Source organism: Xylophilus sp. GW821-FHT01B05 (assembly GCA_038961845.1).
Classification (GTDB): domain Bacteria; phylum Pseudomonadota; class Gammaproteobacteria; order Burkholderiales; family Burkholderiaceae_C; genus Xylophilus.
This window is the reverse complement of the sequence record CP152408.1, coordinates 5282888-5339149: the sequence shown is the minus strand read 5'-3', so window position 1 is coordinate 5339149 and position 56262 is coordinate 5282888. Positions and strand designations below refer to the sequence as shown.

General features: G+C 67.0%; 51 protein-coding genes and 4 tRNA genes (2 of these 55 only partly in view). 29 read left to right on the top strand and 26 right to left on the bottom strand.

Features of this window, described 5'->3' with window-relative positions:
* On the top strand, positions 1-41 hold the 3' end of the coding sequence (locus tag AAFF27_24925) for an NADH:flavin oxidoreductase/NADH oxidase (GenBank protein XAH23186.1). The gene continues 1072 nt to the left of window position 1, outside the view; the window shows 41 of its 1113 coding nt (coding positions 1073-1113); its start codon lies off the left edge, out of view; the stop codon is at positions 39-41.
* Positions 42-55: 14 nt separating this feature from the next.
* Here AAFF27_24925 and AAFF27_24920 read toward each other — a convergent pair whose 3' ends face one another.
* From AAFF27_24920 to gtdA, 7 genes are all read right to left on the bottom strand, one after another.
* Positions 56-1297 (bottom strand): cytochrome c peroxidase, encoded by a 1242-nt coding sequence (locus AAFF27_24920; GenBank protein XAH23185.1) that lies wholly within the window; start codon positions 1295-1297, stop codon positions 56-58.
* Complete coding sequence (locus tag AAFF27_24915; protein XAH23184.1) at positions 1294-2736, bottom strand: metallophosphoesterase; 1443 nt, start codon at positions 2734-2736, stop codon at positions 1294-1296. The genes AAFF27_24920 and AAFF27_24915 overlap by 4 nt, the downstream gene beginning before the upstream one ends.
* A gap of 86 nt (positions 2737-2822) precedes the next feature.
* Positions 2823-3809: a tripartite tricarboxylate transporter substrate binding protein gene (locus AAFF27_24910; protein ID XAH23183.1), complete on the bottom strand. Its 987-nt coding sequence runs from the start codon at positions 3807-3809 to the stop codon at positions 2823-2825.
* A gap of 64 nt (positions 3810-3873) precedes the next feature.
* Positions 3874-5085 (bottom strand): 3-hydroxybenzoate 6-monooxygenase, encoded by a 1212-nt coding sequence (locus tag AAFF27_24905; GenBank protein XAH23182.1) that lies wholly within the window; start codon positions 5083-5085, stop codon positions 3874-3876.
* Positions 5082-5726, bottom strand: coding sequence for a maleylacetoacetate isomerase (maiA, locus tag AAFF27_24900; GenBank protein XAH26321.1), 645 nt, complete (start codon positions 5724-5726; stop codon positions 5082-5084). Before maiA ends, AAFF27_24905 begins: the two co-directional genes overlap by 4 nt.
* 5 nt (positions 5727-5731) lie before the next feature.
* On the bottom strand, positions 5732-6436 hold the full coding sequence (locus AAFF27_24895) for a fumarylacetoacetate hydrolase family protein (GenBank protein XAH23181.1): 705 nt from the start codon (positions 6434-6436) through the stop codon (positions 5732-5734).
* Between the two features lie 8 nt (positions 6437-6444).
* Positions 6445-7497: a gentisate 1,2-dioxygenase gene (gene gtdA, locus AAFF27_24890; GenBank protein XAH23180.1), complete on the bottom strand. Its 1053-nt coding sequence runs from the start codon at positions 7495-7497 to the stop codon at positions 6445-6447.
* Between the two features lie 109 nt (positions 7498-7606).
* On the opposite strand from gtdA, the gene AAFF27_24885 reads away from it, so the two are divergent.
* A complete protein-coding gene (locus AAFF27_24885; GenBank protein XAH23179.1) occupies positions 7607-8500 on the top strand; it encodes a LysR family transcriptional regulator in 894 nt (297 codons plus the stop codon).
* Between the two features lie 563 nt (positions 8501-9063).
* Here AAFF27_24885 and AAFF27_24880 read toward each other — a convergent pair.
* Entirely contained in the window at positions 9064-10164 is a 1101-nt protein-coding gene (locus AAFF27_24880) for a hypothetical protein (GenBank protein XAH23178.1), read from the bottom strand.
* Between the two features lie 71 nt (positions 10165-10235).
* Complete coding sequence (locus AAFF27_24875; GenBank protein XAH23177.1) at positions 10236-11360, bottom strand: MBL fold metallo-hydrolase; 1125 nt, start codon at positions 11358-11360, stop codon at positions 10236-10238.
* Between the two features lie 182 nt (positions 11361-11542).
* On the opposite strand from AAFF27_24875, the gene AAFF27_24870 reads away from it, so the two are divergent.
* The 4 genes from AAFF27_24870 to AAFF27_24855 all read left to right on the top strand — a co-directional run bounded on the left by AAFF27_24870 (position 11543) and on the right by AAFF27_24855 (position 15517).
* Positions 11543-12145: a protein-S-isoprenylcysteine O-methyltransferase gene (locus AAFF27_24870; protein ID XAH23176.1), complete on the top strand. Its 603-nt coding sequence runs from the start codon at positions 11543-11545 to the stop codon at positions 12143-12145.
* A 173-nt stretch (positions 12146-12318) separates the two neighbouring features.
* Positions 12319-13737 carry a PLP-dependent aminotransferase family protein gene (locus AAFF27_24865; protein ID XAH23175.1) on the top strand — a complete coding sequence of 473 codons (1419 nt, stop codon included), beginning with the start codon at positions 12319-12321 and terminating at the stop codon, positions 13735-13737.
* A 110-nt stretch (positions 13738-13847) separates the two neighbouring features.
* Positions 13848-14183, top strand: coding sequence for a helix-turn-helix domain-containing protein (locus AAFF27_24860; GenBank protein ID XAH23174.1), 336 nt, complete (start codon positions 13848-13850; stop codon positions 14181-14183).
* 20 nt (positions 14184-14203) lie between these two features.
* Positions 14204-15517 (top strand): type II toxin-antitoxin system HipA family toxin, encoded by a 1314-nt coding sequence (locus AAFF27_24855; GenBank protein XAH26320.1) that lies wholly within the window; start codon positions 14204-14206, stop codon positions 15515-15517.
* Here AAFF27_24855 and AAFF27_24850 read toward each other — a convergent pair.
* On the bottom strand, positions 15494-15886 hold the full coding sequence (locus tag AAFF27_24850) for a hypothetical protein (GenBank protein XAH23173.1): 393 nt from the start codon (positions 15884-15886) through the stop codon (positions 15494-15496). The genes AAFF27_24855 and AAFF27_24850 overlap by 24 nt on opposite strands.
* Before the next feature lie 327 nt (positions 15887-16213).
* On the opposite strand from AAFF27_24850, the gene AAFF27_24845 reads away from it, so the two are divergent.
* On the top strand, positions 16214-16534 hold the full coding sequence (locus AAFF27_24845; protein ID XAH23172.1) for a hypothetical protein: 321 nt from the start codon (positions 16214-16216) through the stop codon (positions 16532-16534).
* Here AAFF27_24845 and AAFF27_24840 read toward each other — a convergent pair.
* The 7 genes from AAFF27_24840 to AAFF27_24810 all read right to left on the bottom strand — a co-directional run bounded on the left by AAFF27_24840 (position 16531) and on the right by AAFF27_24810 (position 25213).
* On the bottom strand, positions 16531-18165 hold the full coding sequence (locus tag AAFF27_24840) for an AMP-binding protein (protein ID XAH23171.1): 1635 nt from the start codon (positions 18163-18165) through the stop codon (positions 16531-16533). The two genes, AAFF27_24845 and AAFF27_24840, sit on opposite strands and share 4 nt — an antisense overlap.
* Entirely contained in the window at positions 18162-19772 is a 1611-nt protein-coding gene (locus AAFF27_24835) for a GMC family oxidoreductase N-terminal domain-containing protein (GenBank protein XAH23170.1), read from the bottom strand. Before AAFF27_24835 ends, AAFF27_24840 begins: the two co-directional genes overlap by 4 nt.
* 185 nt (positions 19773-19957) lie before the next feature.
* Complete coding sequence (locus tag AAFF27_24830; protein XAH23169.1) at positions 19958-20683, bottom strand: ABC transporter ATP-binding protein; 726 nt, start codon at positions 20681-20683, stop codon at positions 19958-19960.
* Positions 20676-22481: a branched-chain amino acid ABC transporter ATP-binding protein/permease gene (locus AAFF27_24825; GenBank protein XAH23168.1), complete on the bottom strand. Its 1806-nt coding sequence runs from the start codon at positions 22479-22481 to the stop codon at positions 20676-20678. Before AAFF27_24825 ends, AAFF27_24830 begins: the two co-directional genes overlap by 8 nt.
* A gap of 2 nt (positions 22482-22483) precedes the next feature.
* Positions 22484-23404, bottom strand: coding sequence for a branched-chain amino acid ABC transporter permease (locus AAFF27_24820; protein ID XAH23167.1), 921 nt, complete (start codon positions 23402-23404; stop codon positions 22484-22486).
* Positions 23405-23597: 193 nt separating this feature from the next.
* Positions 23598-24791, bottom strand: a complete 1194-nt coding sequence (locus AAFF27_24815; GenBank protein ID XAH23166.1) for an ABC transporter substrate-binding protein — start codon at positions 24789-24791, stop codon at positions 23598-23600.
* 176 nt (positions 24792-24967) lie between these two features.
* The gene (locus AAFF27_24810) at positions 24968-25213 is read right to left on the bottom strand and encodes a hypothetical protein (GenBank protein XAH26372.1); all 246 of its coding nucleotides are present in this window, start codon (positions 25211-25213) and stop codon (positions 24968-24970) included.
* Here AAFF27_24810 and AAFF27_24805 point away from each other — a divergent pair.
* Positions 25205-25414 (top strand): hypothetical protein, encoded by a 210-nt coding sequence (locus AAFF27_24805; protein ID XAH23165.1) that lies wholly within the window; start codon positions 25205-25207, stop codon positions 25412-25414. The genes AAFF27_24810 and AAFF27_24805 overlap by 9 nt on opposite strands.
* Positions 25415-25459: 45 nt before the next feature.
* Here the strand turns inward: AAFF27_24805 and AAFF27_24800 are convergent, their stop codons facing one another.
* The 5 genes from AAFF27_24800 to apaG form a co-directional block, all read right to left on the bottom strand.
* Complete coding sequence (locus AAFF27_24800; GenBank protein ID XAH23164.1) at positions 25460-27613, bottom strand: choice-of-anchor U domain-containing protein; 2154 nt, start codon at positions 27611-27613, stop codon at positions 25460-25462.
* Between the two features lie 414 nt (positions 27614-28027).
* Entirely contained in the window at positions 28028-29158 is a 1131-nt protein-coding gene (locus AAFF27_24795; protein ID XAH23163.1) for a YbdK family carboxylate-amine ligase, read from the bottom strand.
* Complete coding sequence (locus AAFF27_24790; protein XAH23162.1) at positions 29148-30428, bottom strand: cation:proton antiporter; 1281 nt, start codon at positions 30426-30428, stop codon at positions 29148-29150. Before AAFF27_24790 ends, AAFF27_24795 begins: the two co-directional genes overlap by 11 nt.
* 95 nt (positions 30429-30523) lie before the next feature.
* Positions 30524-32536: a site-specific recombinase gene (locus AAFF27_24785; protein ID XAH23161.1), complete on the bottom strand. Its 2013-nt coding sequence runs from the start codon at positions 32534-32536 to the stop codon at positions 30524-30526.
* The gene (gene apaG / locus AAFF27_24780) at positions 32536-32940 is read right to left on the bottom strand and encodes a Co2+/Mg2+ efflux protein ApaG (GenBank protein ID XAH23160.1); all 405 of its coding nucleotides are present in this window, start codon (positions 32938-32940) and stop codon (positions 32536-32538) included. The genes AAFF27_24785 and apaG overlap by 1 nt, the downstream gene beginning before the upstream one ends.
* 60 nt (positions 32941-33000) lie before the next feature.
* Between apaG and rpe the strand changes: the two genes are divergently transcribed.
* Both rpe and AAFF27_24770 read left to right on the top strand, forming a co-directional pair.
* Positions 33001-33690, top strand: a complete 690-nt coding sequence (gene rpe, locus AAFF27_24775; GenBank protein ID XAH23159.1) for a ribulose-phosphate 3-epimerase — start codon at positions 33001-33003, stop codon at positions 33688-33690.
* 372 nt (positions 33691-34062) lie between these two features.
* The gene (locus AAFF27_24770; protein ID XAH23158.1) at positions 34063-36252 is read left to right on the top strand and encodes a catalase; all 2190 of its coding nucleotides are present in this window, start codon (positions 34063-34065) and stop codon (positions 36250-36252) included.
* A 20-nt stretch (positions 36253-36272) separates the two neighbouring features.
* On the opposite strand, the gene AAFF27_24765 is transcribed toward AAFF27_24770, so the two are convergent.
* On the bottom strand, positions 36273-36773 hold the full coding sequence (locus AAFF27_24765) for a hypothetical protein (protein XAH23157.1): 501 nt from the start codon (positions 36771-36773) through the stop codon (positions 36273-36275).
* Between the two features lie 219 nt (positions 36774-36992).
* Here AAFF27_24765 and gph point away from each other — a divergent pair, with 219 nt between their 5' ends.
* Positions 36993-37646, top strand: a complete 654-nt coding sequence (gene gph, locus AAFF27_24760) for a phosphoglycolate phosphatase (GenBank protein ID XAH23156.1) — start codon at positions 36993-36995, stop codon at positions 37644-37646.
* A gap of 3 nt (positions 37647-37649) precedes the next feature.
* On the opposite strand, the gene AAFF27_24755 is transcribed toward gph, so the two are convergent.
* On the bottom strand, positions 37650-38234 hold the full coding sequence (locus AAFF27_24755) for a chalcone isomerase family protein (protein ID XAH23155.1): 585 nt from the start codon (positions 38232-38234) through the stop codon (positions 37650-37652).
* Between the two features lie 11 nt (positions 38235-38245).
* Positions 38246-39874, bottom strand: coding sequence for a methyl-accepting chemotaxis protein (locus AAFF27_24750; protein XAH23154.1), 1629 nt, complete (start codon positions 39872-39874; stop codon positions 38246-38248).
* A gap of 402 nt (positions 39875-40276) precedes the next feature.
* On the opposite strand from AAFF27_24750, the gene trpE reads away from it, so the two are divergent.
* The 6 genes from trpE (at position 40277) to AAFF27_24720 (ending at position 46114) form a co-directional block, all read left to right on the top strand.
* Positions 40277-41779: an anthranilate synthase component I gene (trpE, locus tag AAFF27_24745; GenBank protein ID XAH23153.1), complete on the top strand. Its 1503-nt coding sequence runs from the start codon at positions 40277-40279 to the stop codon at positions 41777-41779.
* A gap of 101 nt (positions 41780-41880) precedes the next feature.
* Complete coding sequence (locus AAFF27_24740) at positions 41881-42462, top strand: aminodeoxychorismate/anthranilate synthase component II (protein XAH23152.1); 582 nt, start codon at positions 41881-41883, stop codon at positions 42460-42462.
* A 10-nt stretch (positions 42463-42472) separates the two neighbouring features.
* The gene (gene ltaE, locus AAFF27_24735) at positions 42473-43528 is read left to right on the top strand and encodes a low-specificity L-threonine aldolase (protein XAH23151.1); all 1056 of its coding nucleotides are present in this window, start codon (positions 42473-42475) and stop codon (positions 43526-43528) included.
* Positions 43529-43556: 28 nt separating this feature from the next.
* Positions 43557-44591 carry an anthranilate phosphoribosyltransferase gene (trpD, locus tag AAFF27_24730; protein XAH23150.1) on the top strand — a complete coding sequence of 345 codons (1035 nt, stop codon included), beginning with the start codon at positions 43557-43559 and terminating at the stop codon, positions 44589-44591.
* A gap of 10 nt (positions 44592-44601) precedes the next feature.
* Positions 44602-45402: an indole-3-glycerol phosphate synthase TrpC gene (gene trpC, locus AAFF27_24725; protein XAH23149.1), complete on the top strand. Its 801-nt coding sequence runs from the start codon at positions 44602-44604 to the stop codon at positions 45400-45402.
* A 10-nt stretch (positions 45403-45412) separates the two neighbouring features.
* A complete protein-coding gene (locus AAFF27_24720; protein ID XAH23148.1) occupies positions 45413-46114 on the top strand; it encodes a uracil-DNA glycosylase in 702 nt (233 codons plus the stop codon).
* A 72-nt stretch (positions 46115-46186) separates the two neighbouring features.
* On the opposite strand, the gene AAFF27_24715 is transcribed toward AAFF27_24720, so the two are convergent.
* Positions 46187-47299 carry a patatin-like phospholipase family protein gene (locus AAFF27_24715; GenBank protein XAH23147.1) on the bottom strand — a complete coding sequence of 371 codons (1113 nt, stop codon included), beginning with the start codon at positions 47297-47299 and terminating at the stop codon, positions 46187-46189.
* A gap of 140 nt (positions 47300-47439) precedes the next feature.
* Here AAFF27_24715 and AAFF27_24710 point away from each other — a divergent pair.
* The 12 genes from AAFF27_24710 to rpoB all read left to right on the top strand — a co-directional run.
* Positions 47440-47525: transfer RNA gene (locus AAFF27_24710), tRNA-Tyr, on the top strand.
* 62 nt (positions 47526-47587) lie between these two features.
* Positions 47588-47661: transfer RNA gene (locus AAFF27_24705), tRNA-Gly, on the top strand.
* Positions 47662-47735: 74 nt separating this feature from the next.
* Positions 47736-47810: transfer RNA gene (locus AAFF27_24700), tRNA-Thr, on the top strand.
* Between the two features lie 82 nt (positions 47811-47892).
* A complete protein-coding gene (tuf, locus tag AAFF27_24695; protein XAH23146.1) occupies positions 47893-49083 on the top strand; it encodes an elongation factor Tu in 1191 nt (396 codons plus the stop codon).
* A gap of 11 nt (positions 49084-49094) precedes the next feature.
* Positions 49095-49170 (top strand) — tRNA-Trp (locus AAFF27_24690).
* 88 nt (positions 49171-49258) lie between these two features.
* Entirely contained in the window at positions 49259-49642 is a 384-nt protein-coding gene (gene secE / locus AAFF27_24685; GenBank protein ID XAH23145.1) for a preprotein translocase subunit SecE, read from the top strand.
* Positions 49642-50235 carry a transcription termination/antitermination protein NusG gene (gene nusG / locus AAFF27_24680; protein ID XAH23144.1) on the top strand — a complete coding sequence of 198 codons (594 nt, stop codon included), beginning with the start codon at positions 49642-49644 and terminating at the stop codon, positions 50233-50235. The genes secE and nusG overlap by 1 nt, the downstream gene beginning before the upstream one ends.
* A 136-nt stretch (positions 50236-50371) precedes the next feature.
* Entirely contained in the window at positions 50372-50803 is a 432-nt protein-coding gene (gene rplK / locus AAFF27_24675) for a 50S ribosomal protein L11 (protein XAH23143.1), read from the top strand.
* Positions 50804-51499 carry a 50S ribosomal protein L1 gene (gene rplA, locus AAFF27_24670; protein XAH23142.1) on the top strand — a complete coding sequence of 232 codons (696 nt, stop codon included), beginning with the start codon at positions 50804-50806 and terminating at the stop codon, positions 51497-51499.
* A 239-nt stretch (positions 51500-51738) separates the two neighbouring features.
* Entirely contained in the window at positions 51739-52269 is a 531-nt protein-coding gene (rplJ, locus tag AAFF27_24665) for a 50S ribosomal protein L10 (protein XAH23141.1), read from the top strand.
* Between the two features lie 26 nt (positions 52270-52295).
* The gene (rplL, locus tag AAFF27_24660) at positions 52296-52670 is read left to right on the top strand and encodes a 50S ribosomal protein L7/L12 (protein ID XAH23140.1); all 375 of its coding nucleotides are present in this window, start codon (positions 52296-52298) and stop codon (positions 52668-52670) included.
* Between the two features lie 285 nt (positions 52671-52955).
* Positions 52956-56262: the 5' portion of a DNA-directed RNA polymerase subunit beta gene (gene rpoB, locus AAFF27_24655; GenBank protein ID XAH23139.1), read on the top strand. Its footprint extends 806 nt past the window's final position; the window shows 3307 of its 4113 coding nt (coding positions 1-3307); its start codon is at positions 52956-52958; the stop codon falls past the right edge of the window.

Below are 56262 nucleotides of genomic sequence, written 5' to 3'. Positions count from 1 at the left end.
AGTTGAAGACCCTGTTCGACACGCAGCGGCCCGCGGGCTGACCGCGCGCCGCGGCTCAGCGCGGCAGCGGCTTGGCGTAGCGCTGGTCGGTCAGCGTGCCCAGGAAGGCGACCACGGCATCGATGTCCTCTTCGCTCATCGCCGGCGTGCTGCCGGCGCGGCGGTTGAGCGGGGTCGAGACGATGTTGACGTTGCCGCGCAGCGCGGGTGGCAGGTCGTCGAACACCGCATGGCGGCCGTACCAGTCGGCCGGGTTGGTGGAGCGCGTGGCGTAGAAGCGCACCGCGTCGCGCAGCGAGTCGAACACGCCGTTGTGCATGAAGCGGCTGCGCACCGCCACGTTGCGCAGGCTGGGCGTGCGGAAGTAGCCGCACCAGGCCTCGCTGTCGGGCCAGTGGCGCTGCTCGGCGGTGCGGCACAGGCCCAGGTCGAAGGCGTCGGCGCGCGTGTTGGCCGGCAGCTTGCGGTTGCGCGGCACGCCCAGCGCCTCGTAGCCGAAGTCGGTGAACAGCGAGCGCGCCGGGTTGCTGGAGGTGACGCTCACGCTGTGGCACGAGGCGCAGTTGCCCTGGTCCGGGCTGCGGAACACGGCCAGGCCGCGCAGCTCCAGCGGCGTAAGGGCGGGCTTGCCGCGCAGCAGATCGTCGAAGCGTGAATCAAAGGGCGACAGCTCGTCGCTCTGCAGATAGGCCTCCAGGCTGCTGCCAAAGGCCTGCAGCGCGCGCTGCGGGTCGCGCAGCACGCCGGCGCCGAACTGCGCCTCGAACGCGGCCTCGTAGCCGCTGGCGCGCAGGCGCTGGGCGGCGGCTTGCGGCGTGCCCAGGTTCATCTCGTGGCGCGCCAGCAGGGGCTCGCGCACCTGGGCCGCGAGTGTGTCGGCGCGGCCGTCGAGCATCAGGCCGCCGAAGGGCGCGGGCACCTGCGCATCGTCGTCCTGGTAGAAGTAGAGCGGCGGCAGGTAGCGCGCGTAGGTCAGCGAGGGCGGGTTGCGCGTGCCCAGCCGCTCGCGCAGGCTGCCGCTGGCCACGCCGTCGCGCCCGCCGTTGAAGCTGCTGAAGGCCTTGGCCGGGTCGTGGCAACTGGCGCAGCTGGTGCCCTGCGGCTGTGACAGCCGCGTGTCCAGGAACAGCTGGCGGCCCAGCGCCACGCGCTCGGGCGCGGGCACCGCCAGCGGCCGCGCCGCCGGGACGATGGCCGCGTACTGCGGCGTGTCGCCGACATGGCCCACCAGCGCCGGCTGCGCCAGCGCCATGGCGGCGGCCAGGGCTGACAGCAGCACGGCGGCGCAGCGCTTCATGGCGCCAGGAAGCCGGTCTTGTCGCAACTGATCTTGGAGCCCGCAGGCACGCAGGTGGTCAGCAGCTTGCCGTCCTTGGTGTAGGCCTTGTAGAGCCAGTTGCTGCCGCTGCGCTCCATCATCATGAAGCCGAAGGTGTTGGTGTGGGTGATGCGGTCCAGCACCACGCCTGGTGCCGGCGTGGTGTTGGCCGGGAACGGGTCGGGCAGGCTCACGTCCACGTTGTCGCCGCCGTTGCCGGTGACGAAGGTGGCCGGGTGCGCGCTGCTGAAGTTGAGCGCCTGGAAGTCATGCACGTGGCCGTGCAGCGCGATCTTCACGCCATCCGGGTAGTAGGCCGTGGGGTAGAGCGATTTCATCACCGCCTGCAGCCCGGCGTTGCCGGCCGCCGGCGCACCGCCTGCGATGGGCGCGAAGGCCAGGATCGGGTGGTGGTTGGCGAAGATGGTGGTCTTGCTGCTGTCGGCGGCGATGGCCGCCACCTTGCGGAACTGCGCCTGGTAGATCGGGAACTTGTAGTCGCTGGCGCCAAAGGCGGTGGTGCCGGCCTTGGCCGAGTCAAACAGCACGACCTGGGTATCGCTGCCCAGCGCCACCGCGTACGGGTCGCTGAAGTTGGCGTTGTTGTCGTTGGCCGGGCTGTCGCAGCTCATGGACGGGTCAAAAGCGCGCACGTCGAGGAAGCGCGCCCAGCCCTGGCCGGCGCGCGCGCATTCCTCATGGTTGCCGCGCGACACCAGCCAGGGCGCGGCCGCCAGCAGCGGCGCGCCGGGCTTGAACAGATCGGCCTCCCAGGTGTCCCAGCCATAGCCCCAGGGGCTGTCCTTGCATCCGGCGATGTCGGTGGGGCAGGTGTTCTCGCGGTAGTGGTAGTCGCCGATGTGCATCACCAGATCGGGCTTCATCGCGGCCGCCGTGGCGGCGATGGTGGCGAAGGGCCAGGCCGTGCCGTCGTTGCAGGCCTGCCAGGCGTTGTCGGCCTTCTTCATGCGGCAGCCGGTGTCGGCCAGCACGGCGATGCGCTGCGGCTGCGCCTTGGGCAGCGGCAGGCTGCGGCCGGCCACAAAGACCTCGGTGGTGCCGGCCTTGGGCAGGCTCTCGCAGGTGGTGACCGGGAAGGCCGAGGGCTTGGAGTCGGCCGGGTCGCTGGCGGTGCTGCGCTGCGGCACGGTGGCGGCCGCGGCGCGCAGCGACATGGTGCCGGTGACACCGTCGATACCGATCTTGGGGCAACTGCTGGCGGCGGTGACTGCGCGCACGATGGTCTGGCCGTTGGCACCGATCTCGACCCAGGCCGCCTTGACCTGCGGGTCGGCGGTGGTCGCCACCAGCGAATCGCTGCCGCCGCAGGAGGCGAGGGCTGCCGCAGCAGCGCCGGCGGCTAGCGCCAGCGCGAACGGCGCACGTGATCTGCGTGGCGCGGAAAAGAGAGCATGCATGGGGCGGACCTGTTGTGTGTGGTGTCCGCGCATGCTGCGTACATTCCGTGACGCGCAAGTGAAAGAGTGGATACAGAGCCGGCCCGCTACTCCAGGCTGATGTTGCCGCGCCGCACCAGGTCGCCATAGAGCTGCGACTTGATCTCGGCCTGGCGGCGGATCTCGTCGGGCGACCAGGCCAGCGGCTCGAAGGCAAAGGTGTCGAAGCGCGCGCGGATTTCTGGGTCTGCGATGGCCTTGGCGACGTCGGCGTTGATCCTGGCGGCGACGGCCGCAGGCAGACCCTTGGGCGCCACCAGTGACACGAAGGAATTGACATCCAGCCCCTGCGGCCCGCCGGCCTCGCCCACGGTGGGCACGTTGGGCATTTGCGGGATGCGCTGCGGCGCGGCAATGGCGATGTAGCGCAGCTTGCCGGCCTTGTAGATGCCCTGGCTCGACGGGATGCTGCCAAAGGCCCAGGGCAGCTCGCCCGAGCCAACGTTGGCATAGAGCTGGCTTACCTCGCGGAAGGGCACGTGCTGCATGTGCGTGCCGGTCAGGGCTTCGAGCTGCTGCGCGCCCAGGTGGCCCGGGCTGCCTATGCCCCAGGAGCCATAGCTGATCTGCCCCGGTTTGGCCTTGGCGGCGGCGACCAGGTCGGCCACGTTCTGCCACGGAGAGTCGGTGGGCACCGCGATCAGAAAGGGCGTGCGAAACAGCGATGCCACCGGGTCGAAGTGCTGCAGCGTGACGAAGTTGCGCGACTTGTACAGGTGCGGCAGCGCTGCGATGTGCTCGCTGTCGAGCTGCAGCAGCGTGTAGCCGTCAGGCAGGGCGCGGCGCGCGGTGTCGATGGCAATGAAGCCGCCGCCGCCGGGCTTGTTGTCGATCAGCACGCGCTGGCCCCATTGCTTGGACAGCCGGTCGGTGACCAGGCGCAGCACCGCGTCCGGCCCGCTGCCGGCGGCAAAGGGCGTGACGATGGTGACGGGGCGCGCCGGGTAGTCGGTGGCCTGGGCCGATGCGGCAAAGGTGGTGGCGGCGGCGCATAGCGCAGTGGCTGCGCTGAGCAGGGTGCGGCGGGTGGTCATGGTGTGTCTCCTGTTTTTTTGCGGGGAAAGAAAGCAGTGCAAGCGCCTTGCGCGGCACGTGCACTCAGGTGCCGGCGTCCGCCAGGCAGGCTTCCGGCCGCCAGGCGTAAAGCCATTCGAGCGCATCGTAGTAACGCTGCGGGCTGTGCTGCGGCCAGAGGCTGTTGCGCACCAGGCGCTCCACGCCCTTGGCGTGGTAGATGCGGCCCATCTCGCGCACCGACAGCACCACGCGCGCGGCGCGGGCCACGCGGGCCGACTGGTAGAGCTGGAAGGCAGCGGCGTAGTCAAAGCCGCGTGCCTGCACGGCGGCGGCCAAGGTCACCGCGTCTTCCAGCGCCATGCAGGCGCCCTGCGCCAGGTACTGCATCATGGGGTGGGCAGCGTCGCCCAGCAGCGTGGCGCAGCCTTCGCTCCAGCGCGCCACCGGGTCGCGGTCGGCGGTGCTCCAGCGGCGCCAGGAGGTGGGGCGGTCCAGCAACTGGCGCGGCCGTGCGTGCACGCCTTCGAAGTAAGAAAGAACCTCTTGCTTGCTGCCATCACGCACGCCCCATTCCTCGGGCTCGCGGCTGTGGAAGGTGACCACCAGGTTGTACTGATCGCCGCCGCGCAACGGGTAGTGCACCAGGTGGCAGTCGGGGCCGGCCCAGACCACGGGCGCGTTCATGCGCAGGTCTTCGGGCATGTCGGCCACCGGCACCACGGCGCGGTACACCACATGGCCTGACACGCGCGGCGCATCGCCCAGCAAGCGTGCGCGCACGACCGACTTCACGCCGTCGCAGCCCACCAGTGCGGCGCCGCTGAAGCGCCGCCCATCGGCCGTGCTGGCGCTGGCGCCGTGGGCGTTGACATCCACCGCTGCAATGTGCACGCCGGTATGCATGCGCACCAGCGGGTGTGCCGCGGCGGCGGCATGCAGGGCGCCGTGCAGGTCGGCGCGGTGGCTGACCGCGTAGGGGTTGCCAAAGCGTGCGCGAAAGGCCTCGCCCACCGGCACCGAGGCGACCTCGCGGCAGTCCACCGCGTCCATCATCAGCAGGCGCTCGGTGAAGACGGCGGCGCGGCGCACCTGCTCGCCCACGCCCAGCGCATCGAGCGCGGCAAAGGCATTGGGGCCCAGCTGCAGGCCGGCGCCGATCTCGCCAAACTGCGCGCTTTGCTCCAGCAGCTCCACCGGCTGGCCCAGCCGCGCCAGCGCCAGCGCGCAGGCCATGCCGCCAATGCCGCCGCCGGCGATCAGCACCGGGGCTTGTGAGGGGCTGGTGGTGCTCATTCGGCGTCTGGTTGCAGGCCCGGCGCCGCCAGCCGAAAGGCGTCGAGCTGGGCCAGGTGCGCGTCGATGCGCACGATGTGGGGGTAGGCCTGCAGCGGCACGTTGAAGCGGCGCGCGCTGAACACCTGCGGCACCAGGCAGCAGTCGGCAAAGCTGGGCGTGTCGCCGTAGCAGCACAGGCCGCTGCGGCCATCGCGCGCCAGGCGTGTTTCCAGTGACTCGAAGCCGGTCGTGATCCAGTGCGCGATCCAGGCCAGCTTCTGCTCGGCCGAGATGCCCAGCGTGGCTTCCAGGTACTTGAGCACGCGCAGGTTGTTGAGCGGGTGCACGTCGCAGGCGATCTGCGCCGCGATGGCGCGCACCCAGGCGCGGTCGGCGGCATCGGTGGGCAGCAGCGCGGGCGCCGGCTGGCGCTCTTCCAAATATTCAAGGATGGCCAGCGACTGGGTCAGCCGCGCCGCGCCATCGTCCAGCGTGGGCACCAGCTTCTCTGGGTTGAGCGCGGCATAGGCCGCGCTGTGCTGCGCGCCGCCGTCGCGGGTCAGGTGTATCGGCAGCGTGTCGTAGGCCAGGCCCTTCAGGTTGCAGGCAATGCGCACCCGGTAGGCGGCCGAGCTGCGGAAGTAGCCGTGCAGTTGCAGCTGGCTCATGCGATCTGCACCGCCAGTGGCGCCAGCCCGTCGATGCGCACCGTGACCGCCTGGCCGGCCGTGACCGCGCCCACGCCTTCGGGCGTGCCGGTAAAGATCAGGTCGCCCGGCTGCAGCGTGAACAGCGTGGAGAGATTGGCGATCACCTCGTCCACCGACCAGATCAGGTGCGCAATGGTGGCCTGCTGGCGCACGGCGCCGTCTACCTCCAGCACGATGCTGGCTTGGTTCACGCCGTTGGCTTCTGCACGGCGCGTGATGGGGCCCACCGGCGCGGAGAAGTCAAAGGCCTTGCCCACTTCCCAGGGCCGGCCTTTTTCGCGCGCGGCAATCTGCAGGTCGCGCCGGGTCATGTCCAGGCCGGTGGCATAGCCGTAGATGTGGGCTGCGGCATCGGCTGCGGCAATGTCGCGGCCGCCCTTGCCTATGGCCACCACCAGCTCGGCCTCGTAGTGGTAGTTGCGGGTCAGCGGCGGGTAGGGCAGGGTGGCCGTGCTGCCGGCCGGCACCGCGACCACGGAGGCATCGTCATTGGGCTTGCAGAAGAAAAAGGGCGGCTCGCGGTCGGGGTCGAAACCCATCTCGCGCGCATGCGCGGCGTAGTTGCGGCCGACGCAGTAGACGCGGCGCACGGGGAACAGATCGTCGCTGCCCGCAATGGGCAGGCCGACGATGGTCATGGGGGTGATGGCAAAGGACATGGTGGGGCTCAGTTGAAATGCTCTCTATGGATGCCAATGGCTTCTTGAACTGGACGGTCTGAAAAGCTGAACAGCACGGCGTCTCCATCCGCCTCCAGCCGCAGCGGGGCCCATGAGGGCACGACGAAGGTGTCTTGCGGCGCAAAGGCAAAGCGCTGGCCGGCGATCTCGGCCGTGCCGTGGCCTTCGACCACGCTGTAGATCGTGCCGTCGGTGCCGCGATGGCTGCGGCCCTGGAAACCCTTGGGCAGCAACTGCAAGTAGGTGGCCATGGTGGGCATGGGCGCGCCGCCGGTCAGCGGGTTGATGTAGGCCAGCTTCCAGCCCTGCCAGGCGTCGGGCGCCTCGGCGCGCTGCAGCGCGGCCAGCGCCTCGCGGCTGCGGGCGTAGGGGTAGCTGAAGATGGGTGAGGTGCGCGAGCGGTGCGTGTGCCGCACCGGCACCATGTTGTGGCCAAAGCGCGCGTAGCTGTGGCCCTCGGGGCGCGACATGGTTTGCGATTTGGTGGTGTCGTTCTCGGCAAAGCCGGCGTCGAAGAAGCGCACCAGCGGGATGTCCAGGCCGTCGAGCCAGACCACCGGCTCGCTGTCGCCGTGCAGGCCTTCGTTGCCATGGTCGTGCCAGGCCCATGAGGGCGTGATGATGAAGTCGCCAGGGTGCATGGTGGTGCGCTCGCCATCCACCGAGGTGTAGGCGCCGCGCCCATCGACGATGAAGCGCAGCGCCGACTGCACGTGGCGGTGCGAGGGCGCGACCTCGCCCGGCATGATCAGCTGCAGCCCGGCATACAGCGACTGCGTGATGCTGGAGCGGCCTGGCAGGCCCGGGTTCTCCAGCACCAGCACGCGGCGCACGGCTTCTTCGGCCGTGATGAGGTCGGCCGACTCCATCAGAAATGGCTTGATCTGCGCATAGCGCCACAGCGCCGGCACGCAGGGCGAGGCCGGCTCGCGCGGCACCAGGGCGTGCAGCTCTTCCCAGAGCGGTGTCAGGTGCAGCGCACGGATGCGCTCGTAATAGGCCTGGCGCGCGGCACGGGCCACGGTGGTGGGGGCGTCCATGGGTTTGTCTCCTGGGCGGTGGTGTGCCGGCATTCTTCCGCTGTTGCACTATTCGTTCAAGCGCATGGTGCAATACTTGGCATTGCATTTTTCAATAGTGGGGCTGGTGATGGCGAAGCTCGATCTGGAATGGCTGGCGGTGTTCGACGAGGTCTACAAGACCGCCAGCGTGTCGCGCGCGGCCGAGCGCCTGGGCCTGGCGCAGGCGGCGGCCAGCACGGCGCTGAACAAGCTGCGCGCACACTTCGACGACCGCCTGTTCAGCCGTACCGCGCGCGGCATGCAGCCCACGCCGCGCGCCCAGGCGCTCTACCCGGCGCTGCGCGAGGTGCTGGCGCAGCTGGATGCCGCGCACAGCAGCCGCAGCGCCTTTGTGCCGGCGCAGGCCGAGCGCAGCTTTCGAATCTGCATGACCGACATCAGCGAGATCGTGCTGCTGCCCGCGCTGCTCAACCACCTGCGCACCGCTGCGCCGCAGGTGCGCATCGAGGTCGAGAAGATCGGCACCGACAGCGCGCGCCGCCTGGAAGACGGCGAGGTCGATCTGGCCGTGGGCTTCATGCCGCAGTTGGACGCGGGCTTCTACCAACAGGTGCTGTTTGCGCAGAACTTTGTCTGCCTGGCGGCGCTGGACCACCCGCGCATCGCCACGCGCCTGAGCAAGGCCGCCTACGCGCGCGAAAGCCATGTGCTGGTGACGGCATCCGGCACCGGCCACGCCATCGTCGACAAGCTGCTGGCGCGCGCCGGCGTCGAGCGGCAGGTGGTGCTGCGCGTGCCCAGCTTCTTGGGCGTGGCCCGCATCGTCGCCGAGACCGAGCTGATAGCCACCGTGCCGCTGCGCTTTGGCCAAGTCATGCAGACGCGCGAGCGCATCCGCATGCTGCAGCTACCGCATGCGCTGCCGCATTACGAGGTCAAGCAGCATTGGCATGAGAGGTTTCATGCGGATCCGGGGAATGCGTGGTTGCGTAGGACTGTGGTGGAGTTGATGGGGGCTTGAGGCTGTTCTCAAGGCCCGGCCTTCCAGGGCTTTGAGATACCCAGGGCTTGCTTGCCTTGCGGGCGGCGGGTGCCGGGAATTCGCCCCGGCGGGCGAGTAACTTTCTTTCGCGTCGCCGAAAGAAAGTCACCAAAGAAAGGGCGACCCCACTGTGGCGGTCTGCTGCGCAGACTGCTCTGCGGTGCTCGGAATCGGCAGGCGGCTGCGGAACTCGCCTGCGGCTCAAACAGTCCTCGCCGTCCCTCCGCTTCGCTGCGGGCAACCTGCCGACTCCTGCGCTCCTCGACGCCACAGAGGGGACCCGGGACAACCAGTCGGGCCATCGCTGCGCTCGGCCTTTGCATTACTCCCTCCCCCGCTGGGGGAGGGCTGGGGTGGGGGCCGGCTGTTGGCTGTTCGGCTGTCCGCCTGCGCCGTTGGCAGCGCAGGGGAGCCCGAAGGGCCCCTGACTCCGGCTCGCCTTTCTTTTGCCCTACTTTTCTTTGGCGAAGCAAAGAAATAGATAGCTATAAGCCCAGGCAGAACCTGGGCTAGAGGCACTTTTCACCAAAATCTGCGAGACCTCAAGGCCCCAACAACGCCCCCCGCGCCGCATCCGACGGAAACACGCACGCCACGTCATGCGCGCAGCCTGGCACCACGGTCACGCTGCGGCGCTTGTCGGGCGCCAGCAGCGTGCGGTCGTACCAGGCGTAGGCCTGCCCGCGCTGCAGGCGGTACGGCCCTTGCGCTTGCGCGGCGCAGGATTTGTCCAGCACGCGGTAGGCGGTGCCGCGTGCGTCGTTGCTGTCGAGCGCGCCCTGCAGGTAGTGGATGTCGGCCGCCGCATAGCGCGCGCGGGCGTCTGCCGCGCTGCGGCCGAGTGCGACGGGCAGGGCGTCGGTGCCGTACTTCCAGCGGTTGAGGGTTGGGCAGGCGTTGTCTGCTGGCGCCGCCAGCGTGAACGTGCAGCCGCCCACGCCATCGGCGCCGCCGCTGCATTGCGACCAGTCCACCGCCGCGCCGTTCTGCATGGGCTGCGGCCGCACGGGGTCGAAGTAGAGCCAGGTGCCGGGGTCTGACACCACATAGCGGATGGCCGGGCCGCCTGCGGGCTGCTCGGCGGCGAAGCCGATGGAGTGCTGCACCATCTGCGCCCCGGCAGAGAAGCCGGCGATGGTGACCGTGCGCAGGCTGGGCCACTGGCGGCGCAGCTCGGCCACCAGCGCATCCAGCGCGGCGAACGAGGTCAGCGTGCTGCCGCGCGCAGTGGCGCCTTCCAGCCACGAGCCGCAGGTCCACAGCAGGTCGCCATCCTGCGCCGCCGGCACGCCGGCCGTCTGGCATTTGCGCGCATCGGCGGCCGATACCTGGAACACCGGTGCCACCACCAGCGTGCGCGCCGTGGCATCGGCGCGCCGCACCGCCAGCAGCGCCGCGTTAAAGGTCTTGTTGCCATCGCGCGGGTGGCCGTGGATGGCGATCAGCGCGGCCGTGGGGCTGCTGCCGGGCAACTGCGATGCGTAGTAGTGCATCTGGCCGCCAGCGCCCGCGGGCTGGAAGCCGGTGTAGCAGGCATCCGAGGCGGTGTCGGTGCAGGCCGTGGTTTGGGCGGATGCGCCTGCTGCGGCAAGCAGCAGGCCAAGGGCGATGAGGGCACGGGCACACAGCAGCTTGGGATGCATGGCGGGCTCAGGGAAGTGGCGGCCACCTTATCTTAGGGACGATGCGTGGTGGCGTTGTAGCTGGCTGGTAACTAGCGCAGCCCTTGCCACCAGCGCACGTTGGTGCGCGCCTGGCCTACCGTCACCACCTCGCCAATGACCGGCGTTGCCAGCTCGATCTGCTTGGCCTGCGCCAGGTCGGCGATGCGGTCCAGCGGGTCGTGCCAGGTGTGGAAGGCCAGGTCGAAGGTGCTGTTGTGCACCGAGAACAGCACCTTGCCGCGCAGGTCCTCGAAGGCCTGCACGCTTTGCTCGGGCGTCATGTGCACGGCGGGCCAGTAGGCGTCGTAGGCGCCGTTTTCCATCAGTGCCAGGTCAAAGCCGCCAAAGCGCTCGCCAATCGTCTTGAAGCCCGGGAAGTAGCCTGAGTCGCCGCTGTAGAAGATGCGCTGCTCGCCGCTTTGCAGCACCCACGAGGCCCACAGCGTGCTGTCGCGGTCGGCCAGCGTGCGGCCCGAGAAATGCTGCGCCGGCGTGGCGGTGAGCTTTACGCCCTCGTGTTCGGCGTCTTGCCACCAGTCAAGCTCGGTCACGCGCTCGGCCGGCACGTCCATCACCACCAGCCGCGAGCGCACGCCCAGCGGCACGAAGTAGCGCTGCACGCTCTTCGACAGGTATTGGATGGTCGCCACATCGAGGTGGTCGTAGTGGTCGTGCGAGAGGATCACGCCTTCGATCGGCGGCAATTGCTCGAGCGTGATCGGCGGCTGGTGAAAGCGCTTGGGGCCGGCCCATTGCACGGGCGAGGCGCGCTCGCTGAACATCGGGTCGATCAGCCAGTACTTGCCCCGCAGCTTGAGCAGGTGCGATGAATGGCCCAGGCGCACCACGTGGTTGGCCGTGGCGTCGAGCGCATCGAGCGCACTGCGGTCCAGCGCGCGCACCGGGATTGCATCGACCGGCACCGTGCCCGTCTTGCTGCCGAAGAGAAAGCGCGGCCAGATGCGCCAGGCGCTGGCCGAAGGCAGCGCGTCGGGGTTGGGCATGTTCTGGAAGCCGCCGTCCTTGAACTGCGGCGAGCTTGCGTAGCGCGCGTCGCCGCCGCCAGCGGCGCTGCAGCCCGCGACCAGCGCGCAGCCCAGCGTGGCCAGCACGGTGCCCCGGCGCAGGATGTGGGGCAGGTAGGAGCCCTGTGAGTTCGAGTCGTCGTCAGCCATGAAGGATCTCTTTGAAAGTGCATTGCCCGATCAGGTGAGACCAGTGTAGTGAGCCAGAAGCTGCAGAAGGCCGCGCCGCGCCTGGGCCCGCGCGGCTGACCCTTCGTCGCGTGGCGGATGCGGGCGCGGCGCAATTCGGACATCATGCGGCTTCCGTTTTCTTCCACGGGCAGGCGCTGCAGATGAACCTCGACATTCCCCACATCGTCTTTATCGCGGGTATCGCCATCTACCTCACGATCCGGGGCGTGTTCTCGCGCCGCCTGCGCGCGCAGCAGAAGGCGGTCGACAAGAGCAACACGGCAGACCGCATGCTGGTGGTGCTGGTCGGCATCGGGCAGATCGTGCTGCCCTTGTTGCTGCTGTTCTCGCCGCTGCTCGACTGGGCCCACTACACGCTGCCGGCGGTCGCGGCCTGGCTGGGCACGGCGGCCATGGCGGCGGGCATCTGGCTGTTCTGGCGCGCGCATGCCGACCTGGGTGAGAGCTGGTCGGTCACCCTCATGCTCAACCCCGGGCACAAGCTCGTCACCCGCGGCGTTTACCGCTATGTGCGGCACCCGATGTATGCGGCCTTCTTCGTCATGGCGGCCGCCCAGGTGCTGCTGCTGCACAACTGGTTCGCGGGCTGGGCTTCGGTGGTGGCGGTCGCGGTCCTGTACTGGCGGCGCGTGCCCCATGAAGAGGGAATGATGCTGGAGTTCTTCGGCGACGAGTACCGCGCCTACATGCGGCGCACCGGCGGCGTCCTGCCGCGCATTGGCGCAGGGCTTCAAAAAGAATAGCTGGTAGCCGGCGTATATCCTGAATTTCAGGTAGTTTTGTGCCTGAAATTCAGGTGTAACGCCGGCATATAGCTATCTATTTTGTAGTGCCATAAAAGCGCCCGGCAGGGCAGCCCCGGATGCGCTGCGCCCGCCGCCGGCATACAGTGGCCGCACTGCCCCGCGCCTGTTCCATGCCACGTCCCCCCTCCTTGCCCGCGCCGCCGCCGCGCAACACCCCGCTCTTCATTGCCCTGGCCGACGACATCGAGCGCCAGATCCGCGACGGCGCCTACAAACCCGGCGACAAGCTGCCCTCGCTGCGCGAGCTGGTGCGCCAGCGCGCGCTCGGCAAGAACACCGTCGTCACCGCCTTCGAGCTGCTGGTGGCGCGCGGCCTGGTCGAGCCCAAGCGCGGCGCCGGCTACTTCGTCAAGGCGCGGGCGGAAGCGCCCCAACGCAGCGACGACGATGCCGGCTCGCTCGGCCGCGCCATGGACATCGTCTGGCTCATGCGCACCCAGTTGCATATCGAGCCCGGCCAGCTCGCCGTGGGCGACGCCTTTCCGCCGGCCGAATGGCTGTCGGGCGCGCGGCTGGACCGCATCCACCACAAGGTCGCGCGCGGCGGTTTGGGAACCTTGTTTCGCTACGGCGACCGACGCGGCTACGCGCCGCTGCGCCAGCGCCTGGTGCGCAAGATCGGCGACCTGGGCATAGGCGCCGAGCCGCGCCAGATACTGCTCACCCATGGCGCCAACGAGGCCATGGATTTGATCGTGCGCTACTTCGTCCCGCCTGGCGCCGCCGTGCTCATCGACGACCCCGGCTACTACCCGCTGTTTGGCAAGCTGCGCCTGGCCGGCGCCAACATCATCGGCGTGCCGCGCCTGCCCGACGGGCCCGATATTGAAGCGCTGGAGCGCCTGCTCATCACCTGGCGCCCGCGCCTGTACTTCACCCAGTCCTTCGGCCACAACCCCACCGGCTCGGACCTGTCGCTGCCCAAGGCGCGCCGCGTGCTGCAACTGGCCGAGCGGCACGACCTGCGCATCGTCGAGAACGACGCCCTGGCCGACTTCAAGGCCCCCACGCTGGCCCGCCTGTCGGCGCTGGACCAGCTGGAGCGCACGCTCTACATCGGCAGCTTCTCCAAGACGCTATCGGCCGCGCTGCGCGTAGGCTTTGTCGCCTGCAGCCCCGACCTGGCCAGCGACCTGGCCGATCTGAAGATATTGGTCAGCGTCAGCAGCAGCGAATACTGCGAGCGCACCGTAGACACCCTGCTCGGCGAGCGCAACTACCCGCGCCACCTGGAGCGCCTGCGCCAGCGCGTAACCGACGCCACCGCCAAGGCCCGTGCCCTGTTCCACAGCCTGGGCGCAGAGATATTCGCAGAGGAACCGGCTGAATCCATGTTCCTCTGGGCCCGCTTCCCCGACGCGCCCGACTCCCTGGAAATGGCCCGCACCCTGATGGCCGAAAACATCGTCATGGCCCCAGGCCGCATCTTCCGCGTCGACGGCTCGGCGGTATCGCCCTGGGCGCGCTACAACGTGCATGCGGTGCTGGATGCGCGGTTTGGGCGGGCGTTGGGGCGGGGTGTGGGGTAGGGTGCCGCGCTTATCGTCTATCCCCGATATCGGGCATTCATGTACCAAAGCACGTATATTGAAAAAACGTGCCAAGACCAGTATATTGATCCGTGCAACCGAAGGCGCGCATGGACTACCCGATCCCACTACCCAGCCAGCTCCGTGAGCACCTGCGCGCGCTGCGGAAAGAGCGTGGCCTGACCCAGGCGGCCCTTGGGCAACTGCTCGGCGTTGGCCAGGCCCGCATCGCGGAGATCGAAAACAAGCCTGGCGTCGTCAGCGTCGAGCAGTTGATGAAGCTGCTGTCCGCGCTGGGCGCGTCCCTGGTGTTGCGGGATGACGTGGTTGATGTGACGGTAGTTGTCGCCCAGTCCAGCAAGCCGGCGAAGCCGCCCTCGGTCGCCCCGCCGCCCATCGGCAAAGGCACCAAGCTCGTCATCCGCCCCAAGAAGGGCTCGTGGTGACATCGGCACTCAATGCATGGATGAACGGCGAGTGGGTTGGCACCTGGCAGGTCAACCGCGGCTCCCACAGCTTTGCGTATGCGGCCTCGTGGCGGGAGTCCGAGAAGTCGCGGCCGCTGTCCCTGTCGCTGCCACTCACCCGCAGCCTGGAGATCAAGGGCGATGTTGTCGCGAACTACTTCGACAACCTGCTGCCCGACAACGACCGCATCCGCGAGCGCATCGGCCGGCGCTTCAAGACCAAAACGCTGGACGCCTTCGCCCTGCTGGAGGCCATTGGGCGCGACTGCGTCGGCGCAGTGCAATTGCTGCCGCAAGGCACAACGCCCGACGGCTGGAACCGCGTCGATTGCGAGCCGCTGACCGACGATCAGGTCGCCGCCGCACTGCTCGCCGTTCCTGCCGACCCCAGGGCGCGCCCGGGCGACGATGCCCCGCCGTTCCGCATCTCCCTGGCCGGCGCGCAAGAGAAAACAGCCTTTGTGCGTGTCGCCGGCCGGTGGTGCCGCCCCCTTGGCGCCACGCCCAGCACCCATATCTTCAAGCTTCCGCTTGGCGTGATCGCCAACACCAGCCGGGTGGAGATGTTCGACTCCGTCGAGAACGAATGGCTGTGCGCGCAGATCATCGAAGCCCTGGGCCTGCCCATCGCCGCCACCCAGATGGCAAGCTTTGGCGACCAGCGCGCCCTGGTAGTGGAGCGCTTTGATAGGCAATGGATGGACAAGGGCAGTTGGATCGCCCGACTCCCCCAAGAGGACTTTTGCCAGGCACTCGGCCTGCCCCCGCGCCTCAAGTACGAAGACGACGGCGGCCCCTCCATCGCCGCAGGCCTCGCGTTGCTGGCCGGCAGCGCAGACGCCGCCACGGACCGCGCGGCGTTCCAGCTCGCCCAACTGGCCTTCTGGCTCATGGGCGCGCCCGACGGCCATGCCAAGAACTTCTCGATCTTCTTGCGGCAGGGAAATGCCTACGACATGGCGCCCCTGTACGACGTGCTGTCCGTCTGGCCCTACGTGGGCAAGGCCCGTGGACAACTGCACCTGCGTGATGTGCGCCTGGCCATGGCGCTGCGCTCAAAAAACACGCACTACGACCTCTACGGCATCCACGCCCGCCATTGGCAAGACCTGGCCATGAAGAACGGCGGGCCCGCGGTGTGGGAGGCGATGCAGGGGTTAGTGGAGCAGGTTGAGGCGGCGCTGGAGGCCGTCGAGGCAAAGCTGCCTGATGGTTTTCCGGGGCGGATCTGGGCGCCTATTGCTGACGGTATGCGGAGGCAGGCGAAGAAGTTTCGGGCTGATAAGGGCTCAGGCCCGAGGCACTCGGCGTAGCGCCACGAATGCACCTAAGGCAGCCACCACAAGCGATACGGCGAACGCAATGGCGTACGCGATGAGCGGGGCGCCTGTGGTCGGGCCGCGCACCAAAACGCCCAGCACCACGACCAGCAAGACGTGAAGCTGAGGACGGTTCTTGCAGAAGCGCGCCGTGAAATAGCCGCCCGCCAGTGGCATGGCAATCACATATATCAGCGCGGTCATGCCAAGGTACACGCCCGTCCACCCGATGATGGCCCCAGCGTCGCCTTCACTGGGAACAACGGCCAGGACAAGAGTGCCAAGGACAAGCCACGGAAGAACGTAGCAGCCGAGGACGGCAAAGAACACTACTTTCCAATCGAGGCGAGCCAAAGGATTCATCGGGAAAGTATGCCTTGGACGCTCTTTTGGTCGTGAGTCAAAATTCTGGCCTTCTGCGGGGGAAGACCAGAAACGCGTGCAAGGCGGCTATGCAATATCTGATCGTGTATCGCTGCGTTGCAGCCCTTGCCACACTTGACACGACACTAGTGTCGCGTCAAGCATGATCTGCCGGCGTGCACTTGCCCTCACCGCGCATCGCCGCGTTGCAGTCCTTGCCCAGGCTTCAGCCTGGGCTGCGGCCTACGCCTTGCGCTGCACGCCGATGGCTTCGCGCACTCCCGTCACATCACACTTGACACGACACTAGCGCTTGCGCAAGCCCCCATGTCCCTCCTGTCCAAACTCTTCAGCAAGTCTCCCGCCCCACTCAGAAATGAGGTTCAGGCGGAAGCGCCTGCCGAGCCCTTGATCCCGGTGCCCATTCCCGCACTGGGCATTCTTCTGCTGAACCTCGAGAAGCAAAAGGGCTCACCTCTTTCCGAGCCAGAGGTCTTGGCGATACGCGACAAGGCCGTCTGCGTGATGCTTCGCATGTCGGCCAAGCGCGCCATGGACGAGCGGCGCGGATACCGCGATGTCGATCCAGAAAACGTGTGGCAGGAGTGGCAAGCGTTCAGGGCAGAGGCGCTGCGCGATGCGCCCTAAGCCCTGCGCCTCTTCAACCCCCGCAAATCCAGCACCCCATCCGCCTCCCGCGGGTCCACGCCCCCCGCAAAAATCGCATGCTTCTGCACCTTCTGCGTCCCCGTCGTCGGGATGCTGTCGGTGAAGTACAGCCAGCCCGGCGCCTTGTAGTACGCCAGCTCTGCATCGCAGTGGGCAAACAGCGCCTGCGCAGTTTCTAAGGTCGCAGCGCAGCCGGCGTCGGGCCTCAGCACCACGCAGGCCAGTACCTCTTCCTCGCGCACTGCGTCGGGCACGGCCATGACGGCGGCTTGTGCTACCCAGGGGTGGGTGAGCAGCACGGCTTCGACTTCGGCGGCGGCGATGTTCTCGCCTGATCGGCGGATGATGTTCTTGCGCCGATCCACGAAGTGCAGCATGCCGGTGGCGTCGCGGGTGACGATGTCGCCGGTGTGGAACCAGCCGCCGTGCCAGGCGGCCTCGGTGGCGGCGGGGTCGTCCAGATAGCCGCTGAAGAAGTCCTGGCGCGGGGTGGCGGCAGAGTGGCGGATCAGCAGCTCGCCGGGCGTGTCGTCTGGCACCTGGGTGCCGGTGTCGTTGGCCACGCGCACCTCCACGCCGGGCAGGGCGCGGCCGAAGGCGCGGGTGCCGACCTGGCGTGGCTCGTGGCAGGCGACCAGGGCGCGCACCATCTCGGTCATGCCCCACAGCTCCAGCAGCGGGAAGCCAAAGCGCGCCTCGAACGCGGCATGCAGCTGCGGCTCTGCGCCCGCGCCAAAACCAAAGCGCACCTGGTGCTCGCGGTCTTGCGCGGCGGGCGGCTGCGCCATGAGCATCTGCACGATCACGCCCAGGTAGTGCACGACGGTGGCGCGGCTGGCCTGCACCTCGGCCCACCAGCGCGCGGGGCGGAAGCGGTCGGATTGCACCTGGCAGTTGCCGGTGAGCAGCGCGCACTGAAAGGACAGGATGGACGCGTTCACATGGAACAGCGGCAGCGGGTTGTAGATGCGCTCGGCCCCTTCGCGCAGCGTGGCCAGGCCGCCGCGCGTGGCATAGGCCTGGCCAGAGGCCAGCTCGTAGCGGTGCGACAGCACGCAGCCCTTGGGCCGGCCGGTGGTGCCGCTGGTGTAGAGGATGCTGGCGGGCGTGTCGGCGCCGGGCGCGCCGGCATGTGCGTCGCTGCGCGCGGCGGGCAGTTGCCCCGCAAAGTCTTCCAGCGTGGCGATGGCCGGGCGATTGCTGCATTCGCGCAGCGCGGCCCGCAGATCGGGCAGGCGCGCGGCCAGCAGCAGCACCAGGTCGACCTTGGCGTGGTCGAGCAGGTAGGCCAGCTCGCGCGGGCGGTAGTCGGGGTTGATGGGCACGCAGCAGGCGCCCAGGGCGTTGAGGGCCAGCTTGTGCAGCATGTGCTCGGGCCGGCTCTCCAGCAGCAGGCCCACGCGGTGGCCGTGGCCGTAGCCGGCCTGGGCGTAGCGCGCCATCAGGCCGCGCACGGCGTGGGCAGCGTCGGCAAAGCTGATCTCGCGCCCGGCCGGGTCGTAGTCGCGCGCGGGGTTGGCGGGCACGGCCAGCAGCGGGCGCGGGCCGTAGGCGTCGGCGGCGCGGAACAGCGCTTGGCCCAGGGTGGTGCTGAGGTCGATTTCGATCATGGGGCGCGTAGCAAATCTGCGGCCTTCTCGCCAATCATCATGCTGGCCGCGCAGGTGTTGGCAGAGGGGATGTCGGGCATGACCGACGCGTCTGCCACGCGCAGGCCTTGCAGGCCGTGCACGCGCAGCTGGGCATCCACCACCGCGCCGGCGTCGCTGGCCGGGCCCATGCGCGCCGTGCCGTTGACGTGGTAGGACGAGACCCCGTAGCGCCGGATGTAGTCCAGCAGCTCATCGTCGCGCTGCACGGCCACGCCGGGCATGGATTCGGCCTCTACATAGGGCGCCAGGGTGCGCGTCTGCAGCAGTTGGCGGGCAAGGCGCGTGCCGTCCAGCAGCACGCGGCGGTCTTCTTCGTGCTCCAGGTAGCGGGGCTGCACCAGCGACGCGGCAAACGGGTCGGCCGAGGCGATCTGCACCGTGCCTGCGCTGTGCGGTCGGTGCTGCCACACGCCGCAGGTCATGCCGGGGTAGGTGTCGAGCTGGCCCACATAGCCTTCGCGGTAGCTGGCGGGCGTGAACACGCCTTGCAGATCGGGCCGGGCCAGCCCGGCGCGCGACTGCCAGAACCAGTGCACCAGCGACGGGCTCAGCGCCAGCACGTTGGGCCGGCCCAGCAGCCAGCGCGCCACCTGCCCGGCCAGGCGCGGCATGCGCGCGTATTCGTTGATGGTGGCCACGCCCTTGGTGCGCGCCACCAGCCGGATGGAGAAGTGGTCCTTCAGGTGCGCGCCCACGCCGGGCAGGTCGCGCAGCACCGGCAGGCCGTGGCGCTGCAGCAGGGCGGCCGGCCCTACGCCTGAGAGCTGCAGCAGGCGCGGCGTGTTCAGTGCGCCGGCGCAGACGATCACCTCGCGCCGCGCCTGCACCGTGTGCTCGGCGCCGTGCGCGCCACCCTGGCGGTAGCGCACGCCCGTGGCGCGCAGGCCGTCGAACACGATGGCCGTGGCCTGTGCCTGCGTGCGCACCGCCAGATTGCGGCCACGCTTTAGCGCAGGGTGCAGAAAGCAGTGTGCGGTGCTCATGCGCCGGCCACGGTAAATGCTGCGCTGGAAGTAGCCCACGCCGGCCTGCTGCGCGCCGTTGTAGTCGGGGTTGCGCGGCAGGCCCAGCTCGCCCGCGCCTTGCAGAAAGGCCTCGCACAGCGGGTGCGGCCAGTCGCAGCCGGTGATGGGCAGCGGGCCGCTGCGGCCGGCGCGCGTGTCGTCGGCGGGGCCAATGCGGCGCTCGGTGCGCTGGAAGTAGGGCAGCAGCTCGGCAAAGCTCCAGCCCGGGTTGCCGCGCGCGGCCCAGCCGTCGTAGTCCTCGGGCTGGCCCCGGTTGTAGACCAGGCCATTGATCGAGGTCGAGCCGCCCAGGGTGCGGCCCTGCGGCAGCGGGATGCGGCGGCCACCGGTTTGCGCCGTGGGCTCGGAGCTATAGGGCCAGGTCCAGGCCGGGTCGAACAGCACCTTGATGAAGCCCGCCGGCAGGTGCAGCCACGGATGCCAGTCGCGCGGGCCGGCCTCCAGCACGCAGACGCTCACGGCCGGGTCTTCGCTGAGCCGGCTGGCCAGGATGGCGCCCGCCGCACCGCTGCCGACGATGACGTAGTCGAAGATATCCATGTCAGTTGCTCGCGGCGCGACGTGTCGCCAGCAGCGCATGAACGGCAAGGGCACTGAAGGCCGCGGAGCAGGCCATGCCAAGACATCCGCGGAACCGGCTTTGCCGGGCCGCTGGATGTGCCCCCCTTCGCGCAGCAGAAGGGGGGAGGGCGGAAGCGCGCAGCGCGCAGCCTGGGGGGATCATCCTAATGTTCCCCAAGGTATGCGGCGCGCACCTTTGGGTCGCGCCGCAGCTCGGGCCCGCTGCCTTGCAGCGTGATGCGGCCGGTCTCCAGCACGTAGCCGCGGCCGGCCACGGCCAGCGCCTGGTTGGCCATTTGCTCCACCAGCAGCAGGGTGATGCCCTGCTGCTTGAGGCCGCGAATGATGCCGAAGATCTCTTTCACGATCAGCGGCGCCAGGCCCAGCGAGGGCTCGTCCAGCAACAGCAGCTTGGGCTTGGCCATCAGCGCGCGCGCAATCGCCAGCATCTGCTGCTCACCGCCCGAGAGCGTGCCGGACTGCTGGTGCTGCCGCTCGCGCAGCCGTGGGAAGGCGTTGAACTGCGCGTGGATGTCGGCCTCTATCTCAGCCTGCGATGCCTTGCGGTGGTAGGCGCCCAGCACCAGGTTGTCGCGCACGCTCTGGTCGGCAAACACCTGCCGGCCTTCGGGCGACTGGGCAATGCCGCGCGCCACGCGCAGGTGGCCGGGCAGGCGGGTGATGTCCTCGCCCTCGAACACGATGCGCCCGGCCGCGGCCGGCTCCAGGCCGGAGATGGCCTTCATCAGCGTGCTCTTGCCCGCGCCGTTGCCGCCGATGATGGTCACCACCTCGCCGGCCGCCACGTGCAGCGATATGCCCTTGAGCGCCTCGATGGCGCCGTAGCGCACTTCCAGCCCTTCGATCTGCAGCATCGGGGTATCAGCCATGGTGCACCTCTGCTGCTGCTTCGTCATCTTCATCCGTGCCCAGGTAGGCGGCGATCACGCGCGGGTTGCGCTGCACCTCAGCGGGCGCACCCTCGGCAATCTTCTCGCCGTAGTCGAGCACGATCACGTGGTCGGAGATGGCCATCACCAGGTCCATGTGGTGCTCGATCAGCAGCACCGTGATGCCCAGGCCGCGGATGCGGGCAATGACGCCGATCAGGTCGCGCGTTTCTTGCGGGTTGAGGCCGGCGGCGGGCTCGTCCAGCAGCAGCAGGCGCGGGTGCGTGGCCAATGCGCGCGCCAGCTCCAGCCGGCGCTGTAGGCCGTAGGGCAGGCTGCCGGCGGTCTCGTAGGCCTTGTCGCGCAGGCCCAGGAAGTCGAGGATCTGCAAGGCCTCGTCATGTGCCGCGCGTTCTTCCCGCGCGGCGCCGGGCAGGCCCAGCAGGCAGCTGAAGAAGCCCTGGCGCAGGCGGGTGTGCAGGCCAACCATCACGTTGTCCAGCACCGACATGTCGGCGAACAGCTTCAGGTTCTGGAAGGTGCGCCCCATGCCGATGCCGCAGATGCGGTGCGGCGCCATGTGCACGATGCTGCGGCCGTTGAAGTCGATCTCGCCGCGGCTGGGCGCGATCACACCCGACAGTATGTTGAGCAGCGTGGTCTTGCCCGCGCCGTTGGGCCCTATCAGCGAATGGACGTGGCCGCTGCGTATGCGCAGGTCCACGTTGTGGGTTGGCACCACGCCGCCAAAGGCCTTGTAGAGCTGGCGCGTTTCCAGCAGCGGGCGGTCGGCCGCCGGCACCTCCTGCGCCTGCAGCCGCCAGGCGGGCACGGAGGCGGGCAGGGCAGGGGACTGGCGCAGCGATGGAAACACCGCCTTGGCCGCGCGCCCAATGGCGCCAGCCAGCCCATCGCGCATGGCGTACAGCGCAAACAGCAGCAGCGCACCGTAGGTGAAGTGCTGCACATCCGGCCAGCGCGCCAGGAAGGCATCAAGCAGCGTCAGCACGATGGCGCCCACCAGCGGCCCGTAGACCGAGCTGCCGCCAAACAGCACGATCAGCAGGAAGAAGATCGACAGGTTGAAGTTGATGAAGTCCGAGTTGATGTACTGGTTCTGCTGCGCGATGAGCGCGCCCGCCAGTCCGCAGGTGACGGCGCTGATGACAAAGGCCAGCACCTTGAACTTGTAGACCGACACGCCCACGCTTTCGGCCGCGATCTCGCCGGTGTTCACCGCCATGAAGGCGCGCCCGTACTTGCCGCGCAGCAGCGCGCGCAGCATCAGGTGCGCCGCCAGCGCCAGCGCCCCGGCAAACCAGACCCACTGCCGCATGTCGAACACGCTGCCGCCAATAGAAGGCGGTACCACGCCGTAGATGCCCTGCTGGCCGGCGAACACGTCTTGCCACTCGGACACCACCTTCTCCACCACGATGCCAAAGCCAATCGTCACCATGGCCAGCGCCGGCCCGCGCACCCGCAGGGCCGGCAGCGCAATCACCACGCCAAACAGCCCGGCCACGACGCCTGCGGCGACAAAGGCCAGCCACGGGTTCCACCCCGCGCGCGCAGTAAGCAGGGCCACGGTGTACGCGCCCACCGCAAACAGCCCCGCATGCCCCAGCGACTTCTGCCCGGTGTAGCCCACCAGCACATTCAACCCGGAAGCTGCAAGGTAGTTGACCCCGATCAGGAACGCGATCTTGAGATAGAAGCCGTTGTCGGTGGCCAGGGGCAGCGCGGCGATGAAGGCGGCGGCAATGGCCAGGCCGGCCAGATGAGCGTGACGCGGCATGCTCATACCTTCTCCGCAATCCGCCGGCCCAGCAGCCCCTCAGGCTTGAGCACCAGCACCAGGATGATCAGCAGAAAGATGCTGATCTCGCGCAGCTCCGCGTGCCACAAGCCCACCAGCGCCTCGATCAGCCCCAGCAAGAAGCCACCCAGCATGCAGCCGCGCGGGCTGCTGAGCCCGCCCAGGATGGCGGCAGAGAAGGCCTTGAGCGCCAGCGTCAGCCCCATGAAGACCGAGGCCGTGGTGATAGGTGCAATCAACAGGCCCGCCAGCCCCGCCAGGCCAGAGCTGACGACAAAGGCCAGCACCACGATGGCCGTGACATTGATGCCCATCAGCGTGGCCGCGGCGCCGCTGTGTGCCACGGCGCGCACCGCCTTGCCGAGGCGGGTCTTCTGCATCACCAGATCAAGCGCGACCATGATCGCCACGCTGGCGCACAGCACCAGGATCTCTTGCGGCAACACGCCCGCGCCACCGATGCGGATCACCTCGTCGCCCAGCGGCGACGGGATCACCAGCGGCGACGGGCCCCAGACCGCCAGCGCGGTGTTCTGGATGATGATGCCGAAGCCGATGGTGCTCATGACCCAGGCCAGCCCGCCCTGGCCGATGAAGGGGCGCACTGCCGTGAAGTACAGCAGCACGCCCAGCAGGCCCATCAGCGCCATGGTCAGCAGCAGGCCGCCGCCGTAGCGCGCCAGCGTGACTTCTGCCGGTTGCAGCGCGCCGCCCAGGCCCTTGCCGGCCAGCAGCAGCACGGCCGACACGCCGATGAAGGCGCCACCCACCAGGAACTCGCCCTGGCCGAAGTTGAAGGTCTTGGTGGTGCTGTGCGTGATGTTGAAGCCCAGCGCCACCAGCGCATAAATGCTGCCCAGCGCGAGCCCGCTGAACACCGCCTGGAGAATGGTTGCGCCCATGGCCGCCCCTTGCTTTGTGATGACTACGCCTGGGCCGATATCAGCTTGTGTTCAATTCGACAAAATCCGTTCGGGCTGAGCTTGTCGAAGCCAGGGCGCGCTTCGATGAACTGAGGGCAGGCCCCTTCGACAAGCTCAAGGCGAACGGGTTTTCAGCAGCGTTGAACGCAAAACGTACCAGCTGGCCGCGTGCTTACTTCTTCAGATCAGCCGGGGTCAGGGCCTTGGTCACCGCGTCTTCATAGCGGCCGGGCGCATCGCCCTTCCAGCGGGCGAGGTAGAAGTCGCTCACATCCAGCCCTTCATGCGAAGCCTTGCTGAAGGGCTTGTTGTAGGTCTTGATCACGCCTTCGACACCGGTCACGTTCTCTAGTGCGGCGGCAACTTTCTCGCCGTCGGTGCTGTTGGCCAGCTTCATGGCGGCGGCGATCAGCATCACCGAGTCATACGACTGCGCGGCGCAGGGGAAGGTGGTGAGCGTGGGGAAGTTCTTGCGCACGCGCTCGCCCAACGCCTTGGTCTTGGCGTTGGTGTCTTCGGTGGTGGAGGCGGCCAGGATCAGGTGCTCGGCCAGCTTGGTGCCGGCCATCTTGGGCAGCAGCGAACTCAGGTTGCCCCAGGTGCCCAGCGTGGTCGGCATGTAGTTGATTTTTTCCATGCTGCGCAGCACCTGTGCCGTGCCGTCGGCAATGCCGTAGACGATCACGGTGTCGGCACCGGCGGCCTTGATCTTGGCCAACTGCGAGGTGATGTCGGTGTCCTTGGGGCCGTATTTTTCGACCGCCACCGGCTTGATGCCGTGCAGCGCCAGGATGTCGGTGGCGTCCTTGATGCCGCCCTGGCCGTAGCCCGTGGAGTCGGCCAGGATGGCGATCTTCTGGCCCTTGGACGACTTGGCCGCATAGGCGCCCAGCAGCGCCACCTGTTCGCGGTCCACCATGGAGACGCGGAACAGGTAGTTCTGCGCCTCCTTGGCGTAGCGCGTGGTGATCTCGGTGCCGGTGGCAATGGGCACCACCACCGGGATCTTCTTCTGCTGCGGAATGTGCAGCCAGGCCAGCGCGTTGCCCGAGTTGGCCGGGCCGACCACGGCGCTGACCTTCTCGTTGTCGATCAGCTCGGTCATGTTCTGGATCGACTTCGGTGGCGTGCCCAGGTCGTCGCGCACCACGCCCACCACCTTGCGGCCCATGATGCCGCCGGCCTTGTTGATGTCTTCGATGGCGGCCTCGAAGCCCCAGCGCCCGGCAATGCCCAGCTCGGCCACGCCGCTGGCGGATTGGTCGGCGTTGTAGCCGATCTTGATGTCCTGCGCGAAGGCCGCGCCTGCCGCCAGGGCGGCGGCCAGTGCGGTCGCTTTGACCGCGCGTTGGATCAGTGTCTTCATGCTTGTCTCCTGTGGTGCCGATTCCGGCTATTTGTGACGGCCAGTTCTGCATGCCGTCCCCGCCCTGGCCGCGCGGGGACACCGGTGCGGACCACTGTAGGTTCACTGTACCCATGGGGGTAGGTACAGTTGGGCGGGACAGCGCGCGCCTTAGCGCTGTCGGCTGGCTTCTGCGCTCAGTGCACCACAATTGCTATTAAATATATAGCTAATAGCCAAGGCTGCACCTGGGCTGTAGGCATATTTCTATCAGATTTTGCTAGCGCGGGCCTGTCGCGCTGCGGAACCTGCCTGCTGCCTGCCGCCTGCCGCGTGACTTCGGCCAGCAACTGCTCCTTGCGCTGGCGGTTGCGCAGCCAGCGGGCGTCGTTCTCGCCGCTGCTCACGCTGTCGCGCAGCAGGCACAGCGTGAGGTGGCGCAAGGAGACTCGCCACTTTCGCTGGAGCGCCAGGCCTGGTTCGAGGCGCAGTGGGAGCAGTTGCTGCTGCGCGGGGAGCGTCTGCCCCCGGAGGTCTTGCCCTCGGGGGCGCCCCGCAACAGACAGGGCCGCCACCAGCAGAGCAAGGCGTTCAATCTGCTCAAGCGCCTGCGCGTCACCGCCGCGAGGTCTGGCGCTTCATGACCGAAGCAGGCGTGCCTTTTGCCAACCCAGCTGCATCCTGGGCTATCAGCTATCAATCAATGAGTGCCCTTGGCCCTGCCTGTAGCCCACCCGCTTCGCACGCCAGGCCGCCCCACCCAGCAACAGCGTCAACAGCCCCAGCATCCAGGGCGCATCCACCGGGATTGCGGTCACGCCGCCAGCAGCCACGGCCAGCACGCCCACACCGCCCGGGTCGGTGATGCTGCCCGGGGCCGGGTCAGAGTCGCCATCGCCGTTGTCGGTGATGCTGAAGGTGACGGTGTTGCCATTGATCGTGGCGCCCGGCAGCACAAACCAGTGCGCCGTGGCATTGGCCGCCGTGGGGCCAAACTTCCAGTACTGCGCCCCGGCCGGCAGGGGCTGCGGGTAGCTCAGTGTCAGCATCACGCTGCTGCCGGCGGTGCAGCCGCTGGCGCTAAAGGCAAACACCCCTTGCGGGAAGCTCACCCCTGGCGGCGTGCTGGCCGGGCTGGCAAAGCCGGTGTTGCCGGGCACCAGCGTGCAGCCCGCGCCGCCCCCCGCCAGCAGCGCCGTGGCCGTGCCCCCGCCCGGCAGGCCGCCGCTGAAATCGCTCAGCACGAAACCGGCCGTCACGCTGCGGGCCTGGTCCATCGCCACGGTGCAGGTGCCGGTGCCGGTACAGGCGCCGCCCCAGCCGGAGAACGTCTGGCCCGCATCGGGTGTGGCGGTCAAGGTGACGCTGGCTGCGGGCGTGGAGTCGATCGCATAGCCGGCCGTGCAGGCCGCACCACCGGCAGCTGTGCAGTTGGTGATGCTGTCTACAGCGGGCACAGGCGCGGCCCCCGCGCTGACACTGCCTGCGCCCGTCACGGCAACGTCCAGTGTGTAGTTGCCCTGTCGCCGCTCCACCGCACCCAGATCGCAGGCACCGCCCTGCGGGCGGGCCACGCCGCGCTGGTCGCTACCGGTGCAGGCGCCGCCCGCATCGATGACCGGGCTATTGGCCGCCGGCAGCATGGTGGGCGTGGGGCCGCCGTTGTTCTGCAGGGGGCCGAGTAGCGGGTCAGCGGTCAACAGCGGGCCGGAGCAGGTGCCGCCGCCGGTACCACCGCTGGCGCAGCCCCCTTGGATCAGGCTGTTGTTGAAGGTGATCTGGGCGTTGCCATCAGTCGACGCCTGGGCACCGTCACTGCCAGCCGTATTGCCCCAGAACACCGAGCGGGTCACGCTGGGGCGGCTGGTCGAGTCAAAGCCAGCGGTGTAGATCGCCCCGCCGGTGGCGGCTGAATTGCCGCTGAAGGTGGTGTTGGTGATGGCGGGGCTGCTGCTGCCGGAGCCGCCATAGCTGAGAATCGCCCCACCGGTGACGGCTGAATTGCCGCTGAAGGTGGCGTTGGTGATGGCGGGGCTACTGCTGCCGGAGTAGCCATCGTTGTAGATCGCCCCGCCGTAGGTGGCTGAATTGCCGTTGAAGGTGGTGTTGGTGATGGCGGGGCTGCTGCTACCGCCGGAGTTGCCATTGTTGTAGACCGCCCCGCCGGAGTTGGCTGAATTGCCGCTGAAGGTGGTGTTGGTGATGGCGGGGCTGCTGCTGCCGCCGGAGTTGCCGCTGTTGTAGATCGCCCCGCCGAAGGTGGCTGCATTGCCCTGGAAGACCAGCCCGGTCAGCAGCGGGCTGCACACCTTGCCCGCCCCGAGGCCATTGCAGTAGAGGCCGCCTCCGTAGTTGTTGAAGCCCCCCCCATTCGCCCGCCCCGCCGTCACCGTGAAGCCATCGACCACGGTATCGGCGCTGGTGTAGCTGCCGTTGCCGGTAGCGCCCGTCCCGCCAATGACCAGCACGTGGTGGCTGTTGTCGCTGCTGTCGCCCTCCGTTCTGATGTCGCCCGAGAGCGTGGTGCTGCTGCTATCGCCGCTGCGCTCTGCCAGCGCGGTTTCCTGGCCGATGAAGCCGCCGTAGAGCTTGAGCGGGCGGTTGATGGCAAAGCTGACCGTGCGGTTGGTGTCGGTGGTGGGTTTGTACAGGCCCTGCTGGACCCAGATCTCGTCGCAGTTGGCATTTCCCAGCGCGCCCTGCAGCGTGGTGGCCTGGTCCCAGTTGCTGCCGTCGGCGGTGGCATTGCCGCTGGTGGCCACGCGGCAGATGGCGGCCTGGGCGGCGCCGTGCAGGCCCAGCAGCAGGGCCAGGGGGATGAGGAAGCGGTGCAAGGCGGGCATGGGACGGTCCTGCGCGCGCGCCCGGGATGGACACGCCAATGCCGCCGATGCTGCCCAGCTTGCAACAAGCTGTACATCCCCGAAACTAGGTAGGCCGCTGCCTGGCCGGCGCGGTGGCGGTGGGGCGTTCTGGCCGGCCTTGCATGCAAATCGTGAACACGTGCCGCATGCGGGAAATCAAAAAACATAGCGCTATGCCGGTGCATATCCTTCGTTTCAGGTACAAAAGTACCTGAAGTGCAGGATATCCGCCGGCTTGCAGCTATTGATTAAGTAGCACCACTTTCACGCCTTGCCACGGCGCATGCACCGCCATCGCCTGCGGCACAAGATCTACCAAACAGATCACCAGGCCTTGAAAGGGAGGGCGCTCAGCCTGAGCAGCACAAGGGAGCTGAGTGCTCACAATATTTTCTAGCGCGGGCCTGTCGCGCTGCGAAACCTGCCTGCAGCCTGCCGCGTGACTTCGGCCAGCAACTGCTCCTTGCGCTGGCGGTTGCGCAGCCAGCGGGCGTCGTTCTCGCCGCTGCTCACGCTGTCGCGCAGCAGGTGCAGCGCGTTGGCGGCGCCTTGCGCTTCGGCGTGGCGCTGAATCTGGTGCATGGTCAGCAGGATGTGGTCGCGCAGCGGCATGTGCTGGCCGGTGCCTGGGTCCACATAGGTTGCGTCCAGGCCAAAGCGGCAGGCCTGGAAGCGGTTGGTGGTGTAGACCAGGTAGTCGTCCTCTTCGGGCATGAAGGGCTGGTCCATCAGGAACCAGGCCGCCAGCGACTGCACGTAGCCGGCCAGCGCGGCGGCGCGCTCTACCGTCAGCGGCGTGTCGAAGACGCGGATCTCGATGGTGCCGTACTCGGGCTTGGGCCGGATGTCCCAGTAGAAGTCCTTCATGCTCTTGACCACGCCGGTGCGGGTCATCTTGCCGTAGAAGATCTCGAAGTCGCCCCAGTCCAGCGCAAACGGCGCGCGGCCCGACAGCGGGAAGGCAAACACCGAGTTCAGCCGGGCCGAGTCAAACTGCGTGTCCTGCCCCTGCACATAAGGGCTGGAGGCCGACAGCGCGATGAAGTGCGGGATGTAGCGCGACATGCGGTGCAGCATCAGCAGCGCGGCGTTGGCATCGGGGCAGCCGATGTGCACGTGCTGGCCAAAGATGGTGAACTGCTTGGACAGATAACCGTAGCGCTCCGACAGCTCCTTGAAGCGCGGCTTGTCGTAGATGCGCCGCTCGTGCCACTGCTGGAACGGGTGCGTGCCGCCACCCACCACGGCGATGTTGAGCTTGTCGGCCACGCGCACCATGGCATCGCGGATGGTGGACAGCTCGCCCAGCACCTCGGCCGCCGACTGGCAGATGCCGGTGGAGATCTCGATCATGCTGGAGGTCATCTCCGGCACCACGCTGCCGGGCAGCGGCTGCTTCTCCAGCATGCGCAGCATGTCCTCGGCGTAGGGCGCCAGGTCGTAGTCGTGGGTGTTGACCAGCTGCAGCTCCAGCTCGACGCCAAGCGACAGCGCGCGCGAAGGGGTGAAGGGTTCAAGCGTCACGTTCTTCTCCTTCAGAGGGCAGTGCGGCCGTGTTATCCCGGCCGCGCCACTGCGGCAGCCAGGGCTGCGAGGCCTCGCCCGCGCGGTGCAGCGCCACGGTGGCAATCACCGCGCCCAGCAGCTCCATCAGCAGAATGGCCGGCAGCGCGGTCTGCGCGATCATGCGGCCGGTGCTGCCCTGCATCAGCGCGAACTGCGAGGCGATCAACAGCGCAATGGACGACATCGGCGACATCGCGCAGCCCACCCACAGCGCCTGGCGCCAACTGGCGCCGCTGCCGATATTGCCCAGCGCCACGCCAATCACCTTGGCCAGCCCGCGCAAGGCCACCAGCGCCAGCACCAGGCCGGCGACCTGCATGGTCCAGTCGACCTGCGCGGCCACCACGGACACCAGCACGAACATCATCATGGTCAGCAGCGATGCAGCCGTGCCCATCTGCCGCGGCCAGGCCCAGGGCCGCGGGCTGAACTGCTTGAGCAGCATGCCGCCCAGCAGCGCGGCAATGGGCGCCGAGCCGCCCAGGTGCGAGGCAATGCCGGTGGCCGCCGCAATCAGCGCCAGCAGCAGGATCGAGGTGTTCTCGCTGGCCGGGCTCATCACCTTCAGCGCCAGCCGCAAAGAAAAAGCCAGCGCCGCGCCAACGATGATCGACAGCCCCACCAGCAGCGCCACCGGCTGCAGGCTGTCGAGCAGGTGCAGCTGCTGGCGCTGCTCCAGCTCGGCCTGCACCGTGCCCAGCGACAGCGCATAGAGCGTGCTGAGCGTGGCCAGCACCATGGCGCGGTCGGTCACCGGGCCGGAGGCGCGCACGTCCATCGCCACGCGCATCAGCACGGCGGGTGACGCGGCCACGGCTACCAGCGCCAGCGGGTGCGCCACCGCAGCCGGCATGCCCAGCCATTGCAGGCCCAGGTTCACGGCGACATAGGTCAGCGTTGATTCGGCAATGCTCTGCGCCAGCACCATCGGGTTGTGGCGGAACCAGCGCAGCGGAATGCGGCCGCCGGCTTCGAACAGCACCACCGCGATGGCCAGCTCCAGCACGAACAGGCCGGTGCCGCTGAGCGGCCAGACAGCGCCGGTAAAGCCGGCGAAACCCGCCAGCCCGCCGACCAGCGAATAGCCCACGACCTTGGGCAGGCCGATATAGCGCTGCACCAGGTAGCCGGCAATGGTGGCCACGGCCAGCAGCAGTGACCACTGCACGGTCACCAGGCCGGCCGAGGGGCGCAGCCATTCGGCCCAGATGGTTACGAGGTTACCCATGGATGACGGTCTCCTTTGCGTGGCGACCGGCTGCGGACGGCAGCCGGCCGGAAAGGTAGTGGAGTTCCCCTGGGCCGCCGGCTAGCGGCTGGCTCTCAGGACGGGTCCCGGCGCGGCGACGGAGCTTCGTCCGCGGCACGGGGCAGGAAAAACGACAGCGGCGCATGCCGGCAGCGTGCCCAGATCGCGGCGCGGATGCGCGCGCGGTAGTCGCCGCTTACGTTGTGGGCGCGCAGCGCCAGGCGAAAGGCAAAGCTGAAGCTTACCGTGAGGTTGAGCGCACCGATCACCGGCACCGCCGCCAGGCACCACCAGAAGATGGACTGCTGCAGCACGGCCGGGCCGTAGCTGACCGCCGCGGCCGCGATCTGCCCGGTGGACAGCGTCACGTGCCGCGCCTCCAGGCCGATGCTGACAAAGCCCAGCAGCGGCGGGATCATGCCCAGCATGAAACCCAGCGAGATGTTGCTGGCAAAGCCCGACACGTTCTCGCGCATGAAGCGCGCCCAGCGTGCGGCACGCTCGGCGCCCAGCCAGTGCGTGATGCGCGGGTTGAAGCGCATGGCCGAGTCCAGCCGGTGCAGCACGAACCAGTTCTCCAGCCAGCCGGCGAAGATGCTGGCCGAGAACAGCAGCACGCCGGTAAAGGCCGCGAACAGCCAGGTCGGCCCCAGCAGGGTGATCGACTCCAGCGTGTGGCGCGCCTCGGCCATGGAGAGCAGTGGCCGCCCCAGCAGCAACTGCGCGAACAGGCCCACCGCCAGCATGGCGGGGAACACCGTCAGCACATTGCCCAGCACCGCGGCCACCTGCGAGCGCACCAGGTAGGTCACCTCGTCCACGAAGGATTCGACGCTGGCGTCGGAGCCCAGCTCTTTTACCCGCGCCGCCAGTGCCGGCGCGGTCATGGCCGGCTGCTTGGTGGCCAGGGTGCAGTGCAGCAGCTGGATCGCGACAAAGCTCGCCGCATACAGCAGGCTGGACCAGATGCCGGTCCAGAAGGCCGACAGCGCCAGCGCGGTAATGGCGAACTTGCCCAGCACCGTGCCGGCGGTCAGCACGCCGCCGCCGGCGGCCTGGCGCAGCATGCGGCCGTAGGCAGAGCGGTCGCGTGCGATGTAGTGCTCGCCGGTCTCGGCGCTGCGCTCGGCCACCTTGGCCGCCAGCAGCGATGAATTGGCCGCGACCAGCGCGCGCACGCTGCGCCGCTCATCGCCCAGCAGCACCAGCCGCGCCAGCAGCCGCGCTGCAGCAGCCGGCGGGTCGGCCGACAGCAGGCAATCCAGCAGCTCGCGGATGCGCAGCAGCCGCTCGCGCAGTTGGCGCAGGCGAAACACCAGGCCGACCGAGATGCCGTTTTCTTCCAGGTGGGTATAGACCGTGGCCGCCGCTTGGCGACAGGCGTCCAGCCGCTCGCGCAGTTGCTGCGCGGCTTGTTCCAGCGCCGGGCCGCTCTGCGGCAGGCGCCGCACCTCGGTGCGCAGCGCCTCGACGTCGTGCAGCAGCGCATGGAAGGGCTGGGCCGCGCGCGCGGCCGCGCTCATGCGCAGCCGCAGCTCTGGCGCAAAACCGGTGGACAGCACCTGGCCGGCGCAGTAGACGATGGCGTCCAGCAGCGCATGCTGCCAGGCCGTGGTGTCCACGCCGTTGTCAACGGCCGGGGTGGACAGCAGCGTGGCCAGGCGCCGCCGCTGGCTGGCGTCCAGCGCCGTGATCCATTGCGCGTCGAAGGCGCGCGGCAGCGCCAGGGTGAAGAGTTCGGAGGCGTCCAGCGTCTCGGGGCTGGCCGGCAGCAGCTTGCGCCGCATGCGCTCGCCCAGCTCGCTGACAAAGGCGCTGCGCGGCGCAAAGCCGAAGTCCGCCAGCAGCGTGGTCACGTCCACCGACTGCGCCAGCACCGCCCACCATTCGCGCAGGCGCTGCTGGATCTCGGGGCGGGCGTCGACTGCGTCCAGCAGCAACTGCACACGGCTGACGGCGGCCTGCGGCGTGGCGCCCTTGCCGCGGATCCAGTCGGTCAGCTCGATCAGCCACAGGTGGCGCAAGGCCAGCGGCGCGGCCGGGTCCAGTCTGTCGAGGATGCCGCTGAGGTCGCGCTTGCGGCGCATCAGTGCAGCACCCGCGGACCTGCGGCGCTGCCGTGTGGACCGGTGTCGGCCTCCAGCACGAACAGCGGGATCGGCGCATCAAAGCGCGTGGCGTCTTCGGCCACGCAGAAGTAACTGCCTTCCATGGTGCCGCTGGGCGTGCGCAGGCGGCAGCCACTGGTGTAACGAAAAGATTCTCCAGGCTGCAGCAGCGGCTGGTGGCCGACCACGCCCAGGCCCTTGACCTCTTCGGTGTGGCCACGCGCGTCGCGGATGATCCAGTGCCGCGCGATCAATTGCGCCGGGGTGTCCCCGACATTGGCGACGGTCACGGTATAGGAGAAGCCGTAGGAGTCTTGCTCCGGCACAGACTGCTCGGGCAGGTACTGTGGCTGGACTTCGACGGTGAACTGGTACTTCGGCATGGCGGCAATGGTACTGCGCCCGTTTGGCGGGCGCAGGCAGCGAACTGCGACAATCCGTAGATGAGCTCGACCGAACGCCGCTACCGCATCGCCCCCTCCATCCTGTCCGCCGATTTCGCCCGCCTGGGCGAGGAAGTGCGCAACGTCGTCGCCGCTGGCGCCGACTGGATCCACTTCGACGTGATGGACAACCACTATGTGCCCAACCTGACCTTCGGGCCCATGATTTGCCAGGCGCTCAAGCCGCACGCCGTGACGCCGGCAGGCGTGGCGGTGCCGATCGACGTGCACCTGATGGTGCAGCCGGTCGATGCGCTGGCCGCGGCCTTCGCCGATGCCGGCGCCGATCTGATCAGCTTCCACCCCGAGGCCTCGGCCCATCCGCACCGCAGCATCCAGGCCATTCGCGCCAAGGGCCTGAAGGCCGGGCTGGTGTTCAACCCCGGCACGCCGCTGGATGTGCTGGACTGGACCATCGAGGACCTGGACCTGGTGCTGATCATGAGCGTCAACCCGGGCTTTGGTGGGCAGAGCTTCATCGACTCGGCGCTGCGCAAGATTGAGCAGGTGCGCAAGCGCATCGACGCCAGCGGCAAGGACATCCGCCTGGAGGTGGATGGCGGCATCAAGGTCGACAACATCGCCCGCGTGGCCGCCGCCGGGGCCGACACCTTTGTGGCGGGCAGCGCCATCTTCGGCAAGCCTGACTACCGTGGCGTGATCGACGCCATGCGTGCCGCGCTCGGCTGAGTCGGCTGCGGCGCCTGTCGGACAGCACCGACAGCCCGCCGCGTGATATCCCACAGCAGGCCCGTGCATTGGGCTACGGACTTCGGGCACGCATGCGCCTAATCTGAGGCGCTGCCGCCTGGTGGGCTGTGTGCATCCCGCGCGCAGGACCGGCGCGGCAACGCCCGGGGTGCAGCATGGAATGGCTGGTGTGGTGTGCGGCAGGGGTGGTCGGCGCGTTGGCGCTGGCGGCGTTGGCCAATGCGCTGGAGCGCTGCTGCGACTTCTGAACCCTGACCGTCGCGCGGCGCAGATCCGGCTGGCCGGACTTGTTCCGGGCAGGCTGGCCCGGGCACGTGCACGGCCGCGTAGCGGGCGTAGAAGGTAAACACAATGGCCAACAGCAAGAGCGGCGGGCGCGGCAAGAGCCGGCCTGTCGATGGGTCCGCCGACAAGGCCCAGCAGATGCAGGCCTTCACCGCCGAGCCGGCGGCAGCGCTCACGACCAATCAGGGCCTGCAGGTCCCGGACAACCACAACTCCCTGAAGGCCGGCGTACGCGGCCCAACATTGCTGCAGGACTTCATCCTGCGCGAGAAGATCACCCACTTCGACCACGAGCGCATCCCCGAGCGCGTGGTGCACGCGCGCGGCTCGGGTGCGCATGGCTACTTCCAGGTCTACAAGGCGCTGTCGGAATACACCACGGCGCAGTTCCTGAACGACGCCGAGGCGCGCACGCCGGTGTTTGTGCGCTTCTCCACTGTGGCTGGCTCGCGTGGTTCGGCCGACACGGCGCGCGACGTGCGCGGCTTTGCCGTCAAGTTCTACACGCAGGAAGGCAATTACGACCTGGTCGGCAACAACATGCCGGTGTTCTTCATCCAGGACGCGATGAAATTCCCCGACCTGATCCACGCCGTCAAGCCCGAGCCGCATCATGAGATGCCGCAGGCCGCCAGCGCGCACGACAGCTTCTGGGACTTTGCCTCGCTCATGCCCGAGACCACCCACATGCTGATGTGGACCATGAGCGACCGCGCCCTGCCGCGCAGCCTGCGCATGATGGAAGGCTTTGGCGTGCATACCTTTCGCATGCTCAACGGCCGTGGCGAGGCGCATCTGGTCAAGTTCCACTGGAAGCCCAAGCTCGGCCTGCACGGCATGGTGTGGGACGAGGCGCAAAAGCTCGCCGGCAAGGACCCAGACTTTTTGCGGCGCGACCTGTGGGAGGCAATAGACCAGGGCCATTTCCCCGAATGGGAACTGGGCCTGCAACTGGTGCCCGAGGACAAGGCCGAGTCGCTGGGCTTCGACCTGCTGGACCCGACCAAACTCATCCCCGAGGAAATGGTGCCGGTGCAGATCGTTGGCCGGCTGGTGCTCAACCGCAACCCGGACAACTTCTTTGCCGAGACCGAGCAGGTGGCCTTCCACCCCGGCCACCTGGTGCCGGGCATCGACTTCACCAATGATCCGCTGCTGCAGGGACGGCTGTTCTCCTATACCGACACGCAGCTGTCGCGCCTGGGCGGCCCCAACTTCCACGAACTGCCGATCAACCGCGGCGTCTGCCCTTTCCACAACTTCCAGCGCGACGGCATGCACCGCCAGACGGTCAACCGCGGCCAGGTCGCCTACGAGCCGAACTCACTGGGCAGCCCGACCGGCGCCGAGTTTCGCGTGGATGGCGGCACGCAGGGCTTTCAAAGCTACCCCGAGCCGCTGGAGTCACCCGTGGTGCGCCGCCGCAGCCCGTCCTTTGACGACCATTTCACCCAGGCCACGCTGTTCTGGAACAGCATGAGCCCGGCCGAGAAAGACCACATCGTCGAGGCCTTCCGCTTTGAGCTGGGCAAGGTCGGCGTGCCGGCGGTGCGCCAGCGCATGGTGGACAACCTGGCCCATGTGGACGCAAGGCTGGCCAAGAAGGTGGCCGCGCCCCTGGGCATAGGGCCGCCAGACCCCAAGGCCGCAGCCGGCCAGGCCGGCTACCGCAGCACGCGCATCACGCTGCCGCTGGAGGAGTCGCCCGCGCTCAGCATGGCGCCGCGCCTGGCACCGGGCGACAAGGCCGCCATCGCCACGCGCAAGGTCGCGATCCTGGCCACCGACGGGGTAGACGGCATATCGCTGCGCGCCGCACTGCATGCGCTGACCGAGGCCGGCGTGGCCTGCACCCTGGTGGCGCCACGGCTGGGCGCCATTGCCACGGCAGGCGGGCGGCGGCTGGATGCCGGCGCCACGTTGGCCGGCATGCCCTCATTGGTGTTTGACGCCGTGCTGGTGGCCGACGGCAAGGAAAGCGCCGCAGCGCTGGCGCGCCTGGGCGACGCGGTGCACTTCGTGCTGGAGGCCTACAAGCACTGCAAGCCGGTGTGCGTGCTGGGCGAAGGCATTGCGCTGCTGCGCACCCTGGGCATCGCTGCCGGTGCCAGCGGCGAAGCGCTGGCGCCACATCCAGGCGTGGTGCTCGGAAATGGCCACACCGAGTCGATGCCCGAGACCATGCACGAATTCCTGCTGGCGATCGGCCAGCATCGCCACTGGGATCGGCCCAATTTGGAGGCGGTGCCAGCCTAGTGGCGCACTGCGGGTGATCGTTACTCGCCGTCGTTGAGGTGGTGGCGCAGTGCGGGGTAGACGCGCTCTGCCCGCTCCCAGGCGGCGCGGCTGGCGGGGCGGGCCTCGTCCCAGCTCAGGCGTGATTCGCCGCGCCGGCGCTCCCAGCTGCTGCCGAGCTCGGCGTCAAAGTCGTCGAAGCGCCCGCGCCGCGCCGCGCGCTCCTCATAGCCCAGCCGGTAGGCTGGGTGGTAGTCGTCAAAGCTGCGGTCTTCGGCGTAATAGGGTTCGCGCGTGTGGGCGGCGCGCCAGTAGGCGTCTTCCACCGTCGGGTTGATCGCCTCGGCAGCGCCCTTGCCCGCCAAACCTCCCACCACGGCACCCACCACGCTACCAATGGCCACGCCGACCGGCCCGCCGGCCGCGCCCAGCACGGCTCCGGTGAGCGCACCGCCGCCGGCGCCTATGCCTGTGCCGAGCGGGTGTGCGCCGGTTGCTTGGGTGATCGGGTCCTTGTGGAGTTTGTTCTGCGGGGTTGTCATTGCCATACTCCTTGGAGGCTATCTATGGCTGTATCTTGGGCGCGGCGCCGGGGCCAGGCGGTAGGACGCCGCAGGCGTGCGCTGTAGGAACCCGGGCCCGCAGGGCGCAGCGACAATAGCCCGCTGCCGCCGGGGCGCCAGGCCCTTGTCCATGGGCGCCAACCCTTCCTTTTCCCAATCCTTGCCGCCGTGAGCCCTGCTTTTCCTGTTCCCTTTTCCGTGGACGCCGCCATCCTCGACCTGGACGGCACCCTGGTCGACACGCTCGGCGATTTCGAGGCCGCGCTGGGCCGCATGCTGCAGGACCTGGGCCGGCCGCCGCTGTCGCGCGCCGTGATCTCCCACATGGTGGGCAAGGGTTCGGAGCACCTGGTGCAGTCGGCGCTGGCGCACTGCGGCCTGGCGGCGTCACATGCAGATGACGCGCTGGCCCGCTACCTGCGCCACTACGAAGAAATCAACGGCCGCTATGTCGCCGTGTTTGCCGGCGTGCGCGAAGGACTGCAGGCCTTGCAGGCACAGGGCCTGCGCCTGGCCTGCCTCACCAACAAGCCCGAAGGCCTGGCGCGCACCTTGTTGCGTACGCTGGGGCTCGATGGCTTCTTTGTGTGCATTTACGGCGGCGACAGCTTCATACGCAAGAAGCCCGATCCGCTGCCCTTGCTCAAGACTTGCGAGGCGCTGGGCACCACGCCGCAGCGCACGCTGATGGTCGGCGACTCGGCCAACGACGCGCAGGCCGCGCGTGCTGCTCACTGCCCGGTGGTGCTGGTGAGCTATGGCTACAACCATGGCGAGCCGGTGCGGCAGGTGGATGCCGATGCCTTTGTCGACAGCCTGGAGGAGGTGCCGGCTTTGTGCCGGACAGTTTGAACTTTAGAGGGTGCGGCCGAGCAGCGCTTCTTTCAGCGCCCGGTCAGCCGGTTGTGCCCCAAGCCATATGCCCAGCAGCGCGTGGAAAAACTCCGGTTCTACAAATGGTTCGCCCTGCGGCTGGCCCTTGACCGTGATCAGCGTGCCGCGGCCCGGCAGCCAGTCGATCAAAAAGCTGTCGCCGGCCAGGAGCTTCTTCTGGTCGGCAAAGATCTGGCCCATGCGCAGCAGGCCGGGCACCAGTTGTTTGAGTTCGCTGCGCTCCATGTTGTCCTCTACCCCGCGCACAAACAGCCGGCCCAGCTCGCCGGCCTCGATGTCGCGCAGCATGGTGATGCGTATGCGCTTGGGGCCGGGCATGGCCTGTGCCTCGGCCGACGTCGTGGCCTTGTCCTGCAGGTACAGGGCCGCCACATAGACCTTGAAGATGGCCTTGTAGCGCACGCCCGCGCCGTTGAGCACCAGGGTGGCGTCCTGCGAAGTCACCGTGTCGCTGACCTGCACGCCGGCGATCTGGATCGGCGCGGCCTGGGCCGCGGGTGCAAATACCGCGCAGGCCAGGGCCAGCGCGCAGAGGGCGGATCGCATCGCCGCCACCACTAGGCCAGTTGCGCCGTTGCGGCGCGGGTGGAGGCCAGGCTGCGCAACGGCACTGGCGTGGTGGCCGCGTGGGCCGGTGCCGCGCTGCTCTGCAGCTGAAACACCGCCACGGCACGCACCAGCTCCTCGGCCTGCCCACGCAGGCTGGCGGCCGCTGCAGCGCTTTCTTCCACCAACGCAGCGTTCTGCTGCGTGGCCTGGTCCATCTGCGTGACGGCTTCGCTGACCTGGCCGACACCGGCGCTTTGCTCGGCGCTGGCCGCGCTGATCTCGCCCATGATGTCGGTGACGCGCCGGATGGCGGTGACGACTTCGGTCATGGTGGCGCCAGCCTTGTCGACCAAGGCCGTGCCCAGTTCCACCCGCTCTACGCTGGCGCTGATCAGGCCCTTGATCTCTTTGGCGGCATCGGCGCTGCGCTGGGCCAGGCTGCGCACCTCGGCGGCGACGACGGCAAAGCCGCGGCCTTGTTCGCCAGCCCGTGCGGCTTCGACCGCGGCATTGAGTGCCAGGATATTGGTCTGGAAGGCGATGCCGTCGATGGTGCCGATGATGTCGGCGATGCGGCGTGAGCTGTCGTTGATGCCCTTCATGGTGTCGACCACCTCAGACACCACTTCACCGCCCTGGATGGCGACGGTGGAGGCATTCAAGGCCAGTTGATTGGCCTGGCGCGCGTTGTCGGCGTTCTGGCGCACGGTCGAGCCCAGTTGCTCCATCGAGGCCGCCGTTTCTTCCAGCGCGCTGGCCTGCTGCTCGGTGCGGGCCGACAGGTCGTTGTTGCCCTGGGCGATCTGGGCGCTGGCGGTGGCCACGCTTTCGGCATGCTGGCGCACTTCGCCAACCACGCCCGACAGGCGTTGCTGCATGCCGGCCAGGGCGCGCAGAAAGAGGCCGGTTTCATCCCGGCTATGGGTCTTGATCGGCATCGTCAGGTCGCCCTTGGCAATGCTCTCGGCCACGCGCACGCCGTGGCGCATGGGGGCGACGACCGAGCGCGCCGTGATCCAGGACAGGAAGGCGCCCAGCAGCACCGCCACGGTGGTGCCGGCGCCCAGCAGCCAGCGGCTGGCGCGGGCCATGGCATTGCTCTGCGCCTGGCGCTCGCGCACCTGCGTGGCCAGGTGCGCGCCCAGCACATCCACGCTCTTGAGGTAGCGCTCGGCCAGTGGCCGCAGGTCGCGGTCCACCCGCGCCATCAGGTCGGGCTCGCCCCCGCTCTGCATCCGCTGGATGGCTTCGCGCTGGTCGCGGTAGAGGCCGCGAGCCGTGCTGATGGCGTTCAGCAGCGCGTGGCCGGTATCGTCTTGCACCAGCGTATCGATGCGCTTGAGCTTGCGCGCGATGTCGGCCGAGGTCGCGTCCATGTCGGTCTTGAGCTGATCGATGTAGCCGCGGTCGACGGCCTTGAGCGAGGCTTCGGTACGCACCCAGTTGATGCGGATGTCAGAGGCCCAGTCTTCCACCAGCATCTGCTGCTCGATCTCTTGGGTGGCGAGCCGCTCGCCGGCCTGCTGCAGATCGCCGATGCGCATGATGCCGACGGCGGCAATCATGGCCGTGATGAGCAGGATGGCGCCAAAGGCCAGCCCCAGGCGGGTGCCAACGGAGAGGTCGCGGTATTTCATGGGACAAGCCCGGCGCGGGGGAGGGGATGGGTGTTCATTAAGGTCTCCTTTTGTAAAAAGAACGCTCGTTCTATTTACAAAAATCCATTCTGACGAGCGGCCGCTGCCGTGCAATAGGGTTTGCGAGCGTGCGCCAAGCGCGCCAGGGGCCTTTGCTACACTCGCGCCCATGTTCATTCACCGCACCTTCCTTGCAGGTCTCAGCGACCGGGGAGCCTGGCCCTGGCGTAAGCCAGTCATCGTGCGCAACTGAAGGCACCGCGGGCGCTGCGCGCCCCACCACCGGTGCCACCCGTGGTCCCCCAGCCGGGCGGACCGACTTGAATGAACACGGCTCCCCCCCCCTTTGCCCGCGTGAATGCGGCGTTTTCTCGGGAGCCGGCCTGACGGAGGCATCTGCCCGTGATTACCGAACTTGAATTCAAGAGCCTGAGCACCCAGGGCTACAACCGTATCCCGCTCATGGTCGAGGCCTTTGCCGACCTCGAAACCCCGCTCTCCCTCTACCTGAAGCTGGCCTATGCCAAGGGCGGCGGCAAGCACAGCTTCTTGCTGGAGTCCGTGGTGGGTGGCGAGCGCTTCGGCCGCTACAGCTTCATCGGCCTGCCGGCACGCACCCTGTTGCGCGCCACCGGTTTCGGCCCAGACGCCACGACCGAGGTGGTGCGCGATGGCGTGGTGGTGGAGACCGATCACGGCAACCCGCTGGACTTCATCGCCGCCTACCAGCGCCGCTTCAAGGTGGCGCTGCGCCCGGGCCTGCCGCGCTTCTGCGGTGGCCTGGCCGGCTACTTCGGCTACGACACGGTGCGCCATATCGAGAAAAAGCTCGAAGCCAGCTGCCCGCCCGACACCCTGGGCTGCCCCGACATCTTGCTGCTGCAGTGCGAAGAGCTGGCGGTGATCGACAACCTGTCGGGCAAGCTCTACCTGATCGTCTACGCCGACCCGGCCCAGCCCGAGGCCTACGGCAACGCCAAGAAGCGCCTGCGCGAGCTGAAGGAGCAACTCAAGTATTCGGTCAGCGCGCCCGTGGTCAAGCCCACGCAGGCGCACCCGGCCGAGCGCGAATTCGCCAAGGCCGACTACATCGCCGCGGTGGAGCGCGCCAAGGAGCTGATCGCCGCAGGCGACTTCATGCAGGTGCAGGTCGGCCAGCGCATCAAGAAGCGCTACACCGAGGCGCCGCTGTCGCTCTACCGCGCGCTGCGTTCGCTCAACCCCTCGCCCTACATGTACTTCTACAACTTCGGCGACGGCATGCATGTGGTGGGCGCCTCGCCCGAGATCCTGGTGCGCCAGGAATCCACGCCCGAAGGCCAGAAGATCACCATCCGCCCGCTGGCCGGCACGCGCCCGCGCGGCGCCACGCCCGAGGCCGACAAGGCCGCCGAGGTGGAGCTGGTGAATGACCCCAAGGAGCGCGCCGAGCACGTGATGCTGATCGACCTGGCGCGCAACGACATCGGGCGCATCGCCAAGACCGGCACGGTCAAGGTGACCGAGGCCTTTGCCGTGGAGCGCTACAGCCACGTGATGCACATCGTGAGCAATGTCGAAGGCGTGCTCAACGAGGGCATGACCGCCATCGACGTGCTCAAGGCCACCTTCCCGGCCGGCACGCTGACCGGCGCGCCCAAGGTGCATGCGATGGAGCTGATCGATCAACTCGAGCCCAACAAGCGCGGCCTCTACGGCGGCGCCTGCGGCTACATCAGCTACGCCGGCGACATGGACGTGGCGATTGCCATCCGCACCGGCCTGATCAAGGACCAGATGCTCTACGTGCAGGCCGCTGCCGGCGTGGTCGCCGACTCGGTTCCTGAGCTGGAATGGAAGGAAACCGAGGCCAAGGCCCGCGCCATGCTGCGTGCGGCGGAACTGGTCGAGGAAGGGCTGGAGTAAGCCACCACCCCACCCGATAGGCGCGCCGGCCTGCCGGCGCGCCTATCGGGGCCATACCCTTCTCGCGCCGCCGCCAGGCGCACCCTCAGATGGAGAAACGCATGCTGCTGATGATCGACAACTACGACAGCTTTACCTACAACATCGTCCAGTACTTCGGTGAACTGGGCGCGCAGGTGGAAGTCTTCCGCAACGACGAAATCACGCTGGAGGGCATTGCCGCGCGCATTGCCGCCGGCGTCGACCGCCTGGTGATTTCGCCCGGCCCCTGCTCGCCGGCCGAGGCCGGTGTGTCGGTCGCGGCCATCCAGGCATACGCCGGCAAGCTGCCGATCCTGGGCGTGTGCCTGGGCCACCAGGCGATTGGCGCAGCCTTCGGCGGCAAGATCGTGCGCGCGCAGCAACTGATGCACGGCAAGACCAGCGAGATCACGACCACGCGCGAAGGCGTGTTTGCGGGCTTGCCCGAGAAGTTCACGGTCAACCGCTACCACTCGCTGTCGATCGAGCGCGAAAGCTGCCCGGCCGAGCTGGCCATCACCGCGTGGACGGAAGACGGCGAGATCATGGGCGTGCGCCACACCGGCTTTGCGCATGATGTGCGCATCGAAGGCGTGCAGTTCCACCCCGAATCCATCCTGACGGAGCACGGCCACGCCATGCTCCAAAATTTCCTCGATTGAGCGCGGCGCCATGACCAGACCCGTCGACCTGCGCAGCGATACCGTCACCCAGCCCACGCCCGCGATGCGCGCGGCCATGATGGCCGCGCCGCTCGGCGACGACGTCTTTGGCACCGACCCCAGCGTGAATGCGCTGCAGGAAAAGATCGCAGCCATGCTCGGTTTCGAGGCCGCGCTGTTCATGCCCACGGGCACGCAGAGCAATCTCTGCGCGATCCTGTCGCACTGCGGCCGGGGTGACGAGTACATCGTCGGCCAGCAGGCGCACTGCTATCGCTGGGAAGGCGGTGGCGCTGCGGTGTTTGGCAGCGTGCAGCCGCAGCCGCTCGACCATGCGAGCGACGGCACGCTGCCGCTCGCGCAGATCGAGGCCGCCATCAAGCCCGACGACGCGCACTTTGCGCGTACGCGGTTGCTGGCGCTGGAGAACACGCTGGGCGGCAAGCTGCTGCCATTCAGCTACGTGCAGGCTGCGACCGAGCTGGCAAAAGGCAAAGGCTTGCAGCGGCACCTGGATGGCGCCCGTCTCTTCAATGCCGCGACCGCGCAGGCCGCACTGAACCAGCACAGCGACATTCGCACCGAGGCGCGCCGCATTGCGCAGTGCTTCGACAGCGTGTCGGTGTGCTTCAGCAAGGGGCTTGGCGCGCCGGTGGGCTCGGCGCTGGTCGGTACGCGCGCGTTCATCGCTCGCGCGCACCGCATCCGCAAGATGGCGGGCGGCGGCCTGCGGCAGGCGGGGGTTTTGGCTGCTGCGGCGTCGTATGCGCTCGACCACCACATCGACCGCCTGGCCGATGACCACGCATTGGCGCAGCGACTGGCGAATGGGCTCACAGGCATAGAAGGCCTGGAGGTCGAGGCGCCGCACACCAACATCGTCTTCGTCGACCTGAAGGGCGCAGCGCAGGCGCGCTCGGCCGAGCTGCTGGCAAGCCTCAATGCCCAGGGCATTCTTGCCACCGGGCTCTATCGGCTGCGTTTCGTGACGCACCTGGATGTCGATGCTGCGGGCGTCGACCGCGCGGTGGCGACAATCCGCGCCTTCTTCAGCCACAAAGCCTGACAACGACAACCCCGAGGAGACTCATTCCATGATCACGCCCCAGGAAGCGCTGCAGCGCACCATCGAGCACCGCGAAATCTTCCACGACGAGATGTTGCAGCTGATGCGCATGATCATGCGTGGCGAGCTCTCGCCCGTGATGACTGCCGCCATCGTCACTGGCCTGCGCGTCAAGAAAGAAACCATTGGCGAGATCACCGCCGCCGCGCAGGTGATGCGCGAGTTCTCCACCAAAGTGCAGGTGGCCGACACCGCGCATTTGGTCGACATCGTCGGCACCGGTGGCGATGGTTCGCACACCTTCAACATCTCCACCTGCGCCATGTTCGTGGCGGCGGCGGCGGGCGCCAAGGTCAGCAAGCACGGCGGGCGCAGCGTCAGCAGCAAGAGCGGCAGCGCCGACGTGCTGGAGGCGCTGGGCATAGACATCAACCTGCCGCCCGAAGCGATTGCGCGCTGCATCGCCGACGTGGGCATAGGCTTCATGTTCGCGCCCAACCACCACCCGGCCATGAAGAACGTGGCGCCGGTGCGCAAGGAGCTGGGCGTGCGCACCATCTTCAACATCCTGGGCCCGCTCACCAACCCGGCCGGCGCGCCCAACATCCTGATGGGCGTGTTCCACCCGGATCTGGTCGGCATCCAGGTGCGCGCGCTGCAGCGCCTGGGCGCCGAGCATGCGCTGGTGGTCTACGGCAAGGACGGCATGGACGAGGTCAGCCTGGGCGCCGGCACCCTGGTGGGCGAACTGAAGAACGGCGAGATCACCGAGTACGAGATCCACCCCGAGGACTTCGGCCTGCCCATGGCCAGCCACCGCGCGCTGAAGGTCGAGACGCCCGAGCAATCGAAGGCGCTGCTGCAAGGCGTGCTGGCCGGCGAGCCCGGCCCGGCGCGCGACATCGTCGCGCTCAATGCCGGCGCCGCGCTGTACGCGGCCAATGTCGTCGCCTCGATCACCGAAGGGCTCGGCAAGGCCCGCGCCGCCATCGACAGTGGCGCCGCCCGCGCCAAGCTGGAACAATTCGCCCGCGCCACTGGCGCCCTTGCCGCTGCCGCCTGAAGTCAACACCATGTCCGACATCCTGAACAAAATCATCGCCGTCAAACGCGAGGAAATCGCCGCCGCGCAAAAGAAGCGCCCGCTCGATGCGGTGCGCTATGACGCCGAAACTCGCGTGCTCACGCGCGACTTCATCGGTGCGCTACGCGCCAAGATCAGCGCCGGCCAGGCCGCCGTGATCGCCGAAGTGAAAAAAGCCAGCCCCAGCAAGGGCGTGCTGCGCGCCGATTTCATCCCGGCCGACATCGCGCAGAGCTATGCCGAAGGCAACGGCGAAGTCAGCGCCGCCTGCCTGTCGGTGCTGACCGACCAGCAGTTCTTCCAGGGCAGCGCGGACTACCTGAAGCAGGCGCGCGCCTCTTGCGACCTGCCGGTGCTGCGCAAGGATTTCATCGTCGACCCCTACCAGGTCTATGAGTCGCGCGTGATGGGCGCCGACTGCATCCTGCTGATCGCCGCCTGCCTGGACGACGCGCAGATGGCGGATCTGGAAGCCATCGCGCGCAGCCTCGACATGGCTGTGCTGGTGGAAGTGCACGACCGCGACGAGCTGCAACGCGCGCTCAAGCTGAAGACGCCGCTGGTCGGCATCAACAACCGCAACCTGCGCAATTTCGAGGTCACGCTGGACACCACGCTCGGCATGCTGGCCGACGTGCCGGCCGACCGCCTGCTGGTGACCGAATCCGGCATCCTCCAGCGCGCTGACGTGCAGCGCATGCGCGAGGCCGGCGTGCACGCCTTCCTGGTGGGCGAAGCCTTCATGCGCGCGCCTGAGCCCGGCGAGGCGCTGGCCGAGCTGTTCAGCTGAAAGGGCCTACATGGCTGCCGATCAGTTGCAAAGCTGCGACCCCGCCAACTGGCCCGTGGCGCCGGGCTGGCAGCCGCTGGTGGAAGATTTCTTCACCTCGGCGCCGGGCATGCGCCTGCTGGATTTTTTGCATGAGCGCCTGACTGCCGGCGCCACCATCTTCCCGCCGCAGCCGTTGCGTGCGCTGGAGCTGACGCCGCCAGAGGATGTGCGCGTCGTCATCCTCGGCCAGGACCCATACCACGGCCGCGGCCAGGCCGAGGGCCTGGCCTTTTCCGTCGCCTCCGGCGTGGCGCTGCCGCCTTCGCTGCGCAACATCTTCAAGGAACTGCAGCGCGACCTGGGCACACCGCCACCGCCTTTCCCCAACCCCGGCGGCAGCCTGGTCAAGTGGGCCAAGAACGGCGTGCTGCTGCTCAACACCGGCCTCACGGTGGAAGAGGGCCAGCCCGCCAGCCATTCCGGCCGCGGCTGGGAGGTACTGACCGACGCTGTCATCCGCCAGGTCGCGCAGCAAGAGCGGCCGGCGGTTTTCATGCTGTGGGGCGCACACGCGCAGAGCAAGCGCGCCTTGATCGACAGCAAGCGGCACTGCGTGCTGATCGCCAACCACCCCTCGCCGCTGTCGGCACTGCGGCCGCCACTGCCCTTCATCGGCTGCGGGCATTTCTCCCAGGCGCGCGAGTGGCGTGAGCGGCAATCTGCGCAGTAGCCGTCGTAACTTCAAATTTGATAGCTAATATCCGGCGCCAGATAAGGGATAGAGCCACTTTTTGCTTGAATTTCACCCTGTGCGCAGCCGGCCCACATAGTCGCGCCGGATATCGATCGTGCTCTGCACGCCCAGCGCGCTGAAATGCCGGCGCAGCCATTGGCGCGCCGCCTCCTGGCCCTGCTCGAACAACCGCTCCAGCATGGCCGGGTCGGCCGACAGTTTGCTGGCGGCCGACAACTCCTCCATCGCCGCACCGCCGTCGATGCGGTGCAATCGCAGCGCCTTGTAGTTCTCGCCCTCGGCCAGAGAGCCTTTGGCGATCAGCCGGTTGATGAAGTCGATGCTGCGCATCTGCTGCAGCAGGCTGGCGTTGAAGCCCAGTTCCGCCACCCGCTCGGCGATCTCCTGCGGCGTTTGCGGCAGATGCTCGCGACGCAATGGGTTGATCTGCACCAGCACGATGTCACGGCTGTCGCAGAAGTCGATCAGCGGCGCCAGCGCCGGATTGGCCGAATAACCGCCGTCCCAGTAATGCTGGCCCTCCACCTCCACCGCGCGGAACACCATCGGCAGGCAGGCCGACGCCATCACCGCCGCCAGCGTCAGCCGCCGGCCATGGAAGACGTCGGCGCGGCCGGTCTGCACATGTGTGGCCGTCACAAACACACGCGGCGTCGTCAGCCGGGAAACGGCCGTGAAATCGATCTGCTCCTCCAGCAGCTTGCGCAGCGGGTTCAGGTCCAGCGGATTGCTCTGGTAGGGCGACATCAGGCGGCTCATCGCGCCGCTGAAGGCGCCCGTGCCCATGGCCGCCGTGCTCCAGCCGCCGGTCAGCAGCCGCGCCATGCTCTGCGCCATCGAACCCAGGCTGCCCAGCCCGGCCACGCCGCGCCAGACCCGGCCCAGCGACTCGCGCGCCGCCGCTGCTGCCGCCTCTGCGTCGCCGCGGGCACGCAAGGTCTCGGCAAAGCCCTGGGCCACCGCCACCGCATTCACCGCGCCGGCGCTGGTGCCGCTGATGCCGTCAATCTCCAGCCGACCATCCTGCAGCAGCGCATCCAGCACACCCCAGGTGAAGGCGCCATGTGCGCCGCCCCCCTGCAACGCCAGGCTGATCGAGATCGGGCGAGGAGGCGTGTCTGCCGTATCCGTGGCCGGGGAAGAAGGCTGGGAGGTACTCATCGGCGGCTCCTGTTTGCTGCGGTGCAGCATTGTGGCGCGCTTATGGTGCGCAGGGGCCAGGCGCAGCGCCCGATCCTCCGCGAATTTTGCGCGCCTTCTTGCGCCGACTTGTCAAAATCTGCTATAGTTCGAAGTTCGCCGGAGGGGTGGCCGAGTGGTTAAAGGCAGCAGACTGTAAATCTGCCCGCTTATGCGTACGCTGGTTCGAATCCAGCCCCCTCCACCAGCGAAACGTTATGTGGTGCGGACGATTTTCCGTGCTTCGGAGGGCGTTGAATGGCTCCCGATGCGGGAGTAGTTCAATGGTAGAACCCTAGCCTTCCAAGCTAATGACGCGGGTTCGATTCCCGTCTCCCGCTCCAGGTGACGTTTGTTGGTGTCGTAGGCGATAGGTTGTTGTGAGTTTTCCGAAGGTTCGTTGTTGCGAGCTTTCATTGCCCTTGTGGCTCAGTGGTAGAGCACTCCCTTGGTAAGGGAGAGGTCGCGGGTCCGATTCCCGCCAAGGGCACCACATTTCGAGAGGTTCGACTCCTGCAGGGTCGAACCCTCTTTCAGAAGTCATCCGCAGTAGATTTTTTTTCGGAGTCGAAAAAATGGCAAAAGGTAAATTCACCCGCACGAAGCCCCACGTGAACGTGGGCACGATTGGCCACGTTGACCACGGCAAGACGACGCTGACGGCAGCGATCGCCACCGTGCTGTCGGCCAAGTTTGGCGGCGAAGCCAAGGCCTACGACCAGATCGACGCAGCGCCCGAAGAAAAGGCCCGCGGCATCACGATCAACACCGCACACGTCGAGTACGAAACGGCCAACCGCCACTACGCACACGTCGACTGCCCTGGTCACGCCGACTACGTCAAGAACATGATCACCGGTGCTGCCCAAATGGACGGCGCCATCCTGGTGTGCTCGGCCGCTGACGGCCCGATGCCCCAGACCCGTGAACACATCCTGCTGGCCCGCCAAGTGGGCGTTGGCTACATCATCGTGTTCCTGAACAAGTGCGACATGGTCGACGACGCCGAACTGCTCGAACTCGTCGAAATGGAAGTGCGCGAGCTGCTCGACAAGTACGAGTTCCCTGGCGACGACACCCCCATCATCCACGGCTCTGCCAAGCTCGCCCTCGAAGGCGACAAGGGCCCGCTGGGTGAAGAGTCCATCATGAAGCTGGCCGAAGCCCTCGACACCTACATCCCCACGCCTGAGCGCGCAGTGGACGGTGCCTTCCTGATGCCCGTCGAAGACGTCTTCTCCATCTCTGGCCGCGGCACCGTCGTGACCGGCGCTGTCGAGCGCGGCGTCATTAAGGTTGGCGAAGAAATCGAAATCGTCGGCATCCGCGACACGCAAAAGACCATCTGCACCGGCGTCGAAATGTTCCGCAAGCTGCTCGACCAGGGCCAAGCTGGCGACAACGTCGGCCTGCTGCTGCGCGGCACCAAGCGTGAAGACGTCGAACGCGGCCAAGTGCTGTGCAAGCCCGGCTCCATCAAGCCGCACACGCACTTCACCGCAGAAGTCTACGTGCTGAGCAAGGACGAAGGCGGCCGTCACACGCCCTTCTTCAACAACTACCGTCCACAGTTCTACTTCCGCACCACCGACGTCACCGGCGCCATTGAGCTGCCGGCCGACAAGGAAATGGTCATGCCAGGCGACAACGTGTCGATCACCGTCAAGCTGATCAACCCCATCGCCATGGAAGAAGGCCTGCGCTTCGCTATCCGCGAAGGTGGCCGTACCGTGGGTTCGGGCGTCGTCGCCAAGATCATCGCCTAATCGTTTTGCGAAGGGGTATAGCTCAATTGGCAGAGCGTCGGTCTCCAAAACCGAAGGTTGTAGGTTCGATTCCTACTGCCCCTGCCACCTGAGGTGGCGTACTAAGCCCGTCATGTCCTGACGGGCTTCAGTGTCTTCTAGGGACACGTTTTCTATCACGAGGAATTCAGGCTGCATGGCTACGTCGCAAGTTGAAACCGTCAGCACCGCTGCGGACAAGGCCAAGCTCGGCTTGGCCATCGCGCTTGTGCTCGCCGCGCTGGCCGGCTTTTACCTCCTGGGTCGCCAGGGGGCGCTGGTCCAATGGGCTACGTTGTTGGTGGGGCTCGCGGCAGCCGTCGCCATTTTCCTGACATCCGAGCATGGTCGCCAGTTGATCGGTTTCGGTCGCGACGCAGTGCGCGAAGTCAAGAAGGTGGTGTGGCCGACGCGCAAGGAAGCGATCCAGATCACTGCCTACGTGTTCGCGTTCGTGGTTGTCATGGCCCTGTTTTTGTGGCTGACCGACAAGACGCTCGAATGGGTCTTCTATGACCTGATTCTGGGCTGGAGGAAATGATGACGGACGCCATTGACAACCCTGCAGGTGAAGAGGCTTTCACTGCTGCGTCTTCAAATCCGGATCTGCGCTGGTACATCGTCCATGCCTATTCCGGCATGGAAAAGGCGGTAGAGCGCAATATCGTTGAGCGCATCAACCGAGCCAGCATGGAGGCCAAGTTTGGTCGCATTCTGGTGCCGACCGAAGAAGTCGTCGAGATGAAGAACGGCCAGCGCAAGACGACCGAACGTCGTCTTTTCCCTGGCTACGTGTTCGTCGAGATGGTGATGGACGACGAGTCCTGGCACTTGGTCAAGCACACCAACAAGGTCACGGGCTTTGTGGGTGGTGCCAAGAACCGGCCGGCACCGATCTCCGAAGAGGAGGTCCAGAAGATCGTCAGCCAGATGCAGGAAGGCACAGACAAGCCCCGCCACAAGATCGAATTCATGGTCGGCGAGTTGGTGCGTGTCAAGGAAGGTCCTTTCACCGACTTCAATGGGTCGGTGGAGGAGGTCAATTACGAGAAAAGCCGCGTGCGTGTCTCGGTCACGATCTTTGGTCGGGCCACGCCGGTGGAGCTGGAGTTTGGCCAGGTCGAGAAGACCTGATCTTCCCGTTCAAGTTGTGTATTTCGCGCTTTTCAGGCTCGGCGCGAATGTTCTCCCAAGAGCCCTTTAACCCCGGGGAGCCAGATGCCTGCTGACAAGCAGTGGTCTGGCGCTATCACCCGCAAGGAGTAAAACCATGGCGAAAAAAATCGTCGGTTTTGTCAAGCTGCAAGTTCCAGCTGGCAAGGCTAATCCATCGCCCCCGATCGGCCCTGCGCTCGGTCAACGTGGCCTCAACATCATGGAGTTCTGCAAGGCGTTCAACGCGCAGACTCAAGGTGTCGAGCCGGGCCTGCCGCTGCCGGTGGTCATCACCGCGTTCGCGGACAAGAGCTTCACCTTCATCATCAAGACGCCTCCGGCGACGACCTTGATCAAGAAGGCCATCAAGCTCGACAAGGGTTCGGCCAAGCCGCACACCGACAAGGTCGGCAAGATCACGCGCGCACAGCTCGAAGAGATCGCCAAGACCAAGATGAAAGACATGAACGCTGCTAGCGTGGACGCTGCCGTGCGTACGCTGGCAGGTTCGGCCCGCTCGATGGGCGTGAATGTGGAGGGTCTGTAAATGAGCAAGCTCACCAAGAAGCAAAAGGCCCTGCAAGGCAAGGTCGAGTCGACCAAGCTGTATGCTTTCGCCGATGCGCTCGCCATCGTCAAGGAAGCTGCTACCGCCAAGTTCGATGAGTCCATCGACGTGGCCGTGCAACTCGGCATCGACGCGAAGAAGTCTGACCAAGTCGTGCGTGGCGCCGTTGTGCTGCCCAACGGCACCGGCAAGACCACGCGCGTGGCCGTGTTCGCCCAGGGCGCCAAGGCTGAAGAAGCCAAGGCCGCCGGCGCCGACATCGTCGGTATGGACGACCTGGCTGCCATGGTGAAGGCGGGCGACATGCCCTTCGACATCGTGATCGCCGCCCCGGACGCCATGCGCGTCGTCGGTACGCTGGGCCAGATCCTCGGCCCGCGCGGCCTGATGCCTAACCCCAAGGTTGGCACCGTGACCCCTGATGTCGCCACGGCCGTGAAGAACGCCAAGGCTGGCCAGGTGCAGTACCGTGTCGACAAGGCCGGCATCATCCACAGCACGATCGGCCGTCGCTCGTTCGACTCCGACAAGCTGCAGGGCAACCTGGTGGCACTGATCGAAGCCCTGAACAAGTCCAAGCCGGCAACCAGCAAGGGTGTTTACCTGCGCAAGGTGGCGGTGTCCTCGACGATGGGTGTGGGCGTGCGCGTCGATACCCAGACCATCTCGGCGTGATGGCATGAAATTCGGGCGGTCGAAAGACCGCCCGGTGGTGGGTCGGAGCCTCAGCCGCAGGGCAGGGTTCTGAGCCATCCAAGACCGCTGGTGTGCAGGAATGCTGCACTTAATCGCTACGGCGACCAGCGCAGATGGCGATCCCGCTGCAGATGGAAATTTTTCCCGAAACAGTTGGTCGCTGCAATGAGAGTGTGCTGGAAGGCGCAAGCCCGAAGGTACTTTTTAAGGAGTAGACCTTGAGTCTTAATCGCAGTGAGAAAGAAGCGGTCATCAGTGATGTGACCAGCCTCGCCGCTAAAGCTCAAACGCTCGTGATCGCGGAATACCGTGGCATCACGGTCGCCGACATGACGAAACTGCGCAACGATGCGCGCAGCAAGGGTGTTTCCCTGAGTGTTCTGAAGAACACTCTGGCACGCCGTGCTGTCGCAGGTAGCGCGTTCGACGTGGTGGCTGACCAGATGACCGGCCCGCTGATCTATGGCTTCTCCGAAGACGCTGTGGCCGCCGCTAAGGTGGTGGCCGATTTCGCGAAAACCAACGACAAGCTGGTGATTCGCGGTGGCGCTTTCGGTGGCAAAGCCCTGGACGTGAACGGCGTTAAGCAACTGGCCAACATCCCTTCCAAGGAAGTGCTGCTGGCCCAGCTGCTGGGCTTGATGCAATCCCCGATCTCGCGGACCGCACGTGTGCTGGCCGCGCTGGCGGAAAAACGTGGCGAAGGCCAGGCTGCACCGGCAGCCGAGCCCGAAGTCGCCGCGGCTTAAACCAAACTTGTTTTAGGAAATAGAAAATGGCATTCGATAAAGACGCATTCCTGACCGCGCTCGACAGCATGACGGTCCTCGAACTCAACGACCTGGTCAAGGCCATCGAAGAGAAGTTCGGCGTGTCCGCCGCTGCAATGTCGGCTCCCGCTGCTGGCGGCGGCGCTGCTGCTCCGGCTGCTGAAGAAAAGACCGAATTCAATGTGGTCCTGACCGAAGCCGGCGCCAACAAGGTGTCCGTCATCAAGGCTGTGCGCGAAATCACCGGCCTGGGCCTCAAGGAAGCCAAGGACCTGGTCGACGGCGCTCCGAAGAACGTCAAGGAAGGCGTCTCCAAGGCTGATGCAGACGCAGCCAAGAAGAAGCTCGAAGAAGCAGGTGCCAAGGTCGAACTCAAGTAATTCGACGTTTGTGCCGAGGCTGGGGTGTCCGCAAGGCCCCCAGCCTTTTGCCGCTTCTAGGGAAGCGGCGCAGAGTGCACCAGAAAGTCGCATGGATGCGGTTTTCTAGTGTCTTCTGGACCCCCCGACAACAGAAGACGCCTTGGTTCGGGCGATGTGCAATGCATCGCCGTCCGCCATGGTTGGTAGTGGCCAACCGCCAAGCCTGCCGCGTGCGCCGCGCAGCAGGTCGGAGGGCGTAAGCCCTCAGTCGTCGAAGGACTCATGTCTTTGCCCGGAGATCTCATGGCCTATTCCTACACCGAACGCAAGCGCATCCGCAAAAGCTTCGGCAGCCGCGACAGCGTGCTGGAAGTTCCCTACCTGCTGCAGATGCAGAAGGACGCGTACACCGCATTCCTGCAGGCCAATGTTGGCCCGAGGAAGCGTACCGTCGAAGGCTTGCAGGCCGCATTTGACGCTGCCTTCCCGATCGTCTCCCACAACGGCTTCGTGGAGATGAAGTTCGTTGAGTACAACCTGGCCAAACCCGCGTTTGATGTGCGCGAGTGCCAGACGCGTGGCCTGACCTTCGCCTCGGCCGTGCGTGCCAAGGTGCAGCTCATCATTTATGACCGTGAATCCTCCACCTCGCAGTCGAAGGTGGTCAAGGAAGTGAAGGAGCAAGAGGTCTACATGGGCGAAGTGCCGCTCATGACGGACAAGGGCTCGTTCATCATCAACGGTACCGAGCGCGTGATCGTCTCGCAGCTGCACCGTTCGCCGGGCGTGTTCTTTGAGCACGACAAGGGCAAGACCCACAGTTCGGGCAAGCTGCTGTTCTCCGCGCGCGTGATTCCCTACCGGGGCTCGTGGCTGGATTTCGAGTTTGACCCGAAGGACATCCTGTACTTCCGCGTCGACCGCCGCCGCAAGATGCCGGTCACGATCCTGCTGAAGGCGATTGGCCTGAATCCGGAATCGATCCTGGCGAACTTCTTCGTCAACGACAATTTCCGTCTGATGGACAGCGGCGCGCAGATGGAGTTCGTGTCCGAGCGCCTGCGTGGCGAAGTTGCGCGCTTTGACCTGACCGACAAGTCCGGCAAGGTTGTTGTGGCCAAGGACAAGCGCGTGACCGCGCGTCACACCCGCGAGCTGGAGCAGGGCGGTACCACCCACATCAGCGTGCCGGAAGACTTCCTGATCGGCCGCGTGGTAGCCAAGAACATTGTCGACGGCGACACCGGCGAGATCATCGCCAAGGCCAACGACGAGTTGACCGAAGTGCTGCTGAAGAAGCTGCGCAGCTCCGGCGTGCAGGACCTCCAGGTCATCTACACCAACGAGCTGGACCAAGGCGCCTACATCTCGCAGACCCTGCGCAGCGATGAAACGGTGGACGAGTTCGCCGCGCGCGTGGCCATCTACCGCATGATGCGCCCTGGCGAGCCGCCAACGGAAGACGCAGTGCAGGCTCTGTTCCAGCGCCTGTTCTACAACCCGGACACCTACGATCTGTCGCGTGTCGGCCGCATGAAGTTCAACGCCAAGATCGGCCGCGAAGAATCCACCGGCCCGATGGTGCTGACCAACGAGGACATCCTCGCGGTCGTGAAGATCCTGGTGGACCTGCGCAACGGCAATGGCGAAGTCGACGATATCGACCACCTTGGCAACCGCCGTGTGCGTTGCGTCGGCGAACTGGCCGAAAACCAGTACCGCACCGGCCTGGCCCGTATCGAAAAGGCTGTGAAGGAACGTCTGGGCCAAGCGGAGCAAGAGCCGCTGATGCCGCACGACCTGATCAACTCCAAGCCGATTTCCGCGGCGCTCAAGGAGTTCTTCGGTGCCTCGCAGCTGTCGCAGTTCATGGACCAGACCAACCCGCTGGCCGAAATCACCCACAAGCGCCGTGTCTCGGCTCTTGGCCCGGGCGGTTTGACCCGCGAACGTGCTGGCTTCGAAGTGCGCGACGTGCACGTGACCCATTACGGCCGCGTCTGCCCGATCGAAACCCCTGAAGGCCCGAACATCGGCCTGATCAATTCGCTGGCCCTGTACGCCCGCCTGAACGAATACGGCTTCATCGAAACGCCGTACCGTCGCGTGGTGGACGCCAAGGTCACCGACCAGATCGACTACCTGTCGGCTATCGAAGAGGGCAAGTACGTCATCGCGCAGGCAAATGCCGTGCTCGACAAGGACGGCCGCCTGACCGGCGAGCTGGTGTCCGCGCGTGAAAGCGGCGAATCGGTACTCGTTGGCGCAGACCGCATCCAGTACATGGACGTATCGCCCGCGCAGATCGTGTCGGTTGCCGCGTCGCTGGTGCCCTTCCTTGAGCACGATGATGCGAACCGCGCGCTGATGGGCGCCAACATGTCGCGCCAGGCCGTGCCTGTGCTGCGCCCCGAAAAGCCCATGGTCGGCACCGGAATCGAGCGCGTTGCTGCGGTCGATTCCGGCACGGTCGTGACGGCCAGCCGCGGTGGCGTGGTGGACTACGTCGATGCCACCCGCATCGTGATCCGCGTGAATGACGCGGAAGCGGTTGCCGGTGAAGTCGGTGTGGACATCTACAACCTGATCAAGTATCAGCGTTCCAACCAAAACACCAACATCCACCAGCGTCCCATCGTCCAGAAGGGCGACAAGCTGGAAAAGGGTGATGTGATCGCCGACGGCGCATCGACTGACTTGGGCGAAATCGCCATCGGCCAGAACATGCTGATCGCGTTCATGCCCTGGAACGGCTACAACTTCGAAGACTCGATCCTGATCAGCGAACGCGTCGTCGCCGAAGACCGCTACACCTCGATCCACATCGAGGAACTGGTGGTGATGGCTCGCGACACCAAGCTTGGTGCCGAAGAAATCACGCGCGACATCCCGAACCTGTCCGAGCAGCAACTCAACCGCCTCGACGAATCCGGCATCATTTATGTCGGTGCCGAAGTGCAGCCGGGCGACACGCTGGTGGGCAAGGTCACGCCTAAGGGCGAGACCACGCTGACGCCGGAAGAGAAGCTGCTGCGCGCCATCTTCGGCGAGAAGGCTTCCGACGTGAAGGACACCTCGCTGCGTGTGGACCAGGGCTCGCAAGGCACCGTGATCGACGTGCAGGTGTTCACCCGTGAAGGCATCACCCGCGACAAGCGCGCTCAGCAGATCATCGACGATGAACTCAAGCGCTTCCGCCTGGACCTGAACGACCAGCTGCGCATCGTCGAGGCCGACGCCTTCGACCGTATCGAGAAGCTGCTGACCGGCAAGGTTGCCAATGGTGGCCCGAACAAGCTGTCCAAGGGCACCAAGCTCGACAAGGCCTACCTGTCGTCGGTGGAGAAATTCCACTGGTTCGACATCCGCCCGGCAGAAGACGAAGTCGCGACCCAGCTCGAGTCGATCAAGAACTCGCTGGAACAAACCCGCCACAGCTTTGACCTGGCTTTTGAAGAAAAGCGCAAGAAGCTCACGCAAGGTGACGAGCTGCCAGCTGGCGTGCTGAAGATGGTCAAGGTTTACCTGGCCGTCAAGCGTCGTCTGCAGCCTGGCGACAAGATGGCCGGCCGTCACGGTAACAAGGGTGTGGTGTCCAAGATCGTTCCGG

What these genes read in the sequence shown, in the direction of transcription:
- AAFF27_24920 (XAH23185.1), bottom strand. Translation starts at nt 1,297, where the DNA reads ATGAAGCGCTGCGCCGCCGTGCTGCTGTCAGCCCTGGCCGCCGCCATG.
- AAFF27_24915 (XAH23184.1), bottom strand. Translation starts at nt 2,736, where the DNA reads ATGCATGCTCTCTTTTCCGCGCCACGCAGATCACGTGCGCCGTTCGCG.
- AAFF27_24910 (XAH23183.1), bottom strand. Translation starts at nt 3,809, where the DNA reads ATGACCACCCGCCGCACCCTGCTCAGCGCAGCCACTGCGCTATGCGCC.
- AAFF27_24905 (XAH23182.1), bottom strand. Translation starts at nt 5,085, where the DNA reads ATGAGCACCACCAGCCCCTCACAAGCCCCGGTGCTGATCGCCGGCGGC.
- AAFF27_24895 (XAH23181.1), bottom strand. Translation starts at nt 6,436, where the DNA reads ATGTCCTTTGCCATCACCCCCATGACCATCGTCGGCCTGCCCATTGCG.
- gtdA (XAH23180.1), bottom strand. Translation starts at nt 7,497, where the DNA reads ATGGACGCCCCCACCACCGTGGCCCGTGCCGCGCGCCAGGCCTATTAC.
- AAFF27_24885 (XAH23179.1), top strand. Translation starts at nt 7,607, where the DNA reads ATGGCGAAGCTCGATCTGGAATGGCTGGCGGTGTTCGACGAGGTCTAC.
- AAFF27_24880 (XAH23178.1), bottom strand. Translation starts at nt 10,164, where the DNA reads ATGCATCCCAAGCTGCTGTGTGCCCGTGCCCTCATCGCCCTTGGCCTG.
- AAFF27_24875 (XAH23177.1), bottom strand. Translation starts at nt 11,360, where the DNA reads ATGGCTGACGACGACTCGAACTCACAGGGCTCCTACCTGCCCCACATC.
- AAFF27_24870 (XAH23176.1), top strand. Translation starts at nt 11,543, where the DNA reads ATGAACCTCGACATTCCCCACATCGTCTTTATCGCGGGTATCGCCATC.
- AAFF27_24865 (XAH23175.1), top strand. Translation starts at nt 12,319, where the DNA reads ATGCCACGTCCCCCCTCCTTGCCCGCGCCGCCGCCGCGCAACACCCCG.
- AAFF27_24860 (XAH23174.1), top strand. Translation starts at nt 13,848, where the DNA reads ATGGACTACCCGATCCCACTACCCAGCCAGCTCCGTGAGCACCTGCGC.
- AAFF27_24855 (XAH26320.1), top strand. Translation starts at nt 14,204, where the DNA reads ATGAACGGCGAGTGGGTTGGCACCTGGCAGGTCAACCGCGGCTCCCAC.
- AAFF27_24850 (XAH23173.1), bottom strand. Translation starts at nt 15,886, where the DNA reads ATGAATCCTTTGGCTCGCCTCGATTGGAAAGTAGTGTTCTTTGCCGTC.
- AAFF27_24845 (XAH23172.1), top strand. Translation starts at nt 16,214, where the DNA reads ATGTCCCTCCTGTCCAAACTCTTCAGCAAGTCTCCCGCCCCACTCAGA.
- AAFF27_24840 (XAH23171.1), bottom strand. Translation starts at nt 18,165, where the DNA reads ATGATCGAAATCGACCTCAGCACCACCCTGGGCCAAGCGCTGTTCCGC.
- AAFF27_24835 (XAH23170.1), bottom strand. Translation starts at nt 19,772, where the DNA reads ATGGATATCTTCGACTACGTCATCGTCGGCAGCGGTGCGGCGGGCGCC.
- AAFF27_24830 (XAH23169.1), bottom strand. Translation starts at nt 20,683, where the DNA reads ATGGCTGATACCCCGATGCTGCAGATCGAAGGGCTGGAAGTGCGCTAC.
- AAFF27_24825 (XAH23168.1), bottom strand. Translation starts at nt 22,481, where the DNA reads ATGCCGCGTCACGCTCATCTGGCCGGCCTGGCCATTGCCGCCGCCTTC.
- AAFF27_24820 (XAH23167.1), bottom strand. Translation starts at nt 23,404, where the DNA reads ATGGGCGCAACCATTCTCCAGGCGGTGTTCAGCGGGCTCGCGCTGGGC.
- AAFF27_24815 (XAH23166.1), bottom strand. Translation starts at nt 24,791, where the DNA reads ATGAAGACACTGATCCAACGCGCGGTCAAAGCGACCGCACTGGCCGCC.
- AAFF27_24800 (XAH23164.1), bottom strand. Translation starts at nt 27,613, where the DNA reads ATGCCCGCCTTGCACCGCTTCCTCATCCCCCTGGCCCTGCTGCTGGGC.
- AAFF27_24790 (XAH23162.1), bottom strand. Translation starts at nt 30,428, where the DNA reads ATGGGTAACCTCGTAACCATCTGGGCCGAATGGCTGCGCCCCTCGGCC.
- AAFF27_24785 (XAH23161.1), bottom strand. Translation starts at nt 32,536, where the DNA reads ATGCGCCGCAAGCGCGACCTCAGCGGCATCCTCGACAGACTGGACCCG.
- apaG (XAH23160.1), bottom strand. Translation starts at nt 32,940, where the DNA reads ATGCCGAAGTACCAGTTCACCGTCGAAGTCCAGCCACAGTACCTGCCC.
- rpe (XAH23159.1), top strand. Translation starts at nt 33,001, where the DNA reads ATGAGCTCGACCGAACGCCGCTACCGCATCGCCCCCTCCATCCTGTCC.
- AAFF27_24770 (XAH23158.1), top strand. Translation starts at nt 34,063, where the DNA reads ATGGCCAACAGCAAGAGCGGCGGGCGCGGCAAGAGCCGGCCTGTCGAT.
- AAFF27_24765 (XAH23157.1), bottom strand. Translation starts at nt 36,773, where the DNA reads ATGACAACCCCGCAGAACAAACTCCACAAGGACCCGATCACCCAAGCA.
- AAFF27_24755 (XAH23155.1), bottom strand. Translation starts at nt 38,234, where the DNA reads ATGCGATCCGCCCTCTGCGCGCTGGCCCTGGCCTGCGCGGTATTTGCA.
- AAFF27_24750 (XAH23154.1), bottom strand. Translation starts at nt 39,874, where the DNA reads ATGAAATACCGCGACCTCTCCGTTGGCACCCGCCTGGGGCTGGCCTTT.
- AAFF27_24740 (XAH23152.1), top strand. Translation starts at nt 41,881, where the DNA reads ATGCTGCTGATGATCGACAACTACGACAGCTTTACCTACAACATCGTC.
- ltaE (XAH23151.1), top strand. Translation starts at nt 42,473, where the DNA reads ATGACCAGACCCGTCGACCTGCGCAGCGATACCGTCACCCAGCCCACG.
- trpD (XAH23150.1), top strand. Translation starts at nt 43,557, where the DNA reads ATGATCACGCCCCAGGAAGCGCTGCAGCGCACCATCGAGCACCGCGAA.
- trpC (XAH23149.1), top strand. Translation starts at nt 44,602, where the DNA reads ATGTCCGACATCCTGAACAAAATCATCGCCGTCAAACGCGAGGAAATC.
- AAFF27_24720 (XAH23148.1), top strand. Translation starts at nt 45,413, where the DNA reads ATGGCTGCCGATCAGTTGCAAAGCTGCGACCCCGCCAACTGGCCCGTG.
- AAFF27_24715 (XAH23147.1), bottom strand. Translation starts at nt 47,299, where the DNA reads ATGAGTACCTCCCAGCCTTCTTCCCCGGCCACGGATACGGCAGACACG.
- tuf (XAH23146.1), top strand. Translation starts at nt 47,893, where the DNA reads ATGGCAAAAGGTAAATTCACCCGCACGAAGCCCCACGTGAACGTGGGC.
- secE (XAH23145.1), top strand. Translation starts at nt 49,259, where the DNA reads ATGGCTACGTCGCAAGTTGAAACCGTCAGCACCGCTGCGGACAAGGCC.
- nusG (XAH23144.1), top strand. Translation starts at nt 49,642, where the DNA reads ATGACGGACGCCATTGACAACCCTGCAGGTGAAGAGGCTTTCACTGCT.
- rplK (XAH23143.1), top strand. Translation starts at nt 50,372, where the DNA reads ATGGCGAAAAAAATCGTCGGTTTTGTCAAGCTGCAAGTTCCAGCTGGC.
- rplA (XAH23142.1), top strand. Translation starts at nt 50,804, where the DNA reads ATGAGCAAGCTCACCAAGAAGCAAAAGGCCCTGCAAGGCAAGGTCGAG.
- rplL (XAH23140.1), top strand. Translation starts at nt 52,296, where the DNA reads ATGGCATTCGATAAAGACGCATTCCTGACCGCGCTCGACAGCATGACG.